The sequence below is a fragment of the Actinocrinis sp. genome (genome assembly GCF_035605935.1).
Lineage (GTDB): Bacteria > Actinomycetota > Actinomycetes > Streptomycetales > Catenulisporaceae > Actinocrinis.
This window is the reverse complement of record NZ_DATNGK010000115.1, coordinates 1-47,838: the sequence shown is the minus strand read 5'-3', so window position 1 is coordinate 47,838 and position 47,838 is coordinate 1. Positions and strand designations below refer to the sequence as shown.

The 47,838-nt window shown below is 68.7% G+C and carries 41 protein-coding genes; 20 read left to right on the top strand and 21 right to left on the bottom strand.

The features are described 5' to 3' along the window. The 5 genes from pyrH to VN779_RS10120 all read left to right on the top strand — a co-directional run. A partial coding sequence (pyrH, locus tag VN779_RS10140; RefSeq protein WP_325722209.1) for a UMP kinase occupies positions 1–633 on the top strand: 633 nt, incomplete at its 5' end. Between the two features lie 43 nt (positions 634–676). Continuing rightward, positions 677–1,234, top strand: a complete 558-nt coding sequence (frr, locus tag VN779_RS10135) for a ribosome recycling factor (RefSeq protein WP_325722208.1) — start codon at positions 677–679, stop codon at positions 1,232–1,234. Between the two features lie 568 nt (positions 1,235–1,802). Continuing rightward, positions 1,803–2,633 carry a phosphatidate cytidylyltransferase gene (locus VN779_RS10130; RefSeq protein WP_325722207.1) on the top strand — a complete coding sequence of 277 codons (831 nt, stop codon included), beginning with the start codon at positions 1,803–1,805 and terminating at the stop codon, positions 2,631–2,633. A gap of 62 nt (positions 2,634–2,695) precedes the next feature. Next, positions 2,696–3,850 carry a 23S rRNA (adenine(2503)-C(2))-methyltransferase RlmN gene (rlmN, locus tag VN779_RS10125; protein ID WP_325722206.1) on the top strand — a complete coding sequence of 385 codons (1,155 nt, stop codon included), beginning with the start codon at positions 2,696–2,698 and terminating at the stop codon, positions 3,848–3,850. A 103-nt stretch (positions 3,851–3,953) separates the two neighbouring features. Beyond that, positions 3,954–4,613: an HAD family hydrolase gene (locus VN779_RS10120; protein WP_325722205.1), complete on the top strand. Its 660-nt coding sequence runs from the start codon at positions 3,954–3,956 to the stop codon at positions 4,611–4,613. Here the strand turns inward: VN779_RS10120 and VN779_RS10115 are convergent. From VN779_RS10115 to VN779_RS10095, 5 genes are all read right to left on the bottom strand, one after another. After that, positions 4,579–5,277 (bottom strand): hypothetical protein, encoded by a 699-nt coding sequence (locus tag VN779_RS10115; protein WP_325722204.1) that lies wholly within the window; start codon positions 5,275–5,277, stop codon positions 4,579–4,581. The two genes, VN779_RS10120 and VN779_RS10115, sit on opposite strands and share 35 nt — an antisense overlap. Beyond that, the gene (locus VN779_RS10110; protein ID WP_325722203.1) at positions 5,274–6,056 is read right to left on the bottom strand and encodes an ATP-binding cassette domain-containing protein; all 783 of its coding nucleotides are present in this window, start codon (positions 6,054–6,056) and stop codon (positions 5,274–5,276) included. Before VN779_RS10110 ends, VN779_RS10115 begins: the two co-directional genes overlap by 4 nt. A 154-nt stretch (positions 6,057–6,210) precedes the next feature. Continuing rightward, the gene (locus tag VN779_RS10105; RefSeq protein ID WP_325722202.1) at positions 6,211–7,632 is read right to left on the bottom strand and encodes an FAD-binding oxidoreductase; all 1,422 of its coding nucleotides are present in this window, start codon (positions 7,630–7,632) and stop codon (positions 6,211–6,213) included. After that, the gene (locus VN779_RS10100) at positions 7,617–8,996 is read right to left on the bottom strand and encodes an aspartate aminotransferase family protein (protein ID WP_325722201.1); all 1,380 of its coding nucleotides are present in this window, start codon (positions 8,994–8,996) and stop codon (positions 7,617–7,619) included. The genes VN779_RS10105 and VN779_RS10100 overlap by 16 nt, the downstream gene beginning before the upstream one ends. Further along, a complete protein-coding gene (locus VN779_RS10095; protein WP_325722210.1) occupies positions 8,993–9,424 on the bottom strand; it encodes an Lrp/AsnC family transcriptional regulator in 432 nt (143 codons plus the stop codon). The genes VN779_RS10100 and VN779_RS10095 overlap by 4 nt, the downstream gene beginning before the upstream one ends. 302 nt (positions 9,425–9,726) lie before the next feature. Between VN779_RS10095 and VN779_RS10090 the strand changes: the two genes are divergently transcribed. Further along, positions 9,727–11,157, top strand: a complete 1,431-nt coding sequence (locus VN779_RS10090; protein WP_325722200.1) for a gamma-aminobutyraldehyde dehydrogenase — start codon at positions 9,727–9,729, stop codon at positions 11,155–11,157. A 121-nt stretch (positions 11,158–11,278) separates the two neighbouring features. Continuing rightward, the gene (locus VN779_RS10085) at positions 11,279–11,812 is read left to right on the top strand and encodes a tetratricopeptide repeat protein (protein ID WP_325722199.1); all 534 of its coding nucleotides are present in this window, start codon (positions 11,279–11,281) and stop codon (positions 11,810–11,812) included. Positions 11,813–11,849: 37 nt separating this feature from the next. Here VN779_RS10085 and VN779_RS10080 read toward each other — a convergent pair whose 3' ends face one another. Then, on the bottom strand, positions 11,850–13,154 hold the full coding sequence (locus VN779_RS10080; protein ID WP_325722198.1) for a mannosyltransferase family protein: 1,305 nt from the start codon (positions 13,152–13,154) through the stop codon (positions 11,850–11,852). A 161-nt stretch (positions 13,155–13,315) separates the two neighbouring features. Then, on the bottom strand, positions 13,316–14,980 hold the full coding sequence (locus VN779_RS10075; protein ID WP_325722197.1) for a PucR family transcriptional regulator: 1,665 nt from the start codon (positions 14,978–14,980) through the stop codon (positions 13,316–13,318). A gap of 346 nt (positions 14,981–15,326) precedes the next feature. Here VN779_RS10075 and VN779_RS10070 point away from each other — a divergent pair, with 346 nt between their 5' ends. The 7 genes from VN779_RS10070 (at position 15,327) to VN779_RS10040 (ending at position 24,466) form a co-directional block, all read left to right on the top strand. Beyond that, positions 15,327–16,850 (top strand): gamma-aminobutyraldehyde dehydrogenase, encoded by a 1,524-nt coding sequence (locus VN779_RS10070; RefSeq protein ID WP_325722196.1) that lies wholly within the window; start codon positions 15,327–15,329, stop codon positions 16,848–16,850. A 150-nt stretch (positions 16,851–17,000) separates the two neighbouring features. Further along, positions 17,001–18,311, top strand: a complete 1,311-nt coding sequence (locus VN779_RS10065; RefSeq protein WP_325722195.1) for a spermidine/putrescine ABC transporter substrate-binding protein — start codon at positions 17,001–17,003, stop codon at positions 18,309–18,311. Positions 18,312–18,316: 5 nt separating this feature from the next. Further along, the gene (locus VN779_RS10060; RefSeq protein WP_414639631.1) at positions 18,317–19,543 is read left to right on the top strand and encodes an ABC transporter ATP-binding protein; all 1,227 of its coding nucleotides are present in this window, start codon (positions 18,317–18,319) and stop codon (positions 19,541–19,543) included. After that, a complete protein-coding gene (locus tag VN779_RS10055) occupies positions 19,540–20,481 on the top strand; it encodes an ABC transporter permease (RefSeq protein WP_325722193.1) in 942 nt (313 codons plus the stop codon). Before VN779_RS10060 ends, VN779_RS10055 begins: the two co-directional genes overlap by 4 nt. Beyond that, positions 20,481–21,380 carry an ABC transporter permease gene (locus VN779_RS10050; protein ID WP_325722192.1) on the top strand — a complete coding sequence of 300 codons (900 nt, stop codon included), beginning with the start codon at positions 20,481–20,483 and terminating at the stop codon, positions 21,378–21,380. Before VN779_RS10055 ends, VN779_RS10050 begins: the two co-directional genes overlap by 1 nt. A gap of 2 nt (positions 21,381–21,382) precedes the next feature. Then, entirely contained in the window at positions 21,383–22,780 is a 1,398-nt protein-coding gene (locus VN779_RS10045) for an FAD-dependent oxidoreductase (protein WP_325722191.1), read from the top strand. A 168-nt stretch (positions 22,781–22,948) separates the two neighbouring features. Beyond that, positions 22,949–24,466: a CoA-acylating methylmalonate-semialdehyde dehydrogenase gene (locus tag VN779_RS10040; protein ID WP_325722190.1), complete on the top strand. Its 1,518-nt coding sequence runs from the start codon at positions 22,949–22,951 to the stop codon at positions 24,464–24,466. Between the two features lie 61 nt (positions 24,467–24,527). Here the strand turns inward: VN779_RS10040 and VN779_RS10035 are convergent, their stop codons facing one another. From VN779_RS10035 to gabT, 4 genes are all read right to left on the bottom strand, one after another. After that, entirely contained in the window at positions 24,528–24,821 is a 294-nt protein-coding gene (locus tag VN779_RS10035) for a hypothetical protein (protein WP_325722189.1), read from the bottom strand. Then, the gene (locus tag VN779_RS10030) at positions 24,821–25,117 is read right to left on the bottom strand and encodes an AbrB/MazE/SpoVT family DNA-binding domain-containing protein (RefSeq protein WP_325722188.1); all 297 of its coding nucleotides are present in this window, start codon (positions 25,115–25,117) and stop codon (positions 24,821–24,823) included. The genes VN779_RS10035 and VN779_RS10030 overlap by 1 nt, the downstream gene beginning before the upstream one ends. A 20-nt stretch (positions 25,118–25,137) precedes the next feature. After that, positions 25,138–25,881 (bottom strand): phosphatase PAP2 family protein, encoded by a 744-nt coding sequence (locus VN779_RS10025; protein WP_325722187.1) that lies wholly within the window; start codon positions 25,879–25,881, stop codon positions 25,138–25,140. A gap of 229 nt (positions 25,882–26,110) precedes the next feature. Next, on the bottom strand, positions 26,111–27,472 hold the full coding sequence (gabT, locus tag VN779_RS10020; RefSeq protein WP_325722186.1) for a 4-aminobutyrate--2-oxoglutarate transaminase: 1,362 nt from the start codon (positions 27,470–27,472) through the stop codon (positions 26,111–26,113). Between the two features lie 282 nt (positions 27,473–27,754). Between gabT and VN779_RS10015 the strand changes: the two genes are divergently transcribed. Continuing rightward, a complete protein-coding gene (locus tag VN779_RS10015; protein ID WP_325722185.1) occupies positions 27,755–29,875 on the top strand; it encodes a DUF2510 domain-containing protein in 2,121 nt (706 codons plus the stop codon). Between the two features lie 129 nt (positions 29,876–30,004). Next, positions 30,005–31,456 (top strand): aldehyde dehydrogenase family protein, encoded by a 1,452-nt coding sequence (locus VN779_RS10010; RefSeq protein WP_325722184.1) that lies wholly within the window; start codon positions 30,005–30,007, stop codon positions 31,454–31,456. Between the two features lie 23 nt (positions 31,457–31,479). Here the strand turns inward: VN779_RS10010 and VN779_RS10005 are convergent, their stop codons facing one another. Then, positions 31,480–31,830, bottom strand: coding sequence for a DUF4190 domain-containing protein (locus VN779_RS10005; RefSeq protein ID WP_325722183.1), 351 nt, complete (start codon positions 31,828–31,830; stop codon positions 31,480–31,482). A gap of 210 nt (positions 31,831–32,040) precedes the next feature. Between VN779_RS10005 and dxr the strand changes: the two genes are divergently transcribed. The 3 genes from dxr (at position 32,041) to ispG (ending at position 36,001) form a co-directional block, all read left to right on the top strand. After that, positions 32,041–33,303, top strand: coding sequence for a 1-deoxy-D-xylulose-5-phosphate reductoisomerase (gene dxr, locus VN779_RS10000; protein ID WP_414639629.1), 1,263 nt, complete (start codon positions 32,041–32,043; stop codon positions 33,301–33,303). Between the two features lie 164 nt (positions 33,304–33,467). Next, the gene (locus VN779_RS09995; RefSeq protein WP_325722181.1) at positions 33,468–34,676 is read left to right on the top strand and encodes a M50 family metallopeptidase; all 1,209 of its coding nucleotides are present in this window, start codon (positions 33,468–33,470) and stop codon (positions 34,674–34,676) included. Between the two features lie 170 nt (positions 34,677–34,846). Beyond that, positions 34,847–36,001, top strand: coding sequence for a flavodoxin-dependent (E)-4-hydroxy-3-methylbut-2-enyl-diphosphate synthase (ispG, locus tag VN779_RS09990; protein WP_325722180.1), 1,155 nt, complete (start codon positions 34,847–34,849; stop codon positions 35,999–36,001). A 13-nt stretch (positions 36,002–36,014) separates the two neighbouring features. Here ispG and VN779_RS09985 read toward each other — a convergent pair whose 3' ends face one another. The 6 genes from VN779_RS09985 to VN779_RS09960 form a co-directional block, all read right to left on the bottom strand. Then, entirely contained in the window at positions 36,015–36,836 is an 822-nt protein-coding gene (locus VN779_RS09985) for an IclR family transcriptional regulator (protein WP_325722179.1), read from the bottom strand. A 106-nt stretch (positions 36,837–36,942) separates the two neighbouring features. Continuing rightward, complete coding sequence (locus VN779_RS09980; protein ID WP_325722178.1) at positions 36,943–38,586, bottom strand: ABC transporter ATP-binding protein; 1,644 nt, start codon at positions 38,584–38,586, stop codon at positions 36,943–36,945. Next, positions 38,583–39,437 (bottom strand): ABC transporter permease, encoded by an 855-nt coding sequence (locus VN779_RS09975; protein ID WP_325722177.1) that lies wholly within the window; start codon positions 39,435–39,437, stop codon positions 38,583–38,585. Before VN779_RS09975 ends, VN779_RS09980 begins: the two co-directional genes overlap by 4 nt. Further along, complete coding sequence (locus VN779_RS09970) at positions 39,434–40,411, bottom strand: ABC transporter permease (protein ID WP_325722176.1); 978 nt, start codon at positions 40,409–40,411, stop codon at positions 39,434–39,436. Before VN779_RS09970 ends, VN779_RS09975 begins: the two co-directional genes overlap by 4 nt. Before the next feature lie 3 nt (positions 40,412–40,414). Continuing rightward, complete coding sequence (locus VN779_RS09965; protein WP_325722175.1) at positions 40,415–41,188, bottom strand: IclR family transcriptional regulator; 774 nt, start codon at positions 41,186–41,188, stop codon at positions 40,415–40,417. 46 nt (positions 41,189–41,234) lie between these two features. Beyond that, entirely contained in the window at positions 41,235–42,869 is a 1,635-nt protein-coding gene (locus VN779_RS09960) for an ABC transporter substrate-binding protein (protein WP_325722174.1), read from the bottom strand. 421 nt (positions 42,870–43,290) lie between these two features. Between VN779_RS09960 and VN779_RS09955 the strand changes: the two genes are divergently transcribed. Continuing rightward, positions 43,291–44,460 (top strand): NtaA/DmoA family FMN-dependent monooxygenase, encoded by a 1,170-nt coding sequence (locus VN779_RS09955; protein ID WP_325722173.1) that lies wholly within the window; start codon positions 43,291–43,293, stop codon positions 44,458–44,460. 69 nt (positions 44,461–44,529) lie between these two features. Here VN779_RS09955 and VN779_RS09950 read toward each other — a convergent pair whose 3' ends face one another. The 3 genes from VN779_RS09950 to VN779_RS09940 all read right to left on the bottom strand — a co-directional run. Continuing rightward, positions 44,530–45,771: a cytochrome P450 gene (locus VN779_RS09950; protein WP_325722172.1), complete on the bottom strand. Its 1,242-nt coding sequence runs from the start codon at positions 45,769–45,771 to the stop codon at positions 44,530–44,532. 8 nt (positions 45,772–45,779) lie between these two features. Further along, the gene (locus tag VN779_RS09945; protein WP_325722171.1) at positions 45,780–47,231 is read right to left on the bottom strand and encodes an MFS transporter; all 1,452 of its coding nucleotides are present in this window, start codon (positions 47,229–47,231) and stop codon (positions 45,780–45,782) included. 51 nt (positions 47,232–47,282) lie between these two features. Next, on the bottom strand, positions 47,283–47,838 hold a 556-nt coding region (locus VN779_RS09940), incomplete at its 5' end, for a cytochrome P450 (protein ID WP_325722170.1).

The window sequence follows — 47,838 nt, the reverse complement described above, 5'->3', positions numbered from 1 at the left end:
GAGATCGCGGAGGCGATCCGGCAGACCGGCACCCAGGTAGCGATCGTGGTCGGCGGCGGCAATTTCTTCCGCGGCGCCGAACTGAAGAACCGCGGCATGGAGCAGGCCCGCGGCGACTACATGGGCATGCTCGGCACCGTGATGAACTGCCTGGCGCTCCAGGATTTCCTGGAGAAGCAGGGCGTCGACACCCGAGTGCAGACCGCCATCACCATGGCCCAGGTCGCCGAGCCCTACATCCCGCGCAAGGCGATGCGGCATCTGGAGAAGGGCCGCGTGGTGATCTTCGGAGCGGGCGCCGGCATGCCTTACTTCACTACGGACACCACCGCCGCTCAGCGCGCGCTGGAGATCGGCGCCGAGGTGGTGTTGATGGCCAAGCAGGGCGTTGACGGCATCTACGACGCGGACCCGAAGTCGAACCCCGACGCGGTCAGGTTCGACACGATGACGCACCGCGAACTGCTTAACCGCGGGCTGAAGGTCGCGGACTCCACGGCGGTTTCCCTGTGCATGGACAACGGGATGCCGATCGTGGTGTTCGGGCTCTTCGACGGCAACATCGCCCGCGCGGTGTCCGGCGCGAAGATCGGTACGCTGGTCAGCGGTGAAGACGGCGCGGTTGCGCAGTAGTTTGTCTGACTGAGACGTCCGGGCGGAAACAAGGAGCCGTGAAGTGATCGACGAGACCCTCCTCGAGGCCGAGGAAAAGATGGACAAGGCCGTGTCGGTGGCCAAGGAGGACTTCGCAGGCATCCGCACCGGCCGGGCCACCCCCGGCATGTTCAGCAAGATCCACGTGGACTACTACGGCACGCCGACGCCGGTGACCCAGCTGGCCTCGATCACCGCGCCCGAACCGCGCATGGCCGTGATCACGCCCTACGACAAGAGCTCGCTGGCCGCGGTCGAGAAGGCGATCCGGGACTCCGACCTGGGCGTGAACCCGAGCAACGACGGCCAGATCATCCGGGTGATCTTCCCGCAGCTGACCGAAGAGCGGCGCAAGGAGTACATCAAGGTGGCCCGCACCAAGGCGGAGGACGCCAAGATCTCGGTGCGCAACATCCGTCGGCACGCCAAGGAGGCCATCGACAAGCTGATCAAGGACGGCGAGGTCGGCGAGGACGAGGGCAAGCGCGCGGAGAAGGAGCTCGACGGCTTCACGGCCAAGCACACCGGGCAGATCGACGAGGCGCTAAAGCACAAGGAAAACGAACTGCTGGAGGTCTGAGCCTCGCGCGGCGCGACGTGGGCGCAATCCGTGCGGCGCGTTTCGCGCGGACCAGCCCGGTGCACCGCGGCAGTGGTGGTGATCGGACCTTGGGAATACCGGGCTTGGGATCGCCGAACCTGCCGAGTACTGGCTCTGGCGGACGATAGTGCGTGCCGACAGAGTTGGTGCGGCAACCCTTGCGCGGCAAGACTGCGAAATGGGCTTGGTTGGTCGCAGCTAAGTTCGGTTGCCGGCGAGTGGACTTCGCGGCATCCGGCGCTGCTGTGGAGCTGTCGCCGATTCAGCAGCAGCGGTTCACAGCACCGTTTTCGCGGCGGTGAGCGGACCATTTGTCTGATCGTCGTGCTGCGTTCACCATGAGACTGTGTCCGTCGTGCTGACGGGCGCTCCGGTCGGGCTCTGCGGCTGCGTTCCGCGAGAAACGTCCTGGGCGCGCCGCGACCGGGCGATCGGGGCTGCCGCAGCCCCGTCGGCCGAGATCCGGTACCGTCATCCGCTGACAAGAGGATCGCAGTCCCGGGAGGCCGCGCAGATGACCAGCGCCGTGAAGCGGAGGGAGCAGCCCGTGGCGCCTCCCGGCCGGCCGAGCCGCGCCGGGCGCAATCTTCCCGCCGCGATCGGCGTCGGACTGCTCCTCGGCGCCGCCATCGTCGCCTCGCTGCTCCTGTTCAAGCCCGCCTTCCTCGGCATCGTCGCGGTTGCCGCCATGCTCGGCGTCCGGGAACTGTGGATCGCCTTTCAGGAACGCGGCATCCGATTCCCGATCCTGCCCGTCGCGGTCGGCGGCGTCGGCATGCTCGTCGTTGCCTACTTTCGCGGCGAGGGCGCGCTGGCCGCCGCTTTCGCGCTGACCACGGTGGCCATCATCGTCTGGCGGCTGACCGAACCGGCCGAGGGCTACCTGCGCGACGCGAGTGCCGGGGTGTTCGCCGCTGCCTATGTGCCCTTCCTCGCCGGGTTCGCCATGCTGATGACCGCTGCCGACCACGGCGCGCAGCGCGTCTTGGTCTTCTTCATCCTGGTGGTGTGCAACGACACCGGCGGGTACGCGACCGGCGTCCTCGCCGGCCGGCACCCGATGGCTCCGTCGATCTCCCCGAAGAAATCCTGGGAAGGACTCGCCGGCTCGGTGGTGACCGCGGCCGGCGCGGGTGCGATCACGATGGTGACGATGCTGCACGGGCAGGCCTGGCAAGGCGCGGTGACCGGCGTAGCCGTCGTGGCCAGCGCGACGCTCGGTGATCTGTGCGAGTCGATGATCAAGCGCGACCTCGGCATCAAGGACATGGGCAATCTCCTGCCCGGGCACGGCGGCATCATGGACCGGCTCGACTCCCTGCTGCCCACCGCCCCGGTCGCCTGGCTGCTGCTGTCGCTCTTCGTGCCGGTCAAGTAGCCGCGTCACCGCCGAACGGATGGATCGGCGCGATAGTCCGTCCATGGGACAATGGGCGGACCATGAGCACGCAGGATCTTCCCGCCCCCACGAGCACGCCGCCCGCCAGCACGCGCCTTGAACCCGGCCAACTCCTCTTCGAGGCGCCGCGCCGGGGCAAGCCGCCGCGCCATCTGGCCGACCTCACGCCTGCCGAGCGCAAGGCCGCGGTGACGAACTCGGGCCTGCCGGGATTCCGCGCCGCGCAGCTGTCCAAGCACTACTTCGGCCGGCTGGTCGACGACCCGGCCGAGTGGACCGATGTCCCCGCGGCGCAGCGCGAGGCTCTGCATACCGCGCTCTTCCCCCGCTTGATGACCTCGGTCCGCGAGATCACCTGCGATGGCGGCACGACCCGCAAGACGTTGTGGCGGCTGCACGACGGCGCGCTGGTCGAGTCGGTGCTCATGCGCTATCCGGACCGGGTGACGATGTGTGTCTCCTCGCAGGCCGGCTGCGGTATGAACTGCCCCTTCTGCGCCACCGGACAGGCCGGGCTGACCCGTAACCTCTCCACGGCCGAGATCGTCGAGCAGGTTGTCGCGGGAGCGCGGGAACTCGCCCGCGGCGACGTTCCGGGCGGACCGGGCCGCGTCTCCAACGTCGTGTTCATGGGCATGGGTGAGCCGCTCGCGAACTACAACGCAGTGATCGGTGCGGTACGCCGCCTAACCGATCCCGAGCCGGACGGTCTGGGACTGTCACAGCGTCACATCACCGTGTCCACGGTCGGATTGGTCCCGGCGATCCAGAAGCTGACCGCCGAACAGCTGAACGTCACGCTCGCCGTCTCGCTACACGCCCCGGACGACGACTTGCGCGACGAACTGGTCCCGGTCAATACCCGCTGGCGGGTCGGCGAGGTGCTTGGCGCCGCCTGGGACTACGCACACACCACCAAGCGCCGCGTGTCGATCGAGTACGCGCTGATCCGCGACATCAACGACCAGGTCTGGCGGGCGGACCTACTGGGCAAGCGGCTGCGCGGCAAGCTCGCGCATGTGAACCTCATCCCGCTCAACCCCACGCCGGGCTCGAAGTGGACCGCGTCCCGCCGAGAAGACGAGGACGCGTTTGTCCGTACCCTCGAGGCGTATGGCGTGCCGGTGACGGTACGCGACACCCGCGGCCGCGAGATCGACGGCGCGTGTGGCCAGTTGGCGGCTGTAGAGGCGTAACGGCTCGACGGCGTAAAGGTGCGAGGGTTGTCGGCAGCGCCCGCTATCTTGATCGGATGACAAGGGTGGGGCGCGGGCCGGGGCGAGGCCGGACACTATGAGCGTGATCAAGCACATCGTCTGGGACTGGAACGGGACGCTCTTCGACGATCAGGATCTCGTCCTGACGGCGACGAACGCCTCGCTGGCCGCGATCGGCGTCGATCGGCACATCACCAACGAGCGGTACAAGGACCTCTACCAGCGGCCGATGGAGGACTTCTACGCCGCGCTCATCGGCTTCCCGGTCTCGGCGGCGCAATGGCCCGTGCTCGACGCAGCCTTCGCCGAGCACTACCTCTCCCGGGTGCGCGAGTGCGGGCTGAGCGCCGACGCGCTGGCCGCTATGGACGCCTGGTCACCGCGTTCGCAGTCGCTGCTGTCCATGTTCGGCCACGAAGATCTGCTCCGGCTGACCCGCGACCTGGAACTGCACGGCCGCTTCCACCGGATCGACGGGCGCCCGCCCGAACTCGACTTCGGTCCGAAGGCCAAGTACCTCGTCAAGCATCTGGAGCATCTGCGCGCCCACGACCCGGAGCTGACCCCGGCTCAGGTGGCCTTGATCGGCGACTGCGCCGACGATGCCTACGCGGCGTTCCACGTCGGCGCGCAGGCTGTGCTTTACACCGGAGGGTCCTCCAGCCGTGCCGTGCTTGAGAAGGTCGGCGTGCCCGTGGTGGACTCGCTCAGTGAGGCGGTCGCGTTGCTGGCGGAGCGCTGATCCGCCACCGAGTCAAGTCAATCCGCTGCCATACCGGCGAACTGGCCGTCAGCGCCCCGGCGACCGCGAGCGCCGCGGTCTGAAGGGTCGCGACGAGCCAGGTCACCGTGCCCGCGCCGAACATTCCGTGCAGCGGCGCTCGTGGGGAGAGCAAGCCGCCGATTGGAGCGTGCAGCAGCGCGACACATACCGCGCCGCCGAGCGCACCCGCGCCGGTGAACAGGATGAGTCGCCCCGTCGCGATGAGCCACGCGGTCCGGTGCTCGGCACCGGCCTGCCGCAGGCCACGGGCGGTTAACCGGCGCACATCGCGCTGGGCTGAGGCGGACCAGGCGAGCGCGGCGATACCTGGCAGCGCGCAGCAGAAGAGTCCGATCAGAGTACTGGCGCTCAGGCGCGCGGCCGGAGCGATCAACACCACCACGATCGGCGGCGCGACCAGCGCGGCCGACCAGGCGACCCGCCACGCGGCGGCCCGGGCGTCGCGGTCGAGCGGCACGGCGAGCCGCAGCGTCAGCCGCGCTCTGAACCAGGCCGGTTCCGGCGGCTGGAAGTAGGCATCCGCCGACGCCGCCGAACCAGCCGCTTCGGAGGCGCCGACTCTAGAAGCGCCGACTCCGGAACCGCCGGGAGTCGAGCGGCTTGAGGAAAAGTCGCCGCTCATCTTCGTGCCCTCGCCGGACTCGTCGGCGGCTGCGAAACCGCCTCTGGCATGCGCTGCGGCACGTTGGCAGGCTTCACCGCAGGCACGACCGCTATCGGTACCGGCTCGGCGTGAGTACGTCCGCCGACGAGATGAACCGTGCGCTCGTAGCGTGCCGCAGTGTCCGCGTCGTCGGTGAACACGATCACGGCCGTGCCGTGCGAACGGGCGACCGAGCGCAGAATCCGGCTCGTCGTGCCGGCGCTCTCGTCGGACAAGCCGACAAGCGGCTCGTCGGCAAACAGGACCAGCGGGTCATTCACCATGGCCCGGGCCAGCGCCGCGCGCCGCAGCACCTCGGTGGGCACCTCGCCCGGCCGCCGCTCCGCCGCGTCCGCGATCTCGAAGCGCCCGAGCCAGGTCAGCGCGCGCTGTGTCGCCTCACGCTGGCCCATCGCCGCGAACCGCAGCGGCAGCCCGGCGAACTGTGCCAGCGTCAGCTCGGGAAAGAACACCGGGTCCTGATGCACCAGGCCGAAGTGCCGCAGCCGGAACGCGCGCCGGTGCTCGGCGGCCAGCAGATGGAACGGCTTGCCATTGGTCCACACGGTCCCGGCGGCCGGAGCCGTCTCGCCGCACAGGCAGGCTTTGAGCGCAGATTTCCCGGCGCCCGGCGCGCCGAGAACCGCGACCGTCTCCCCCTCGCCGACCGCGAGGCCGACCTGGTTCAGGACCGACCCGTCGGCCGGAAACACCAGGCCGCGGGCGTCCAGCACGGGATTGTCGGAAGGAAGGCTCACGCGCCTACTCTCCCCGACGCGCCGGAGCCGGTCCCGGCAACAGGCGCCGATTCATCCAATCTGACGAGTCGTCGGGTGTTGATTGAGTCTATCTGCGCAGCTGTTCGGATGATTCGACGTTTGAGAGGGTGCGCGGGTAGGAAACAGGCTGCGATCAGTGGCCGATGAAGGGTCCGAACACGGCCGCCCGGCGAGACGGGCGCCCGGTACGCGCCTCTTCGGCGTCGGCGCCGGTCATGACGCGCAGCCCGAGGTTCGCGCCGAGCCAGCGCAGCGGCTCGACCTCCCAATTCGGTGAGGTGTGGCCGACCCAGGGGAGCCTGAGTAGATCTGTATCAACACCGCGTTCGCCGCGCAGCAGGTCGGCGAGCGTGCGCCCGGCGAGATTCGACGCGCCGACGCCGTCGCCTACGTACCCTCCCGCCCACGCGAGCTTCGCCGCTCGGTCGATGCCTACCGACGCGAACCAGTCCCGTGGCACGCCGAGCGCTCCGCCCCAGGTATGCGTTACCGCAACGTCCCGGAGAACAGGGAAGAGTTCGCCGAGCACGCGCTTCAACTCAGCATGCACCTGCGGTTCGCGGTCGTACTCCGGCTTGATAGACGAACCGAAGTGGTAGGGCGCACCACGACCGCCGAACGCAAATCGGTCGTCCGCCGTCCGCTGCCCGTAGATGATCAGATGCCGATAGTCGGCGAATGTCTGACGTTGCGCCAGACCGATCTGTTCCCAAGCCACTTCAGGCAGCGGCTCGGTTATCAGCATCAGTGAGTACACCGGCGCTATGGCCCGCTTGAAGCCGCGAATACTTGGCGTGTACCCCTCGGTCGCACGCACGACGGTTTCCGCACGCACTGTGCCGAGCGCTGTTGTGACCACGCCGTCGCGGATCGCCGTGACCGGCGTCTGCTCGTAGATCGGCACGCCCAGCCGCTCCACGACCTCCGCGAGTCCGCGCACCAGCCGCGCCGGATGGATCGCGGCGCAATGCGGCGTGTACGTGCCGCCGAGCACGTTGGTGGCGTTCGCGTGTTGCTCGGCTTCCAGTGCACTGAGCAACCGCAGATCAGCTTCATCGAACCCGAACTCCCGGCTCTCCGCGACGTCCTCCCGCGCCCGCGCCAACTGCACAGCGCTACGTGCGAGCACGATCGTGCCGCCCTTTGTGTAGTGGCAGTCGATCCGTTCGGCGGCGACGACCCGTCCGACCTCGTCCACGGTCTCGTTCAGCGCCCGCTGCAGCGCGGCCGCCGCTGCCCGCGACCGCGCGACTTTCGCGACCTTGGCCAGGCTCGACGGGAAGATCGCCGAGCACCAGCCGCCATTGCGACCCGAAGCGCCGAAGCCCGCGAAATTCGCGTCCAGTACCGCGATACGCGCGGACGGCTCGGCCTTCTTGAGGTAGTAAGCCGTCCACAGACCGGTGTAACCGGCGCCGACGATTGCGACGTCGACCGCGAGGTCAGCGGGCAGCGACGCTCGTGGCTTGATGGGCTCGGGCAGCGAATCGTGCCAAAACGACAGACTCGACGCGGCAGTCGGGCCCTCAATCGGCGGTGTCAGAGCAGGGTCCATGCCTCGGTCAGCACCGCGCGCAGGATCTGCTCGATCTCGTCGAAGGTCCCCTGGTCCGAGACCAGCGGCGGGGAGAGCTGCACCACGGGGTCGCCGCGGTCGTCGGCCCGGCAGTACAAGCCGTTCTCGAACAGCGCCTTCGACAGGAAGCCGTAGAGCACCCGCTCGCACTCGTCGTCGGTCAGCGTCTCCCTGGTCGCCTTGTCCTTGACCAGTTCGATCCCGTAGAAGAAGCCGTTGCCGCGCACGTCGCCGACGATCGGCAGGTCGTGCAGCCGCTGCAGAGTCGAGAGGAAAGCACCCTCGCTGTCCAGAACGTGCTTGGGCAGGCCCTCGCGCTCGAAGATGTCCAGGTTCGTCAGCGCGACGGCCGCCGAGACCGGGTGCCCGCCGAAGGTGTAGCCGTGCAGGAAGGTGTTGTCGGCCTCGTAGAACGGCTCCGCGAGCCGGTCCGAGATGATGCACGCGCCGATCGGGGAGTAGCCGGAGGTCATGCCCTTCGCGCAAGTGATCATGTCCGGCACGTAGCCGAACTTGTCACACGCGAACATGGTGCCCAGCCGGCCGAAGGCGCAGATCACCTCGTCGGAGACGAGCAGGACGTCGTACTTGTCGCAGATCTCGCGCACCCGCTGGAAGTATCCGGGCGGCGGCGGGAAACAGCCGCCGGCGTTCTGCACCGGCTCGAGGAACACCGCGGCGACCGTGTCAGGACCCTCGAACAGGATCTGCTGCTCGATCTGGTCCGCGGCCCAGCGGCCGAACGCCACCGGGTCCTGGCCGAGCGCCTCGACCCCGGAGATCTCGGCGGCGCGGTAGAAGTTCGTGTTCGGCACTTTGTGCGCGCCCGGAACCAGCGGCTCGAACGGCGCCTTCAGCGCGGGCAGCCCGGTGATCGACAGGGCGCCCTGCGGCGTGCCGTGGTAGGCGACCGCGCGCGAGATCACCTTGTACTTGGTGGGCTTGCCGGTCAGCTTGAAGTACTGCTTGGCCAGCTTCCACGCGGTCTCCACGGCCTCGCCGCCGCCGGTGGTGAAGAAGACCTTGTTCAGGTCGCCGGGCGCATACCCGGCCAGCCGCTCGGCCAGCTCGATCGCCTTCGGGTGCGCGTAGGACCAGATCGGGAAGAAGGCCAGTTCCTGGGCCTGCTTATACGCGGCCTCGGCCAGCTCGGTGCGGCCGTGCCCGGCCTGCACCACGAACAGGCCGGCCAGGCCGTCGAGGTAGCGGCGGCCCTCGGAGTCGTAGATGTAGACGCCCTCACCGCGCACGATCGTCGGCACGGGAGCGTCCTTGTACGAGGACATGCGGGTGAAGTGCATCCACAGATGGTCGTATGCCGCGGACTGGCTGGTGCTGCTCATCGTGTTCCCCAGGTGTATGTCTGTTTGTGCAGCTTCAGGTAGACGAAGCTCTCGGTGCTGCGCACTTGCGGGATGGCCCGGATGCCCTTGTTGATGGTCTCGAGCAGTTGGTCGTCGTCCTCGGCCACCACCTCGACCAGCAGGTCGAAGGAGCCGGCGGTGGCGACCACGTACGAGATCTCCGGAATCGCGGCCAGCGCCTCGGCGACCGGGTCGATGTCACCTTCGCACCGGATGCCGATCATCGCCTCCCGGTTGAAGCCGACGGTCAGCGGATCGGTCACCGCGACGATCTGGATGACCCCGGACTCCTGGAGCTTCTGCACCCGCTGGCGCACCGCCGCCTCGGACAGGCCCACGGCCTTGCCGATGGTGGCGTACGCCCGGCGACCATCCTGCTGGAGCTGCTCGATGATGGCCTTGGACAGGTCGTCGAGGGCCGCCTGCTGGGCGCGGCGCCGGCGCGGCGCTTCACCCCGGGCGAGCGGCTGCCCGCTCGCCACGTTTTTTTCGGGCACTGCTTCGTTCGGCACCTTTTCCATCATGAGTGCAGATCCCGTCGCTTGGCAAGCCTCAACCTATGGAATTCGTGTTTCGAGGCGCTCTTTGTCACTGATTCCCTCGTCTTTCCAGTATTCAAGTATCGCCGGGCGGGCCGGATCGGGCTAGGCTGGCCGTAGGTGGGTTCATGCCCCCTCGTCCCCACAAGGATCACCGAGGAGAGTCCGCAATGGAGCCGCGCGTGCTTCGCAATATCGTCGGCGGTAAGCCGGTCGACACGATCGACGGGCGAACCAGTCCGATCATCGACCCGGTCACCGAGGAGGTGATCGCGCACGCGCCGGTATCCGGTCCCGCGGACGTCGACGCGGCGCTGAAGATCGCCGCCGAGGCGTTCCGCCAGTGGCGGCGGGCTACCCCGGCGGAGCGGCAGAAGGCACTGCTCAAGCTGGCCGACGCGGTCGAGGCCAGGGCGGCCGAGTTCGCCGCCGTCGAGTCGCGCAACACCGGCAAGCCACTCGGCCTCACCGAGAGCGAGGAACTGGTCCCGGTCGTGGATCAGTTGCGCTTCTTCGCCGGCGCCGCGCGGTTGCTTGAGGGGCGGGCGACCGCCGAGTACCTGGCGGATCACACCTCCACCATCCGCCGCGAGCCGGTCGGCGTCTGCGCGCAGGTGACGCCGTGGAACTACCCGCTGCTGATGGCGATCTGGAAGATCGCTCCGGCCATCGCGGCCGGCAACACGGTGGTCCTCAAGCCCTCCGATACCACCCCGATGTCCACGCTGCTGCTGGCCGAGGTCGCGCAGGAGTTCCTGCCGCCCGGCGTGTTCAACGTCGTGTGCGGCGACCGTGACACCGGCCGCGCGCTGGTCGAGCACCCGATCCCGGCGATGGCCTCGATCACCGGCTCGGTGCGCGCCGGAATCGAAGTGGCGCAGACGGCGGCCAAGGACGTCAAGCGGGTGCACCTTGAGCTTGGCGGCAAGGCCCCGGTCATCGTGTTCGAGGACGCGGACATCCCGGCCGCGGTCGAGGGCATCACGGTGGCGGGCTACTTCAACGCGGGTCAGGACTGCACCGCGGCCACGCGGGTGCTGGTCCACGAGGCGATCCACGACGAGTTCGTGCAGGCGCTGACCGAGGCGGCCAACGGCACGAAGACCGGCCGGCCCGACGACGAGGACGTCCTCTACGGCCCGCTCAACAACGCCAACCAGCTGGCCAGGGTGCACGGCTTCATCGAGCGGCTGCCGCAGCACGCCACGCTGAACACCGGCGGGCACCGGGTTGGCGAGACAGGGTATTTCTACGCGCCGACGGTGGTCTCCGGGCTCAACCAGGACGACGAGATCATCCAGGACGAGGTCTTCGGCCCGGTCATCACGGTGCAGAAGTTCGGCAGCGAGGAAGAGGCCGTCGAATACGCCAACGACGTCCAGTACGGCCTGGCCTCTTCGGTGTGGACCAAGGACCACGCCCGCGCGTTGCGCTGCTCCCGTGACCTGGACTTCGGCTGCGTGTGGATCAACACCCATATCCCGCTGGTCGCCGAGATGCCGCATGGCGGCTTCGGCCACTCGGGCTATGGCAAGGATCTGTCGATGTATGGGTTCGAAGACTACACGCGCGTCAAGCACGTCATGTCCAACATCGGCTGATAGCACTGCGCCCTCTTAGAGGGCACCGTGCTGCGTGAACCGCCGGGCTCGAGCCGCGAAGGCCGCGGGCCCGGCGCAAAGCGCGTCGAACCGGCCCTGGCGCATGATCTAGGCTTGGTGGATGAGTGATCATCAGACAAGCGGCACCGACGCGGCCTGGGAACAGCGAATCGCGGACGCGTGGGCGTCGCTTGACCAGCACAGTGACGACGAACGAGGCGAAACAGACTTCCGTGCATTGATCGACAGCGTTGTCGCCGAGCTGCCTGAAGGCAGCGCGGTCGCGCTGTTCGAGCGCGGAGCCGCCCTCGACTCGACCGGCCACTCGGACCAGGCGGTGCCGCTCTACCGCCAGGCCCTCGCCCGGGGACTGACCGGAGAGCGTCGGCGTCGCGCGGTGATCCAGATGGCCAGCTCGCTGCGCAATCTCGGCCGCCCGGAAGAGAGCGTCAAGCTGCTGAGCGAGGAGATGGACGCCGGTTCGGATCACCTTGACGACGCCGTACGGGGGTTCCTCGCTCTTGCCTTGGTCGACGTAGGCCGTGAGCGCGAAGCCGTGTCGCTTGCCCTGCGCGCGCTGGCTCCGCACTTGCCGCGTTACCAGCGCTCCCTCGCCAACTATGGGCGCCTCCTCGTCGAGCCCGACGACGAGTAAGAGTTAGAGCGCCCGGTCGGCAGCGGCGAGCCGGGGCTCAGTTTGACCATACTCCCGCGCTATACAGGAACGCGGCGACGACGGCGACTGGCGCGTTGACCCATACGTACGCGTTCCCGATCCAGGGCCAGCGGTTCGCGGCACGCGCTAGCAGCAGGTAGAGCGGGAAGCACACCAGCAGCGTGCGATCCGCCGCCTGCTGCATGTTGACGAACAGCATGCTGGCGAGGACCAGCGCGCAGTAGGTCGCCTCGGGCCACGCTCGCCGCGCCAGCAAGGCGACGACGAGCAGGGCGGCGGCGATGGTGCAGAAAAACTCCAGCTGGAACGACCACGCGTAGGCGCCCGAGCCGTCGCCGTACTCGTATGCGCCGCGCCACGTGTTCCGGATGGCGGTCGCCGGCCAGTCCATCCAGATGTTCCAGCCCTTGCGGTTGGCCTGCTGCCAGGCGGACCAGCTGCCGGTCGCGCGGCGCAGGTAGAGCAGGTACATGAACGGCCCGATGGCGGCGGCCGACGCGATCAAGGCCGAGGTCAGGCGATGGCCTTTCGCCGACCGCAGCAGGGCGAACACGACCAGCGCCGGGATCAGCGCGAGGCCGTTGATCCGGGTCAGTCCGGCGAGCGCGGCCAGCAGCGAGGCGACCGGCCAGTCCGCGCGCTGCGCGGCGTACCAGGCGCCAAGAGCGAAGGCCAGGAAGAGCGACTCGCTATAGGGAACGGACAGGAACACCGCGGCCGGGGCCGTGAACAGGAACAGCGCGGCCCGCGAGTTGCCGGACATTCGGTTGAGCAGCACTGCCGCGACGCATCCGGCGATCAGCGAGAGCAGCAGCGCCGAGTCAAGCCAGTTGCGCACGAACAGGTGCACCAAGGCGAGCAGGACCGGATAGCCGGGCAGGAACGCAGCGTTGTTCGGGGCCGAGGCGCCGGAGAACAGGCCGTGTTGCGCGTAGTTGACGTAGAGGTTCGCGTCCCACTGCTGGTAGCCGCGGGTCAGCGGTAGGTGGCTGCTGTTCGCGCCCTGAATCCATGCGGAGCAGTACACGACGATCGCGAGCGCCGCGTGCGCGCCGATCACCACGCCGATCGCGGCGCGGTCCATGCGGCTGAGCCGATCCAGCCGGGTGGTCCTGAGGAGCCGGGCCGCTCTGCCTGCCGCGGCGCCCGGCTTCGGCCGCGCTTCACTGTCGTCGGCCGCGGCGGCCCGCGGCGGCGCGGTTTCGATCGCCGCGCCGGTTTCGATCACTGCGCCGGATTCGACTACCGTGCCGCCCCGCCTCTGCTCGACAACTGTCGGCTGCGCCTCCTCGGGCGTCGGCACGATGGAGCTGTCGAGCATGGCTTCCTCCCCGTCCGGCTTACCATGAGCGCAAGCCTAGAGATCAGAGCGCGATTCGGTCACGGCCCATGGCTGAAACCGACTATTCGCACGCATCAGCTCAGGTAGTCGCATTCTTCCGGATCAACCTCGATGTATCTTGCATGACGCTCCGCTGGGTCTCAGCGGTCGCGCACCGCGTCGAGGGCCAGGAGCGCGACGTGCAGCGAGAGACAGGACTCCACCGAGTCGAGGTCCACGCCGAGCACCCGCTCGATCCGGTGCAGCCGCTCGTAGAAGCTGGGGCGCGACAGGTGCGCCGCGTCGGCTGCCGCGCTCTTGTTCCGGCCCTGATCCAGGTAGATCCCGAGCATCGCCACCAGATTCGTGCCGCGCTCCGTGTCGTAGGCGAGCAGCGGGCCGAGTTCGCGCTCGACGTACGTCTGGAGCCGCGCGTCGTCTCGGAGCAGGTGAAGTAGGCCTCTAAGTCGCACATCTACCAGGCGGTGATAGGGCGGCCCGCCCGCCTGCCGGATCGCGGCATCCGCCACTTGCACCGCTTCAAGCAGCGACCTGCGGGCATCGCGGACCGCGCCGACGCTGGTGCCGACCGCGATCGCGAACTCGCCACCGTCCGGGCCGGCCAGCCGCCGGACCGTGGCCGCGAACGAGCCGAGCGCCGTGTCCTCGCGGTCCTGCGGGCCGAGCGCGAGCAGCAGGCCGACCGAGTGCTCGTCGACCGAGCCGATGAGCGCGGACAGGCGCTTTTCGCGGACGGCCGCGGCCGCCTGATCGGTCAGCTCGCGCAGCCGCGCCTGGTTCTCGATGGTGGCGCCCTGGATGGAAGAGGTATGCGACGAGCCGCGCAGGCGCAGCACGATGCCGACGAGCCGCTTGCCGTCCAGGCCGACGCCGATGGCACGCGCGCGGAGGGCTACCTCGGCGGCGGAGTGGTCGTGGTTGAGGATCGCCGTGAGCAGCGTGCGGTGGGTTTGACGTTCGAGCGACTCGCGGTCTCGCTGCATAAGTCGGTTGAGGGCGAGCGTTGCCGCGCCGCGCTCGGCGAGCATGGTGAGCCGCGTCGGGGCCGGAGCCGATACCCCGTCGCACACGATCACCAAGCGTCCCCAGTCCTGGCCGCGCGCCCCGACGACGGTCGTCAGCCAGCCCGAGCGCTCGTCATACGCCGTGCGGGAAGCCGGACGTACCGCACGCGACCGGCCCTCCCAGCCATCGAGCAGCGCCTCGTCGGTCGAGCCGGTCGCGTCGTAGACCAGTACCTGATGCGCCAGGTTCTCCAGGACCACCGGGTGGTCCGCCATCTTGGCGATCTGCCGCACCACCTCGCTGGGCTCCGCGCCCTCGACCGCGAGCTCGGTAAAGGTCTGGTGAACCTCTTCCGACGCGCGCAGCTCGGCCAGCTGTGTATCGATGATCCGCGCGTGCACGGCCTCGGTGATCGTGACGAAACGTGTATCGCGGCCGAGCGTGATCACCGGCAGCCGGTGCTTCTCCGCGGCGAGCAGCAGCGGCTTGGGCGGGGCCTCGGGATAGCGGCGGCCCAGTTCGACGACGAGCCCGGCCGCGCCGAGACCGGCGAGATCGGCCACGAATCGGGCCAGCGCCTCTCGGTCGTCCGGCCACGCGATCGCGGTCGAGAGCACCAGCTCACCGCCGCGCAGGATCTCGCGCACATCGATCAGTTCGGTGACGTGCACCCATCGCACTCGCCGGTCCAGCCCTGCCGCGCCCGCGACGACCCGCGGATTGCCGGCCCGCACCGCGTCGAGCGCGAGCACTTCGGCGACGGTCGGAAAGCCGGGATGGATCGCGGTGTCGTCGGGCATCGGGGCTGCCTTCGCGGGCGCAAGCGGGTTCTAGAGGATGAGCCGGTCTTCACAAGTTGGTTACCGGCGACAGGACACAGTGTCTGGTCCAAGCCGCAGTGGGATGCACTCTGACACCTGGACGCGGTGGAGGCAAGTGCCCGAAGGTGGGCGAAGCCGGTTACAGATGCCGCGAGATTCCGTCGCCGAAGCGATTTTCATCGACGGAATCCCTTGTTCCAGGGCGGACAGTCTGTCACGATCCTCGGTTATGGCCTAGGTGACCTGCGCAGTGTGCCGACCGCGGGCAGGAAACAGATTGTGAACTGGAGCAGACGGTCGGCTACAGGCAGCGAGCAGTCAGGCAGTGCAAACCACGATCGGCGGGTCCGGGAGCGTTCTCGTGCACCAGTACATCGGCGGCCGGCTCAGGCGGGCCCGCGGCGGCGAGACCCAGGCGGTGATCGACCCGGCGACGGGGCGCACGCTGGTTCTGGCCGACCTCGCCGACCCAGCCGACGTCGACGAGGCGGTCGCGGCGGCCCGGCGCGCGTTTCCGGAGTGGTCGCGCGCGACGCCGGGGGAGCGGTCCGCGGCGCTGCATCGGCTCGCAGTGTTGCTCGACGAGCGATCCGAGGATCTGGCTCGCACCGAGTCGACGCAGACCGGCAAGCCGATCCGGCTCAGCGCCGGCTTCGACGTGCCGGGCACCGTTGACAACGTGGCGTTCTTCGCCGGGGCCGCGCGGCACCTTGAGGGCAAGGCCCAGGCCGAATACTCCGCGGACCACGCGTCGGCGATCCGGCGTGAGGCGATCGGCGTCGTCGGGTCGATCGCGCCCTGGAACTACCCGCTCCAGATGGCGGGCTGGAAGATCCTGCCCGCGATCGCGGCGGGCAACACGATCGTGCTCAAGCCCGCGGAGATCACTCCGCTCACGGCGCTGATGTTCGCGCAGGCCTGCACCGAGGCCGGGATTCCGGACGGCGTCGTGAATGTCGTGACGGGCACCGGGCCGGTCGCCGGCGAAGCGCTGATGTCTCATCCCGACGTGAACATGGTCTCGTTCACGGGCTCCACTGCGGTCGGAAAGCGGATCGCGCAACTCGCGTCGCAGACCGTCAAGCGAGTGCACTTGGAGCTCGGCGGGAAGGCACCCTTCGTCGTGTTCGACGACGCCGATCTCGAGGCCGCGATTCACGGCGCGGTCGCCGGCTCGCTGATCAACTCCGGCCAGGACTGCACCGCGGCGACGCGCGCTTACGTGCACCGCTCGCTCTTCGACGACTTCGTCGACGGCGTCGCTGAACTCTTCGCGAAGGTACGCCTCGGCGATCCCTTCGACCACGCGACCGACCTCGGTCCGCTCAGCTCGCATCGGCACCGCGACCGCGTCGCAGCGCACGTAGAGCGCGCTCGCAGCCAGGGCGCCAAAGCAGTCGTCGGCGGTGAGGTACCGACTGAATTGCGCGGGACACCGTGGGCCGAAGGCGCGTATTACCGGCCCACGCTCATCACGGGCGCATCCCAGGACTCCGAGATCGTCCGCGAGGAGATCTTCGACCCCGTACTCGTCGCGCTGCCCTTCGACGGCGACGACGAGGCGATCCGGCTGGCCAACGACACCCCGTTCGGCCTCGCCGCCTCCGCGTGGACCAAGGACCTGGTCCGCGCACACCGAGCAAGCCGCGACATCAAAGCCGGCTGCGTCTGGATCAACGATCACATCCCGATCGTCAGCGAGATGCCGCACGGCGGCTTCAAGCAGTCCGGCTACGGCAAGGACATGTCCGCTTACTCGCTTGAGGAATACACGCAGGTCAAGCACGTCATGCACGACGTGACCGGCAACGCGAGGAAAGCCTGGCACCGGACCGTCTTCACCCTCTAACAACACAACCCGCAGATAACCCGAACCACGCGGATCCAGGCACGAGCCGGCCCCGCGCCAACCGAGTCATCCCTCTTTCTCTCTACCGCGCCCGCGGGCGCGTGACGGGACTGATATACCCCACGTCTCCAGCAGGAAGGCCATTCCACGATGTCCGAGGCCGCACGCTCCGCACAGATAGGCACGCCACAGCAGCGGGAGGAGGCGCAGGAGCAGGCTCAGCTTCTCGCCCAAGCCGCACGGGCCGGTTCACTGCGACGCTCCTCCGCCACCCATGCTCAGTCGGCGGCGATGACCAGGCGGTCCATCCTGCGCAATGCCGCCCTCGGCGGGCTCGCGGTCGCGGGCACCGGGTCGCTCGCGGCCTGCGGTACCGCGCCAGCGCACAAGACCGTCCCAGTGGCACAGGCCACCGGCCACGCGAGCACCGACTATTCGGCCACGGAGAAGGTGATCAACTTCTCCAACTGGCCGGCGTACATCGACATCGACGCCAAGGACAAGAACAAGCACCCGACGCTGGACGACTTCAAGGCGCAGACCGGGATCACGGTCAACTACACCGAGGACATCAACGACAACAACGAGTTCTACACGACGATCGACCCGATGTTGGCGGCCGGGAAGGACACCGGCCGGGACATCATCGTGCTGTCCGATTACATGATTCCGAAGCTGCGCGAGAACGATTACATCCAGAAGCTGAACCTGGCGAACATCCCCAACCACGGCAACATGACCGCGCAGATGGCCAGTGTGCCGGTGGACCCGGGGCGCCTTTACACGGTGCCGTGGGCCTCGGGCTTCACCGTGATCGCGTACAACGCCAAGCTGATCTCCACGCCGATCACCTCGATCAAGGAGCTGTTCACCAGGCCGGACCTCAAGGGCAAGGTCTCGCTGATGGCCGAGATGGAGGACACGATCGCGTTCGCGCTCTTCGCGCTCGGCAAGGACCCGTCGAAGTTCACCGACGACGACTTCAACGCCGCGATCGCCTACATCCAGAAGGCGAAAGACGCAGGACAGGTGCGCGCCTACTCGGGCAACGACTACCTCTCCGATTTCACCCAGGGCAACACCGTCGTGACCATGGCCTACTCCGGCGACGTGGCCGCGCTCGGCATCGACTACCTCAAGACGGTCTTCCCGCAGGAGGGCTCGCTGTCCTGGTACGACAACATGTGCATCCCGAACTACGCGCGGCACAAGACGAACGCCGAAAAGCTGATGAATTACTACCTTCAGCCCAACGTCGCGGCAGAGCTGGACGACTACATCGACTACATCCCGGTGGTCAGCGGCGCTGTCGACGCGCTCAAGACCCTCGACTCCACCGCGGCGTCGAACCCGCTGATCGTGCCGACTGCGCAAGAACTGTCTACTGCGAAGCCGTTCATGGCGATCACCGTCGCCAAGCTCGACGCGTACACCAAGAAGTACCTTCAGGTGACGGGCTGATGGCGATGAACATGGCGACAGCCGACGCAGGTACAGGTACGGGAACCGGCGCGAACGCTGGCGCGGATAACCCAGCGGGCGGCAGTGACCTGCGGTTGGAACGCATTACGAAGCGGTTCGGTGCGTTCACCGCGGTCGACGATGTAAGTCTGACGATTCCGCAGGGTTCGTTCTTCGCGCTGCTTGGTGCCTCTGGCTGCGGTAAGACGACGACGTTGCGCATGGTCTCTGGGCTCGAAGATCCGACGCACGGCCGTATCTTCCTCGGCGAGCGCGAGGTGACCGACCTGAAGCCGTACAAGCGGCCGGTCAACACCGTCTTTCAGAACTACGCGCTCTTCCCGCACATGGACATCTTCGAGAATGTGGCCTTCGGCCTGCGCCGGCGCGGGATCAAGGACGTCAAGCCCCAGGTCGAGCAGATGCTGGACCTGGTCGAACTCGGGCACCTGGCCAGGCGCAAGCCGGCCCAGCTCTCCGGCGGCCAGCAGCAGCGGGTCGCGGTGGCCAGGGCGCTGATCAACCAGCCGCAGGTGCTGCTGCTCGACGAACCGCTCGGCGCGCTGGACCTGAAGTTGCGCCGGCAGATGCAGATCGAGCTCAAGCGGATCCAGACCGAGGTCGGCCTCACCTTCGTGCATGTGACGCACGATCAGGAGGAGGCGATGACCATGGCCGACACGATCGCCGTGATGAACGCCGGGCGGATCGAGCAGCTCGGCTCGCCCGCCGATCTGTACGAGAACCCCGTTTCGACCTTCGTGGCGAACTTCCTCGGCCAGTCCAATCTGATCATCGGCGAGGTCACCGCCAAGGACGGCGACACGATCACGCTCGACGCGCAGGGTCAGCGACTCACCCTGCCGGCGGCGCGCAGCCGGATCGATTCGGGTCGGATCATCGCGGGGGTGCGGCCGGAAAAGGTCTCCCTGGCCACAGATGCGGCGCGGATACCGAACGGGCACAACGTGCTGACCGGCGGCGTGGTCAGCGACGCCTCATTCATCGGCGTCTCCACGCAGTACCTGGTCAAGATGCCGTGGGGGTCGCAGGTCGGCTGCGAGGAGATGAGTGTCTTCGAGCAGAACGCCGGCCAGGAGATCCATCGGCCGGGCACGCAGGTGCTGCTGCACTGGGACCCGACGCAGACCTTCGGCCTGGACGGCGCGCAAGATCTGGACGCCGGATCGGATCCGGACGACGAGGCGTCTGATGTCGGAGCCGCCGCGTGAGCGCGCAGACCGTCAACGTGGGTGTGCCGCCCGCGCCGAAGCCGATCGGCGAGCCGGACCTGCCTGAGCGCCGCAAGCGCAACCGGCTGCCTTACCTGCTGCTCGCGCCCACGCTGCTGTGGCTGATCATCTTCTTCGTCGTGCCGATCTTCACCTCGGTCTCGGCCTCGGTGCAGGAAGGCAGCCTGGATCAGGGCTACGCGCTCACCTGGCGCTGGGCGAACTTCTCGGACGGCTGGTCGCAGTACAACGGCCAGTTCGGCCGCTCGCTGCTGTTCGCCTTCCTGTGCACGGTCTTCTGCCTGCTGATGGGTTATCCGCTGGCCTACTTCATCGCGTTCAAGGGCGGCAGGTGGAAGACGCTGCTGATGGCGCTGGTCATCGTGCCCTCGTTCACCAGCTTCCTGATCCGCACCATCGCCTGGAAGACGATCCTCTCGGACAACGGCGTCGTCGTGCACGTCCTCAATGACCTGCACGTTCTGAACTTCACCTCGGCCATCGGCTTCACGGTCGGCAATCACGTGCTGGCCAGCCCGGCGGCCGTGGTGTGCGGGATGGTGTACAACTTCCTGCCGTTCACCGTGCTGCCGCTTTACACCTCGCTGGAGAAGATCGATCCGCGGCTGCACGAGGCCGGGGCGGACCTGTACTGCTCGCCGCTGACCACCTGGCGACGGGTCACCCTGCCGCTGTCCATGCCGGGCGTGGTCGGCGGCACGCTGCTGACCTTCATCCCGGCCGTCGGCGACTACGTCAACGCGCAACTGCTCGGCAACCCGAACACCCTGGTGATCGGCCAGAGCATCGAGCACGAATTCCTGCAGGACTCCACCGGCTATCCGCTGGCCAGCGCGCTGTCGGTCATCCTGATGGCCGCCACGCTTGCGATCGTCTTGTTGTACGTGAAGAAGGCCGGAACGGAGGACCTGCTCTAGTGTCCGCGCTGACTGCAAGTACCGACGCCGCTGCCAGCCTGGCGCCGACCGACCGGGCGTCTGGCAAGGCGCCCGCCGCGCGCACCAGCCGCCGCCGCGGTCCGCTCGACTGGGTCCGTGCGCACGCGCTGGCGACGACGGCAGTGCTGATCTTCGTCTTCCTGCTGGCGCCGAACGTCGTGATGTTCGTGATGTCGTTCAATGCGCCTGTCGGGAAGTACAACTACATCTGGCATCAGTTCTCCACCGACGCCTGGCGGCACCCCTGCCAGGTCGGCGACATCTGCCAGCACATGGGGCTGTCGCTGGAAATCGGCGTCGTGGCCATGATCGCCTCGACCATCCTCGGCACGATGGCCGCGTTCGCCATGTCCCGGCACCGTTTCCGCGCCCGCCCGGCCGTCAACGTGCTGCTCTTCCTCCCGATGGCCGCACCCGAGATCATCATGGGCGCGACCCTGCTGACCCTGTTCTTCTCCACGATCGGCAGCGGCTCGATGGGCTTCTGGACCATCGTGATCGGCCACATCATGTTCTGCCTGAGCTACGTCGTGGTCACGGTGAAATCCCGGCTGGCCGGCCTGGATCCGACGCTGGAGAAGGCGGCGCAGGATCTGTACGCGACGCCGAGACAGACCTTTTTGAAGGTCACCCTGCCCCTGGTCGCGCCGGGAATCGCGGCCGCGGCGCTGCTCTCGTTCGCGCTCTCCGTGGACGACTACATCGTCACTAAGTACACCGCTGGCGACCAGATCACCTTCCCGCTCTACGTCTACGGCGCGGTACAACGCTCCGTGCCCACGCAAATCGATGTGATCGGGTCGATGATGATGCTTGTGACGATGACGGGTATTGCGGGCATGCTCGTGCTCGGACGCCTACGGGCACGGCGACGATGACCATGGACGTGAGTCACGCGCTGGCCGGGGCCGTACCGCAGTCATTCTGGCTGGACGACCCCGGCCGCCCCGCCGCGCTTCCGCCGCTGCGCGAGGACGTGCGTTGTGATCTCGCGGTTGTCGGCGCCGGTTACAGCGGGCTATGGACCGCGCTGCTGGCGAAGGAACGAGATCCCGGCCGCGACGTAGTCGTGCTCGAGGGCGCTCGGATCGGCTGGGCGGCGTCCGGCCGTAACGGCGGGTTCTGCGCGGCTTCGCTGACCCATGGTCTGCCTAACGGAATCGACCGCTTTCCCGACGAACTGCGTACCCTCACCCGTCTCGGCGCGGAGAACCTGGACGCGATTGAGGCGACGCTGCGCAAGTACCGCATCGACTGCGACTGGGAACGCACCGGTGAAATGAACGTCGCCACCGCCCCGTGGCAGGTCGCTGAGTTGCGCGAGTACGCCGACCTGGCCGCGCAGTACGGCGAGCAGGTCGAGTTCCTGGACGCCGAGCACGTGCGCGCCCAGGTCAATTCGCCGTCCTATCTCGCCGCGGCCTGGGACAGGGAAGGCTGCGCGATCATCCACCCGGCGAAACTCGCCTGGGGCCTGCAGCGAGTGTGCCTGGAGCTAGGCGTGCGCATCTACGAGCGCTCGCCGGTCGTCGCGCTGGAGAAAAGCGTGAACGGGCCGTCGCTGCGCACCAAACAGGGCAAGTGGGTGGTCGCCGATCAGGCGGTATTGGCCACGAACGCCTATCCGTCGCTGCTCAAGCGCGTCAGGCCGTACATCGTGCCGGTATACGACTACGTGCTCATGACGGAGCCACTGAGTGCCGGACAGCTCGCCGAAACGGGCTGGAATGAGCGTCAGGGCATCGGCGACAGCGGTAACCAGTTCCACTACTACCGGCTCACTGCCGATAACCGCATCCTGTGGGGCGGTTACGACGCGATCTATCACTACGGCAGCCGCATCCGCGCTGAACTGGATCAGCGCCCCGCGACGTTCAGCAAGCTGGCCCAGCATTTCTTCGAGACCTTCCCGCACTTGGAAGGTCTGAAGTTCACACACAGCTGGGGCGGCGTCATCGACACCTGCACTCGCTTCTGTGCGTTTTTCGGTACCGCACACAGTGGCCGGGTAGCGTACGCCGCCGGATATACCGGACTCGGCGTAGGGGCGACCCGCTTCGGCGCGAACGTCATGCTTGACCTGCTGAGCGGCAAGCCCACCGAGCTGACGGACCTTCAACTGGTCCGCACCAAGCCGCTGCCCTTCCCGCCGGAACCGTTCAAGGCGGTCGGCGTCAACCTCACACGCTGGTCACTGGACCGCGCCGACCACAATGACGGTAAGCGCAACCTATGGCTGCGGACCCTTGATCGCGCCGGACTTGGCTTCGACAGCTGAGCCGTGCACGCCGGGCATTCCGGGCAGCCTGGTGTAAGCCGAATGACCCCAGCGCCGACATAGTGACAATGGCAGCTCCCTTGCCCGCCCAGCAGACTCGAATACAGAGCACAGAGCCGTCGTACCGCAGCGTCGTCTGAACCGCACTGAACCGAGGGGCGATAAGCCGTGAGCAAGCACGTCACACACTGGATCGACGGGGCGCCCTGGTCAGGCGTCGCTGATCGGCGCGGGGATCTGCACGACCCGGCCACCGGGCAGAGCAGCGGCGTCGTGGATTACGCCTCGGTCCGGGAGGTGGACGACGCGGTAGCCGCCGCCGTCGCCGCCTTCCCGCAGTGGCGGGCGACCTCGCTGGCCAAGCGGGTGCAGCTGCTGTTCAACTTCCGGGAACTGCTCAGCGCCCGGCGCGAGGAACTGGCCGCGCTCATCGTCGCCGAGCATGGCAAGGTGCACTCCGACGCGCTCGGCGAGGTGGCCCGCGGCATCGAGGTGGTCGAATTCGCCTGCGGTATTCCGCACCTGGTCAAGGGCGGCTTCGTGGAATCCGCCTCCACCGGCGTCGAGGTCTACGAGCTGCACCAGCCGCTCGGCCCGGTCGCGATCATCTCGCCGTTCAACTTCCCGGCCATGGTCCCGATGTGGTTCTTCCCGATCGCGCTGGCCACCGGCAACACCGTCGTGGTCAAGCCCAGCGAGAAGGATCCCTCCGCGGCGAACTGGCTGGCCGCGCTGTGGCAGGAGGCCGGGCTTCCGGACGGCGTGTTCAACGTCGTGCACGGCGACAAGGTCGCCGTGGACCGGCTGCTCGAACACCCCGACATCAAGGCGGTCTCGTTCGTCGGCTCAACTCCGATCGCGCGCTATGTCTACGAGAACGGCACGCGCTACGGCAAGCGGGTGCAGGCGCTCGGCGGCGCGAAGAACCACATGGTCGTCCTCCCCGACGCCGACCTCGACCTGGCCGCGGACGCCGCGGTCTCCGCCGGGTTCGGCGCGGCGGGGGAGCGCTGCATGGCGGTCTCGGTGCTGGTGGCGGTGGACCCGGTCGGCGACGAACTGGTCCAGAAGATCACGGACCGGATGGCCAAGCTGCGGGTCGGCCCCGGCTGCGCGCCGACCTCGGAGATGGGACCGCTGGTCACCAGCGCGCACCGGGACAAGGTCACCTCCTACCTCGACGCGGGCGTGAAGGCCGGCGCGAGCCTGGTCGTGGACGGTCGCGAGCACCAGGTCGACTCCGCCGAGCAGACCGGCGTGGACACCTCGGCCGGCTACTGGCTGGGCCCGACCCTCTTCGACCACGTGACCTCGGAGATGGAGATCTACACCGACGAGATCTTCGGCCCGGTCCTCAGCGTGGTGCGCGCGGCGTCGTACGACGAAGCGCTCGAACTGATCAACACCAACCCGTACGGCAACGGCACCGCGATCTTCACCAACGACGGCGGAGCCGCGGCCAGGTTCCGCAACGAGGTCGAGGTCGGCATGGTCGGCATCAACGTGCCGATCCCGGTCCCCGTCGCCTACTTCTCCTTCGGCGGCTGGAAGGCGTCGCTGTTCGGCGACTCACACGCCTACGGACCGCAGGGCGTGCACTTCTACACCCGCACCAAGGCGGTCACCCAGCGCTGGCTCGACCCCTCGCACGGCGGGATCAACCTCGGCTTCCCGCAGAACGTCTAAGCATTTGAACGTGCTGCGCTCGCGCCGAAGTGACGCGCGCGAGGGCAGCAGGGGCGGGACGTCAGACCGGATCCTTGAAGATTGCGTGGGCCCCGACACGATGCCAAACGATGTGCACCTCGCCCGGCTTGACGGACTCGCCATAGGTGAACGTCGCACGCCCGTCCGGCGCCCACGTCATTTCCCAGACGTCGTGCCCTGCCATTTTCTCGACGCGCAAGCTTCGCCGAAATCCCTCTGCTTTGCGCAGGTCTTCCACGAACAGAGCTAGCGCGGCACGAAACAGTCCTTGTTGCTGCGGTGTCAGACGGTCCCAGTCTCGGCGGAAGCGAACTAGGGCGAGATAGGTCGGCATCAGCGAGGCTCGAACGCAGCGAGGAAGTCGTCCTCGTTGTCGTAGTACTCGCCCTCGCCGCGTGTGGCCTGCTCCCGAGCTTCCTGCTCGCCCGCCTGCCACTCAGGCGTGAAGAACCACGCCTGGTCGGCGGGGATCGATACGTATCCCCGCACCGTGACCGTGCCGTCTTCCTCGACGACGAACTCGAGTTCGTCTCCGGATCGAACGTGCAAGGCCGCTCTGATCTCCGGCGGAAGAGTCACCTGATACCGGTCGCCACGAATTCGCGCACGGCGTGACAATGAAGCTGTCATATTCCCACTGTAGCACTGTGCTACAGCGGGTGAAGGCTACTGCCCAGCGCTCGTCTGGTGAAGTGCCGAATGACCAGCAACGCCGCGCCGCACCAGCACAGCGAGCCGAGGGTGTCGGAGAGCCAGTGGAAGTTGGACCAGAGCAGCCCGAAAATCGTCAGCAGCACGAGGACCGCCGCCCCGGCGGTGACCGTGCGGCTTAGCGTGCGGCCGTGCCTCCTGATCGACTCCGGGCTGCGCGGGAGGACGAAGACGCACAGCAGCAGCGCGCTGGTTCCGTAGCAAAGCGCGGCGTCCGCGGTGTGGCCGGAGGGGAAGAAGCCGAGTGCCGCGTCGCCGAGCACGTTCTGGCTGGGGCCTGGGCGATCGATCCACAGCTTGAGCGGGATGACGGTCGTGAGCGCGGCAACGGCGGCCGCGGCGACGATCGCGGGCAGCCAGGAACGGGTGAGTCGCACCGCGAGGACGGTGCTGACGAACAGAACCGACAGCGCGACGGATTGGTCACCGAGATCGGCCATGCCGCGCGCAGGCCGCCACATCCAGGACAGCGCGGGGTCGCGAGCGTCGCTTTGTATTCCGTCACGCAGGCGTAGGTCCAAACGGGTGACCGGACCGTGCGTTTTGACCTGCCAGAGCAGGAATGCGAAGCCGAGCAGCAGCGCGACCGGTGCCAGCCACCAAAGCAAGCAGGAGCCCTGCGACGAGCCGGCGGAGGCGTCGCTGGCCGGCGACGGGGTCGTCGCCGTCGGCGTCGCTGTCATCGGCTCTGGCCGAGAATTCGGTGTCTCTTCGAAAGTGCGCGGCATCCCTTCGAGGGTACGCTGCGCGCCTCACGTGGGACGCAGCGTCGCGAGGCGTGCACAGGTTCTTCACACGCCCCACTTTGCCTTCGCGACGTACGCGCCCCGGAAAGACGAGCGCGACGCCCGCCCGGGGTCGGGGGCGGGCGCCGCGCTGTGCCCTCGGGCCGCACTCCCGGGGACAATGCGGTCAGCTCATGGAGTCGAAAGCCTGCTCGATCACGTCCAGGCCTTCACTCAGCAAATCATCGCCGATAACCAGGGGTGGAAGGAAGCGCAGCACGTTACCGAAAGTGCCGCAGGTGAGCACGACCACCCCGGCGGCGTGGCAGAAGGCCGCCGCCTTGAGCGCGATCTCGGGCGCTGGCTCCAGGCTTCCCGGCTTGACCAGCTCGATCGCGACCATCGCGCCGCGGCCGCGCACCTCGGCGATTTCCGGGTGCCGCTCGGCGAGTGCGCGAAGCCGCCCGATCATTACCTCGCCGATCTTGCGGGCGCGGCCGGCCAGGTCCTCCGCGCGCATCGTGTCGATCGCGCCGAGGGCCGCGGCGCAGGCCACCGGGTTGCCGCCGTAGGTTCCGCCGAGGCCGCCGGCGTGCGCGGCGTCCATGATCTCGGCGCGGCCGGTCACCGCCGCCAGCGGCAGTCCGCCGGCCAGGCCCTTGGCGGTGGTGACCAGGTCCGGGACCACGCCCTCGTGCTCGCAGGCGAACCAGTCGCCGGTGCGGCAGAAACCGGTCTGGATCTCGTCCGCGACGAACACGATCCCGTTGTCCCGGCAGAACTGCGCGATGCGCGGCAGGAATCCGAGCGGCGGCTCGATGAACCCGCCCTCGCCCTGGATCGGCTCGATCACCACCGCGGCCACGTTCTGCGCGCCGATCTGCTTCTCGATCTGCGAGATCGCCTGCGCGGCAGCCTCCTCGGCGCAGCGCTCGGGGCCGGTCGGCCAGCGCAGCGGGTAGGCCATCGGCACCCGGTAGATCTCCGGGGCGAAGGGGCCGAAGCCGTTCTTGTACGGCATGTTCTTCGCGGTCAGCGCCATCGTCAGGTTCGTGCGGCCGTGGTATCCGTGATCGAACACGACGACTGCTTGCCGCTTGGTGTACGCGCGGGCGATCTTGACCGCGTTCTCCACGGCCTCGGCACCCGAGTTGAACAGCGCCGACTTCTTCGCGTGGTCACCCGGCGTCAGCTCGGCCAGCGCCTCGCAGACCGCGATGTAACCCTCGTAGGGCGTGACCATGAAGCAGGTATGCGTGAACCGCTGCAGCTGCTCGGTGGCCCGCCTGACCACGGCCTCGGCGCTGTTGCCGACGCTGGTCACCGCGATGCCGGAGCCGAAGTCGATCAGCGAGTTGCCGTCCACGTCCTCCAGCACGCCGCCGCCCGCGCGAGTGACGAACACCGGCAGCGTCGTCGACACGCCGAGCGCCACGGTCTCGTTGCGCCGCGCGAACAGCTCGCGTGAGCGAGGACCGGGGATCTCGGTCACGAGCCGCCGCTCCTGCGGTACCGACGGGCCGCCGACAGGGCGGGGGGAGGTCGTCATCGGGCGGGTGCTCCTTCGGGCGTGCAGCCGGGTAGAAGACAGGCAGGCGGAAAGGACGAGGCTGCTCTCGACGATAACCAAGGAACGCACCGCGGACACTTGGCAGCACGTCGGAGGTTTGGCGGTAGCGCTGTCACAGTGTCGGTATTGGCTGCGGATTGCGGCGCGACGCTGCGTGGCCGCAGTGTCGTCTCGGCGGGATCGGCGCAGGTCGCTACCATCGTGCGGACGGCTCGTCAGCTCGGGTTCCGCAGGGGGCCGGACGCAGAGGGAGAGAGCGCAGTGGCGGTGCATGACGGTCCGGTCGTCCCGGCCCAGGGTTCTGGCCAGGAGCAGCGTTCCGGCCAGGAACAGCACCAAGGGCAGGAACAGGGCGCCGCCGGCACCGGCGGTGGCCACGGCCACGGCATGCGCGAGGGCTGGTATCCCTGCCCGAGCGGCGCGGCGCAGGTGCGCTACTGGGACGGCACTTCGTGGACTGACCAGACCCGGCCCGATCTGCTCGGCTGGGTGCACGGCCCGCGCGTCCTCGACCTGCCCGGTGTCTTCGCCTTCGGCCGCGATCCCGATGCCGACGCCTCGGGGCGTCCGGGGCCGCTCGATCCGACGCTGTGGCGGCGGGTACGCAACGCCCTGATCGCGCTCCCGATCCTCTACCTCGCGCTGATACTGCCCGCCGGATACTTGCTGACCTCGATCGGCCTGTCGACCACCGTCGCGCAGATCGTCTACCTCGCAGTGCTCGTCTTCATCTGCGGTAGCTACGGCAAATGGCCGATCGCGATCCGCCACATGTGGGCCAGATACCGGCCCGAGCCGAAGGCCGCGCCCGCAGCGCCCGCCGCTCGCCCGGACTTGTGGAAAGACCTGCGGCAGGCCGGCTTCGACTCGGCCGCGCGGCGCCTGGACGATGAACTGGCCGGCGGCGAGCTGACGGATGTGGACTACGTGCGTGTGGCCCGCGTCGTGCAGCAGTCGGCGCGCGCCGCGCAGTCAGGGCAGGGCCGGGAGCGGCTGCGGCCGGTCGCCGAGCAGATCGAGGAGCTCGGCGGCGCGGCGTTCGTGCACGAATCCCGGCAGCGCGATCTGCCGGTCCCGCGGTTGGTGCAGCATGACCTGATAACGGGTCAGGCGCGGCTCGGCGTCGCGGCTCCGACCCCGCGTAATCCGGTAACGCACCAGAACCAGTGGTTCGCGCTCGACACCGAGGTGCTGCGTACATCCATGCTCGTGGTCGGGCCGCCCGGTTCCGGCAAGACACGGTCCTTTGCCCGCCCGATCATCGAGCTGCTCGGCCTGCAGACCCTCGTCGGCCTGGCCTCGGTGGTGGTGATCGACCCGACCGGCTCGGCGTTCGGGCCGGCGGTGCTGCCCGGTTTCTTCGATATCGACATCGACCCGAACCGTCGACCTGACGCGGCCGTGTCTGGACCCGGCGACGACCGGACCAACTGGGGCTTCGACCTGTTCGGTGGCGCGTCGAGCCCTGATGAGGCGGCCGACCGGCTGGCCGGCGCAGTGCTGCCCCCGGAGACCGCGCACCGCGATCCGGCCGCTGACTCGGCCGCGCGTAACGCGCTGTACTCGGTCATTTCAGGCTTCTACGAGCGGGAATCGCGTTACCCGACACTGCGCGAGCTGATCGACGCGGTGCTGCGCGATAGCCCGGTCCCGCTGCTCAACGAGCGGCTGCGGCTGCTCGACCGCCCGGCATTGATCGACCTCTTCGACGGTCGGGCGCGCCGCTTCTCCATGCGCGAGATCAACCGGCCGGTGCGCGTGCGCATCGCCCTGCCCGAGGGCAGTTCTCCGCAGGCCGCGCGCATTCTCGCGCGGTTGGCGATCGCGCAGTTCGTGCAGGTCGTCGCGGCGCCGGACGCCGATCGCTCCGTGTTCAAGGGCCTGATCGTCGATGAGGCCGGCCGCTTCGTGGACGAATACGTCGTGCAAGGGCTGCAACGCGCGCGTGCGGCGAACGCCGGGATAGTGCTGTTGACCCAATCGATGGGTCAGTTCCCTGAGCACCTGCGCTCCGCGGTGTTCACCGGGACCGGCTGCAAGGCGGTCTTCGCGGGAGTCGAGCCGCAGGACGCGCGGTACTTCGCCGAGTACTGGGGCACGCAGTGGTCTGCTGAGACCACGGTGACGACTGGCTCTGCCACGACCACCGGCTCCGGCCATGTATCCACGCCCGGAGGAAAGAAGGAGAAGTCAGTCATCCAGTCGATCACCGGGAACACCGCGGTGGAGTATTCGCGCTCGGTGGCGACCAGGGCCATCGAGCGGCCGGTCTGGTCCGCCTCGGAGATCATCAACGACGTGCCGACCGGTCACGCGCTGATCTCGCTGGCTACGCCGGACGGCATCCGCACGCCCCCGGTTCTGGTGAACCTGCGCGGGTAGAGCGGTAGACCTGTCACGTTGCCGGGTCCGCAGCCGAAATCGGCGGCAAAGTGTAGGGCGACGCGCGCTGACCGGCGGACCTAGGGTGAAGCGGAAGAGCGCCGCCAAGAGCTTCGGATGGAGCCGACGATGACTGTTGCGACCGACCCGCGTCCGTTCTGGCTGGCCGGGGCGCCGGCGACCGGCGAGGCGACACTCGAGGTGACGAGGCCTTACGACGGCACGACGCTGGCGACCGTCTCGGTGCCGTCGCGGGCGCAGATCGAGCAGGCAGTCGCCGCAGCCGAATCGGCGGCCAAGCAGACCGCCGCGCTGCCCGCACACGCCCGCGCCGCCGCCCTCGACCATGTCTCCCGGCGGCTTGCCGAGCGGGCCGATGAGATCGCGCAACTGATCACCGCGGAGAACGGCAAGCCGCTCAAGTGGTCAAAGGGTGAGGTCGGCCGGGCGGTGTCTGTATTCCGCCTCGCCGCGGAAGAGGCCCGCCGCTTCTCCGGTGACCTCCAGCGGCTCGACACCGACCCCGCGGCGAGTGGCCGGCTCGCGGTGGTGCGCCGCTTCCCCAAGGGCCCGGTGCTCGGCATCGCGCCGTTCAACTTCCCGCTCAACCTGGTCGCGCACAAGGTGGCCCCGGCGATCGCGGTCGGCACGCCGATCATCCTCAAGCCCGCCCCGGCTACCCCGCTGACCGCGCTGTTGCTCGGCGAGCTGCTGGCCGAGACCGACCTGCCGGCCGGGTCCTGGTCGATCCTGCCGGTGCCGAACGATCAGATGGCGGACCTGACCGCCGATCCGCGGCTGCCGATCATCTCCTTCACCGGCTCCGGTCCGGTCGGCGCGATGATCCAGAAAGCGGTGCCGCACAAGCACGTCACGCTGGAGCTCGGCGGTAACGCGGCGGCCGTGGTGCTCGGCGACTACACGAGCGAGAAGGACCTGGACTGGGCGGCTTCGCGGATCGCCACCTACTCGAACTACCAGGCCGGGCAGTCCTGCATCTCAGTGCAGCGAGTCATCGTGGACCGAGCCGTCCACGACCGGCTGCTGCCGAAGCTGCTCGACGCGGTGGCCGCGCAGAAGACCGGTGACCCGAACGACCCGGCGACCGACGTCGGCCCGATGATCAGTGAGCAAGCAGCGATCCGGGTCGAGCAGTGGGTCGAGGAGGCCGTGGCGGCTGGGGCGAAGGTACTCATCGGCGGCACCCGCGAGGGCTCGGCCTACGCGCCGACGGTCATGGTCGACGCCCCGTCAGACGCCAAGGTCGTCTGCGAGGAGGTTTTCGGCCCGGTGCTGGTCGTGCAGCAGGTGGACGACACCGAGGCGGCGTTCGCGGCGGTCAACGATTCCGCTTTCGGACTCCAGGCCGGTGTGTTCACGCACGACGTCCAGGCCGCGTTCCGGGCGCACAGCGAGCTGGAAGTCGGCGGCGTGATCATCGGTGACGCGCCCAGTTACCGCGCCGATCAGATGCCTTACGGCGGCGCGAAGGGCTCAGGCGTCGGACGCGAGGGCGTGAAGTACGCGATGGAGGACTACACGTACGAGCGCGTGATGGTGCTCACCGGACTCGACCTCTGACGGTAATCAGTGCGGCTTGGCAATCAGGCCGAGGTGCCGTTCGGGTCCTGACTCGGGCCTGAACCGGTGCCGCCATCGTTGATGCCGAAGTGCCCGCTGGCGAACAGCAGAGCTGCGAGCAGAATCCAGGCCACAGACAAGATGATCCCGGCGATGGCCATGCCCCGTCCGGCCTGACGCGTCTTCGAGGTCTGTACCAGTGCGCCGATGCCGAGGCCTAGCCCGATGAGTGGCGTCACGCAGAAGAAGCCGCAGATGCCGAGGATCAGCGACGCGATCGCCATGCCGCTGGTGCCCGGCGGTGGCCCGTACGCGCCCACGCCGTAGCCATAGGGGCCCGGACCGTACTGGCCGTAGTTCGGTGGGTATGGCATCCCCGGATATTGCGGGTACTGACCACCACCGGCAGCTTGAGCGCCCCCGTATTGCGGGCTGCCGTATTGCACGTTCCCGTACTGCGTTCCCGGCGGCGGGGGAAAGGCGCCCGGCGGGGTAGGCGGTTGCTGCGGCGGATCCGGTTGCGGATCCCAAGGCGACGGAGCCTGTTCAGACACGGCGCGACCTTACCAAGCCGGTGCGGAACAATGGCGCCCATGAGTGAAGCGAGCAGCAGCAGCCGCATCGGTAACCCCCGGCGGATCGTCATCCTCGGCTCAACCGGCTCGATCGGTACCCAAGCCATCGACGTCATCACTCGCAACCCCGACCGGTTCCGCGTCGTCGCGCTCGCCGCCGGAGGAAAGAACGCGACGCTGCTCGCCCAGCAGGCCCTCGACCTCGAAGCCGAGGTCGTCGCCGTCGCAAAGGCGACCGCCGCGCAGGACCTCCAGCTCGCCTTCTACGCCGAGGCGCAGCGCCGCGGCTACCCGACCGGCGGCTACCGGCTGCCGAAGATCGTCACGGGTCCCGACGCCGCCGCCGAACTGGCCGCGCTGGACTGCGACGTGGTGCTCAACGGCATCGACGGCGCCGCTGGACTCAAGGCCACCCTCGCCGCGCTGCGCAGCGGACGCACCCTCGCCCTGGCCAACAAGGAATCGCTGATCATCGGCGGCGACCTGGTCCGCTCGCTGGCCGCGCCCGGTCAGATCGTCGCGGTCGACTCCGAGCACTCGGCGCTGGCCCAGTGCCTGCGCGGCGGCAGCCCGGACGAGGTGCGCCGGCTCGTGGTGACCGCGAGCGGCGGTCCGTTCCGCGGCCGGACTCGCGACGAACTGGTCGACGTGAAGCCCGAGCAGGCCCTGGCGCATCCGACCTGGGCGATGGGCCCGCTGGTCACTATCAACTCCGCGACGCTGGTCAACAAGGGCCTTGAGGTCATCGAGGCGCACCTGCTCTACGACATCCCGTTCGACCGGATCGAGGTCGTGGTGCACCCGCAGTCGATCGTGCACTCCATGGTCGAGTTCGCGGACGGCTCCACGATCGCGCAGGCCTCGCCGCCGGACATGCGCATCCCGATCGCCTTGGCGATGGGCTGGCCGCACCGGGTCGCCGACGCCGCCCCGGCCTGCGACTGGACGAAGGCCGCGAGCTGGGAGTTCTTCCCGCTGGACGAGAAGGCGTTCCCTGCCGTGGGGCTGGCCAAGCAGGTCGGGCAGGCCGGCGGGACTTTCCCAGCCGTGTTCAACGGCGCGAACGAGGCGTGCGTCGGGGCGTTCCTGGCCGGCCGGCTGCCGTTCACCGGGATCGTGGACACGGTCGCGACCGTGGTCGCCGAGTACGCCGATCTGGCCGCGAGCGGGGCGCTTTCGGCCGAGGCGGCGACGCTGGAGGCCGTGCTCGAGGCGGATCGCTGGTCGCGCGCCCGCGCCGAAGAACTCACCGGCGCGGCGGCCAGCCGGTAGGCTCGGCGTAGATCCAGGCCGCGAGCCGGTCCGGAACTTTCCCGGTTCCCGCGTACGTCTGTCCGGGAGACGGCTGGTTTGGTCAGGTCCGGATCCGGGATAGAAGAATCGGGTCCGGCCGGTTTTGCGTGCAGCACCACTCGACATGAAGGCGGTTTCCCGGCGTGAACGTCCTCGGCGCGCTGCTGTTCGTGGTGGCGCTGCTCATCTCGATCGTGCTGCACGAGGCCGGGCACATGGTGTGCGCGCGCTGGTCCGGCGGCAAGGTCACCGAGTTCTTCGTCGGATTCGGCACCCGGCTGTGGTCATTCCGGCGCGGCGAGACCGAGTACGGCATCAAGGCGATCCCGGCCGGCGGCTACGTCAAGATCGTCGGGATGACGGACCTGGACGAGATCGAGCCCGGCGACGAGGACCGCGCGCTCAAGAACAAGCCGGCCAGCAAGCGCCTGCTCACCCTCTCCGCCGGGTCGCTCACCCACTTCCTGATCGCGCTGGTGCTGTTCTTCCTCAGCCCGATGCTGTTCGGTGTGCAGAAGGCGGACGCCTCGGCGAAGGTCGGCCACGTCGCGGCCTGCCTGACCTCGGACGGCACGCCGACCGACAGCTGCGCCGCCGGCGCCGACCGCTCCCCGGCGGCGAAGGCCGGGCTGGCCACCGGCGACCTGATCACCACCGTGAACGGCGCGCACATCGCGAACTTCGACGCGCTGACCACCGCGCTACACCAGCTGCCGGCCAACCAGTCCGCGACGATCACCTTCACCGATCCGCAGGGCGGCCGGCATACCGCGACCATCGTGCCGATCGGCGTGAAGTCGGTCACGTATCCGGACGGGCACACCGCGCCGGGCAGCCTGGTCGGCCTCGGTCAGGACGCTTATACGCAGCACTACAATCCGATCTCCGCCGCCGCGTACAGTGGCCGGCAGTTCGGTAGCGCGATCGTCGGGACGTTCAAGGGCCTCGGCTCCATCCCGGCCGCGATCCCGAAGCTGTTCACCTCCACCGTCGATCACACCCAGCGTTCCACGAGCTCCCCGGTCGGCGTGGTCGGCATGGCGCAGCTGAGCGGAAGCATCATCGGAGAGGCCGGCTTCTCCGGATTCTTCGCGCTCGTCGCCGTCATCAATGTGTTCATCGGCGTGTTCAACCTGCTGCCGATCCTGCCGCTGGACGGCGGGCACATCGCGATCCTGCTCTACGAGGAGGGCCGCAAGCGGGTCTACCGGCTGCTGCGCCGGCCGGTGCCGGGCCGCGTGGATCTGAACAAGCTCATGCCGGTGGCGTACGCCTTCCTCCTGCTTTTCGTCGGCCTCACCCTGCTGCTGTTGGCCGCGGACATCACCAACCCGATCCGCCTGCCGTCCTAGCCGTGTCAGCTCGGCCCACCGGATGTGCCGTTCGGCGCACAACCGGTGAAGATCGGGTGAAGGGCGAGGGACGCGGTGCAATGAGAGCAGTCGATGTGTCGTAGCGTTGCTCTTGTCGCTGATCCATTGACGCAGGAACCGCCGTCCCAAGACTGGGGAGTGCCCGAACGATGACCGCCGTTTCCCTCGGTGTTCCGTCCATTCCGGCCAAACCGCTCGCGCCGCGCCGCAAGTCCCGGCAGATCATGGTGGGGAATGTGGCGGTGGGTGGGGATGCGCCGGTCTCGGTGCAGTCGATGACCACGACGTTGACCTCGGATGTGAATGCGACGCTGCAGCAGATCGCGCAGCTGACCGCGTCCGGTTGTCAGATTGTGCGGGTGGCGTGCCCGTCGCAGGATGACGCGGATGCGTTGCCGATGATCGCGCGTAAGTCGCAGATCCCGGTGATCGCGGATATTCACTTCCAGCCCAAGTATGTGTTCGCCGCGATCGATGCGGGGTGCGCGGCGGTGCGGGTGAATCCGGGTAACATCCGCAAGTTCGATGACCAGGTGGGGGAGATCGCGCGGCGGGCGAAGGCGGCGGGGGTGCCGATCCGGATCGGGGTGAACGCCGGGTCGCTGGATCCGCGGCTGTATGAGAAGTACGGCAGGGCGACGCCGGAGGCGCTGGTGGAGTCCGCGCTGTGGGAGTGCTCGTTGTTCGAGGAGCATGATTTCCGGGATATCAAGATCTCGGTGAAGCACAACGATCCGGTGGTGATGATTCAGGCTTACCGGCTTTTGGCGGCGGCGTGTGATTATCCGCTGCATCTGGGGGTGACGGAGGCGGGTCCGGCGTTTCAGGGCACGATCAAGTCGGCGGTGGCGTTCGGGGCGCTGTTGGCGGAGGGTATCGGGGATACGATCCGGGTTTCGCTGTCGGCGCCTCCGGTGGAGGAGGTGAAGGTCGGCATGCAGATCCTGGAGTCGCTGGGTCTGCGCCAGCGGGGTTTGGAGATCGTCTCGTGTCCGTCGTGTGGGCGTGCGCAGGTGGATGTGTACACCCTGGCTGATCAGGTGTCCGCGGCGTTGGAGGGGCTTAATGTTCCGCTGCGGGTGGCGGTGATGGGGTGTGTGGTCAACGGGCCGGGTGAGGCGCGCGAGGCTGATCTGGGTGTGGCTTCGGGTAACGGCAAGGGGCAGATCTTCGTGAAGGGTGAGGTCATCAAGACCGTGCCGGAGTCGCAGATCGTGGAGACCCTGGTGGAGGAGGCCGTGCGGCTGGCCGAGGAGATGGGCGCCGACCTCGGCGACGGCTCACCGGAAGTCGCGATCGGCTGACGATGCACGCTCGTCATCTGCGGCGTGCGGCCAGGCCTGGCGAACGCGCGAGATCCCGGCCCGCGCAGTGTGCGGTGCGCCGCAGTTGGCGTGAGACGGCCGGGACATCGAGCCCGTGCACCGGACCGGTGACGGCGAACACTGCGACCACGGTGCGCGCGGGCCCCCAGATCGGCGTGGCGACACAGGTCAGGCCACGGCCCAGGCCGCCCAGGTCGACGGCGATGCCTTCGCGTCGGATGCGCTCGAGTTCCGCTTGCAGATCCGCGCTCAGTTCGTCGCCCTCGGCGCAGTCGGAGTGCGCGGCGAGCATCTTGCCCATGGCGGTGGAGTATTTCGGCAGCACGGAGCCGGACTTCAGGCGCAGGCGCGTTCCGCTGTGGCCGTGCAGGTGCTCCAGGCAGAGGGCACCGTGCATGTGCTCCACGCAAAGGTGCACGGCGTGCCCGGTGCTCTGGAACAGGTCAAGCAGATGCGGCAGCAGGAAGTCGCGCAAGGCCGAGGCATATCCGCCGGAGGCGTGCTGTACCAGGCTCATCATTCGCGGACCGAGCCGGTAGCCGGATCCGTGGCGGTCGGCCAGACGCAGGTTGGTGAGCATGCCGAGCAGGCGGTGCACGGTCGATTTCGGCAGGCCGGTGATGCGGGCGACTTCAGAGAGGCTGATCCAGTTGCCGTCGGCAGGCAGGGCGCCGAGCACGAAATACGCCTTCTCCAACAGGTTGCGTGCCGACGATCCCTGCGGTGCGCGGGGCCACGGACCTGGTGCGCTCGTTTCTTCGGCGCCTACCGCAATCGCTGCCGCCTCGGTGGTCGTTGTGCCGCTATAAGACATGTGTTCGGTCTCCTGGCTAGGCGTTCGTCCGGCCTGGCTCGCACTTCGCCGCGCACTGTCCGCCGCGTGACTGCGCGCTGGGCGCCGCCGCGATCAGGACTGACGGTCAGTCGGATAAGGCGCGAGAACCGGGAATGGCGTCGATCAGTTCCTTGGTGTAGGCGTTGGCGGGGGAGGTGAGGATCTCTTGCGTCGCTCCGGCCTCGAGGAGCCGGCCGGCCCGCAACACTCCAGTGCGATGAGCGATCTGGCGCACGACGGCCAGATCGTGCGAGATGAACAGGTAGCTGACACCGAGCTCGTCTTGCAGCGTCACGAGCAGCTCAAGGATCTGGGCCTGCACCGAGGCGTCGAGGGCTGATACCGGCTCGTCGCAGACCACGAGGTCCGGACTGAGCACGAGGGCGCGGGCGATGGCGACGCGCTGGCGCTGACCGCCGGAAAGTTCCGAAGGGCGGCGGCGCAGCAGCGCGGCCGGCAGAGCCACCTGATCCAACAGTGTCCGCACCCGCGCGGCACGGTCCTGCCGGTCGCCCAGCCGGAAGGCGCGCAGGGGCTCGGTGACTATCTGCTCCACCGATTGGCGCGGGTCAAGCGAGGTGTAAGGGTTCTGTTGCACGAACTGGATGCGGCGGCGCAGCGCTCGAAGCTCGCCGCCTCGCGCCGCGGTGATGTCCTTGCCGTCGAACAGGACCCGTCCGCGGGTCGGGTCCAGCAGTCGCCCGACGATCCGGGCGATGCTGGTCTTTCCCGAGCCCGATTCGCCGACCAGGGCGAAGGTTTCGCCTCGACTGATCCGGAAGCTGACCGCATCGACGGCGCGCAGACCCACACCCGAGCGGCGGCCCGGCGCCGGATACTCATGCACCAGGTTATCGGCGACGAGGAGGTCGTCTCCGGACTCGCCGTCGCTCCGTTCGGCCGCACTCGGGCAGGTCACCAGAGGCCGAGTGGTCAGGCTCGGCGCGGACGCCACCAGATGCCGGCTATAGGAGTGCACTGGTTCGAGCAGCACCTGACGAGACGTTCCCGACTCCACGACGGCGCCGCCGGACATGACGACCACCCGCTGCGCCCGGTCCGCCGCGACACCCAGGTCGTGCGTGATCAGCAGCAGTGCGGCGCCGGTTTCGTGAGTCAGCTTCTCCAGGTGGTCGAGGATGCGGCGCTGCACGGTGACGTCTAGGGCGCTGGTCGGCTCGTCGGCGATGATCAGGCGGGGCGCCGCGGCCAGGGCGATGGCGATCAGCACGCGTTGGCGTAGCCCGCCCGACAGCTCATGTGGGTACTGGCCGGCGCGCAGCGATGGGTCGGAAACACCCGCCTGGTCGAGCAGTTCCACGGCGCGGGCGGCCGCTGTCCTGCGGTCGATCCGTCCGTGGATCCGCAACACCTCGGCGACCTGATGGCCGACGCGCCGCACCGGATTGAGTGATGCCGACGGGTCCTGCGGGACGAAGCCGATCCCGGCGCCGCGCAGCGCACGCAGCTCTCGATCCGAGAGTGCCGTGAGGTCCGCGCCGTCGAACCGGATGCTGCCCGTCTCGCGGTATCCGCCGTTGGGAAGCAGGCCGATCAGGGCGTGAGCCAGGGTCGACTTGCCCGAACCGGACTCGCCGACCACCGCCACGGTCTCCCCGGCGGCGACGTGCAGGTCGACGCCGCGCACCGCGCGCCGGGCACCTCTCGGGGTGCGATAGCAGACGGAGAGACCCTGAACCTCCAGCAGGGGCTGGTCAAGAAGCGTCACCGCGGCAGCCTGCCGTCCTCGCCGTGCAGGGCGCGGGCGATCCGGTTGGCGGCCAGCACCGTGGCGACGATGGTCAGTCCCGGCAGGGTGCTGAGCCACCACGCCTCCGCGAAGTACGAGCGCCCCGAGGCGACCAGCGAGCCCCACTCGGGCGTCGGCGGAGGCGTCCCATAACCGAGGAAACCGAGGGTGGACACGGCCAGCAGGCTGGCCCCGAAGGAGACGGCCGCGAAGCCGAGCACCGGCGCCCACGCGTTAGGCAGCACGTGGCGCATCAGCACCGTGGGACGGCGCACGCCGACGACATGCGCGGCCTCGACGTACGGCGCGACGCTCACCCGCAACACTTCCGCGCGGGTGATCCTGGCGAAACTCGCGATCCCGGTGACGCCGACCGCTACCGCCGTCTTGGTGGCGCCGAAGCCGAGCGCCGTGACCACCGCGAGGGAGACCAGCAGGGACGGGATCGCCAGCAGCACGTCGGTAGCGCGCATCAGCAGGTCGTCCACGCGGCCTCGGGCGGTGCCCGCGATCAGGCCCAGGAGGGTGCCGCAAAGCAACCCGATGGCCAGCGCGATACCGGCGGTGGAGAGCGAGAGCGCGGCGCCGTGCAGGACTCGGCAGTACAAGTCCCGCCCCAGCTCGTCGGTCCCGAACAGATGCGCGCGGCTGGGCGGCTCCAGCCGATGGATCGGATCGGCGGCCAGCGGATCCTGACGCGTGAACAGCCCGGGTGCGATCGCGGCGGTCAGGATCAGAACGAGTACGGCCGCCGAGAGCACCAGCCCTGGGGCGTACCGCTTTCGAGTGCGCGCCGCCGAGGCGATGTCGGCGGTGTCCACTGCGCTCATCGGCTACCCCCGGCCGTGGCGGCGATCCGCGGATCAAGCAGCGGCACCAGCAGGTCAAGCGCCAGGCTGACCAATGTGAACACCAGGGCGCCGAAGACTACGAGCCCTTGCACGGCCGGGATGTCCTGAGTGCTGACGGCGGTGGCGGTGGCCCGGCCGATCCCGGTCCGCGAGAAGACCGTTTCCACGGTGACGGCTCCGGCCAGCAGTTCGCCGACGAGCAGTCCGGCGACGGTCAGCGGCGCGATGGATGCGTTGCGCAGCGCCTGCCTGAACAGGATGCGGCCCGGCCCGCTGCCGGCCGCGAGCGCGGTTTGGATGTAGGGCTCGCCCAGCGCGGTGACCAGGCTGCGGGTCAATACCTGCGCGAGGATCGCCCCGGTGGGCAGGGCCAGCGTCAGCGCCGGAAGTACCAGGCCTGACAAACCGTCATCGCCGACGGCCGGGAAGAGCCGCCAGCGGAAGGAGAAGAGCTGAATCAGCATCAGGCCGACCCAGAAGCTCGGCGCTGACACTCCGAGCGCCGGCAGCGAGCGCAGGGCTCGGCCCAGCCACGGCACGGGGGCGTGCCGCAGCCAAGGCAGTGGCAAGGTACGGACTGTCGCCAGCGAGACGATCAATGCACCCACCAGCGCAAGCAACAGCGCCGCGGCGGCCAGTTGCAGAGTCTGCGGCAGAGCGTCCGCGATCAGCCGGGTCACCGACTGGCCGGTCTGCACAGAGTTGCCGAAATCACCGTGCAGCGCGGCTGTCAGCCGGGACAGGTACTGCTCGGGCACCGGCCGGTCGAACCCGTAAGCCCTGCGCAGAGCGGCGACCTGGGCCGCGCTCGGCACGCCGCCGCCCGCGCCGCCAAGCGCCATGACGGAAACCGGATCCGCCGGCAGCAAGTACAACAGGCCGAACGAGGCCGTGAAGGCCGCCCACAAGGCGAACGCTGCGTGCAGCAGCCGTCGTAGCAGATAACGCGTCATCGGCTAGGCCGCCTCCGCCGCTAGCAGGGACTGCGAAGCCGCGTTAGCGATCCGCCACAGCTGCTTGACCGCTGTGGTCGGATCGAGGCGGCGCGCGGGCGCGCTGACCGACAACGCGCCGACAAGTGTGTGACCGGGGCCCCACAGCGGCGCGGCGACGCAGCCGATGCCCGGGATGTACTCACCCCGGTCGTGCGCGAATCCGGCATCGCGTACGGTCTCCAGTTCCCGCTGCAGAGCTCGCCTGGTGATGATGGTCAGCGAGGTGTACGCGGTCAGTTCGCCTTCTCGGCCGAGCTCGCCCGAACCGCGCTCGCCGAACGCCAGCAGCACCTTGCCCAAGGCGGTGCCGTGCGCCGGCAGGACGGTGCCCGTCGCGATCGGCACCGGCGCGCTGCGGTGCCCGAACAGCCGCTCCACGCACAGCACGCCTTGATCCCTGAGCACTCCGAGATGCACCGCTTCATCGGTGAGCCGCTGCAGGTCGAGAAGGAAGGGCAGTAGCTGGTCGCGCAGCCCGTCGTGCTGCATGCACGGGGTGGACCGAACCAGGCCGCTGACATGGCGCCCGAGCCGGTATCCGGTCGCGTGGCGTTCCGCAAGGCCGAGATCGGTGAGCAGGCCCAGGAGGCGGTGGGCTGTGGTTTTGGGCAGGCTCGTGCGGCGCGCCACCTCGGATACGCCGACCAGATCGCCGTCGCCGGGCAGCACATCCAGGATGAGGACGGACTTGGCCACGGCCCCGGAGAATCGCGCGGGCGAAGTGCTGGCTTTCACGGTGTCATCTCCCCTTGGGCGGCAGGCTTGTATCAAGGTTCTGCCTTCAGGAGAGCCAGGCGCCGTAGAACAACGGATGCGCGACCGAGTCCAGGGTGACTCCGTGCACTGAGTCCGACAGCGCGACCGCGGAGTCCTGCTCGAACAGCGGGATGGCGTAGCCGTCGCCGACCAACTGCTGCTGCGCTTGGCCGACCAATGCGGCGCGCTTCGCGGGATCGGCCTGCGCGGCCTGGGCGAAGAGGGCGTTCTGCAAGGAACCTGCGGTGAGCCGCACGGTGTTGAGGCCCTCGGCCGTGTAATAGACGCGCAGAATGTCCGGATCAGTGTTCGAGGACTGGCCGACCACCAGGTCGTAGTCGCCGCTCTTGAACGCGGCCAGCGCCCCCGAGGTCGGCACCGGATGCAGCGTCAGCTGCACGCCGATCGCTTTGAACTGTTGCTGCACCAACTCCAGCGCGGACTGGGTCACCGGGTCGTCGCCGAACCAGTCGACCGTCAGCGCCAGCCGTACGCCGTTCTTGACCCGGATGCCGTCGCCCTGTTTGACCCAGCCGTCGCGGTCAAGCGACTGGGCCGCCGCCGCCGGACTCGCCGCGAGCTGCGCACCGAGGCTGGTGTAGTCGGTGGTGGTGGAGGACAGCACGCTGGTGGCGGCGTGATACCCAGAGCCGAGCGCTGCGACGATCTGAGCGCGGTCGACGGCGGAGGCGAGCGCGAGCCGTACCGTGCGGTCGCGCGTGGCGGGCCGGGATGTGTTCACGTTGATGCTCGTCGCGAGGCCGGGAATGGCGCGGGCAAGCAGGGTGATCCTGCCGCCACCGAGCGCCTGGCGGTCCTGCGACGTCAGACCACTGATGCCGGAGAACTGTCCGGACTGCAGGCCGCCGAGCCGCACTCCGTCCTCGGTGACCACCTTGAATACCAGACTGGCGAGGTAGGCCGGACCACGGTTCGCGGATCCGGTAGGTGCCCAGGCATAGCCTGTCCGCGCCTTCTCCACGACCTGCTGATCGCGGGTGAACGAACTCAGGACGAACGGCCCGGAGCCGACGACTCCTTGAGCGCAGCGCCGATCGGCGGACTCGGCCGAGGTCGAGGGGGCGACGATGCCGAGGCTGGCCGTCGAGGTCGCGTCGAGGAAGGTGGCGTTGGGCTTGCTGAAATCCACCCTGACCTTGTTCGCGGCGAGCACCGTGCTGCCCTTGTAGCCGGTCAGATACCCGGCGGCGAGGATCGCCCGCGCGCCGAGGGCGACGTCACCGTCCAGCGCCGCCTTGACCGCGGTCGCGGTCAAGGCAGTGCCGTCACTGAAGGTGACTCCGGACCGCAGGGTGAAGGTGAAACTCGTGGCGTCGGACGACGCCTGCCAGGACGTGGCGAGCCACGGTGCCAGTTTGGCAGTGCTCGGATCGCGCACGGTGAGCGAGTCGACCAGCCCACGCGCCGCGGTGAGTTCCGCGCCATCGCCTGCCTGCTGTGGGTCGATGCAGCGCACCTCGTCGCCAAGGGCAAAGGTCAGGCTGCCGCCCGAGTGCGGCGTCCCGCCGCCGGCGCCACCGGTGTGCGCCGCGGGGTCGGAGCTGCAACCCGCGAGCGCGATGAGCGCGGCGCTCGCCAGACCAAGCGTGCAGTTGCGGACCGGGTGGCGGGTAGGTGCGCTGGCTCTGGGTATGGGCACGTTTGGTCTCCTGCGTGGTGGCTGCGATGCATGGCGAGAGCACGCCGAACGAGGCGGCGTGCCGGGAGCAGCGGGCAGCGGTGCGCGCTGCGGCGAGCGTGCGTTTGTGAAAGTTCAGAGAGAGTGGCGGCGACACGGACAGCGCCCGGCTGCGACGCAGCACTGGGACCCGGTCCGGCAAAGGGCACGCGACATGGCCGTAATCTTCCCCGTAGTCGATTGTTCCGGCTAATGGAATGGTAGGCGGAGAATTGCTGAGCTGTACAGGGGGTGTTCCACTCGGCGGAACGCGGCAATACCGCGGATAAAAAAGTCACGCATTCGGGACTCTTTTCTGCCGGTCCACTTCAGTTGACTCGGTAGAACCGGCCAACTAATTTCGACTGGAATTGGTCAGAGCTCGTTTGAAAAGAGGCATCCCGTGTCGAGTGCCCGTGAACTGCACCTCAACATCAATCTGCTGTCCGGGGGAGCGCACCACGGAGCCTGGCGGCACCCGGGCGTCGATCCGCTGGCGTTCGTCCACGTCGACCGCTACGTCGAGTCCGCGCGCATCGCGGAGCGCGGCAAGTTCGACGCCGTGTTCCTCGGCGACGTGCCCGGGATCGCCGAGAACATCGTGTACCGACCTCAGTTCAACGGGCTCGAACCGACCCTCGTGCTCACCGCGATAGCCCGCGCCACCGAGCGAATCGGCCTGATCGCGACGGCCTCCACCAGCTACAACGAGCCCTACAACATCGCCCGCAGGTTCCAGGCCCTCGACCTGATCAGCCAGGGCCGGGCCGGCTGGAACGCGGTGACCACCGCGACGCCCGGGGTCTCGCGCAACTTCGTGCGCACGCTGCCGGACCGCGACGAGCGTTACGCCAGGGCCAAGGAGTTCATCGACGTCGTGCTGCGGTTATGGGACAGCTGGGAGCCGGAGGCGCTGCTGGTCGATGTGGCCGCCGGACAGTTCGTCGATCCCGACCGGCTGCGGCCGATCGCGCACGAGGGCGAGTACTTCAGTGTGCTGGGGCCGTTCTGCCTGCCGCCTTCGCCGCAAGGCCACCCGGTGATCGTGCAGGCCGGAGGCTCGCAGTACGGGCAAGAGCTGGCGGGCCGCACCGGTGAGGCGGTGTTCGCCAGCGGCACGGACATCGGCGCCGCGCGCGCCTACGCGCAGCAGCTTCGCAGCCAGGTGGCCGCGCACGGCCGCGACCCGCAGCGGCTGGTGATCCTGCCCGGCCTGGTGACCACGCTGGGCGGCACCGAGCAGGAGGCGTTTCAGCGCCGCGACGAGCTCGACCAGCTGGATCTGGAGGCCGGGGGCGCGCCCAACGGGCACCTGACCGTGGTGGGCACGCCGGAACAGGTGGCCGACGTGATCCAGCTGTGGTTCGAGTCCGGCGCCGCCGACGGGTTCAATGTCATGCCGGACGTGCTGGCCGACGGCCTGCCGGCGTTCGTCGACCACGTCGTGCCCATCCTCCAGCGACGCGGCTTGTTCCGCACCGAGTACCGGGGCGCCACGCTGCGCGAGCACTACGGTCTGCCGCTGCCGGCCCGGCTGCAGGGGGAGGAGCAGTCCGCGACCGCGCGGGTCTGACCGCTCCTGCGCCACGACCGGGCCGCCGTCACCTGAATCAAGAACGGCGGCCCGGCCGTGGCAGCCGGTTCACCACCGCACCGGCAGCGCCCGAACTCCGTAAGTGAGCATGTCGTGGCGGAACGAGAGCTGCTCGAGCGGCACCGCCAGGCGCAGGCCCGGAAGTCGCTCGAGCAGCCCGGCCAGGACGACTTCGAGTTCGAGGAGCGCGAGCGGCGCCCCGAGGCAGCGGTGGATCCCCGCGCCGAACGTCAGGTGGGCTGACGCGCCGCGGCTCAGGTCCAGTACGTCCGGGCGCTCGAAAGCCGCCTCGTCCCGGTTGCCCGAGTTCAGGGCGAGCAGCACCCCCTCACCCGCGCGCACCAGCTGCCCGCCGATGCGCACGTCGGCTGTGGCGATCCGGGACAGGCCGTGGTTGCCGACGCTGTGGTAGCGCAACAGTTCCTCCACCGCGCCTGGGATCAGCTGCGGGTTCTCGCGCAGCAGTTCGGCCTGATCCGGGTGCCGGGCCAAGCTCAGGCCGATCAGGCCGACCATGTTCGCGGTGGTGTCGTGCCCGGCGATCAGCAGCAGCCGGGCGATGGTGAGCAGTTCCTCGTGAGTCAGCTCACCGGGCCGCAGCTGATCGACTATCAGCCGCCCGAGCAGGTCGTCAGCGGGGTCGTTCTCCTTCTCGCGCAGCAGCCGGTCGAGGTAGTCGCGCAGGTCGGCGAAGGCGGCGCGCACCTCATACGGCGAGGCGTCGGCCGACATCGCGACATGTGTCCGGTCCTGGAAGAACTCCCGATCCTCGTTCGGGACGCCGAGGATCCGGCAGATGACGGTGGCGGGCATCGGCAGGGCGAGTTCCCGCACCAGGTCCACCGCGCCGTCTGGCTCCGGCGGCGCCTCGGCCAGCCGCTCGATCAGGGTGTCGGCGGCGCATTGCACTATCGGGCGCATCGCCGCGACCCGACGCGGAGCGAACTCCTTGGCCAGGATCCGCCGGATGCGCGTGTGCTCCGGCGGATCCAGCCGGACCAGCCAGCGGGTGGCGTCCCCGGCCAGCGCGGCGGCCGCGCGCGTGGCCTTGGGGAAGCCGGGGCTGCTGGTGTCGGAGCTGAACGCGGGGCTGTGCAGTACCTCACGGATCTGGGCATGACGGGTCACCAGCCAAGCGGTGCTGCCGTCCCAAAGCCGCACCCTGGTCAGTGGCTGTCCACGCCGGCGCAGCTCGGCGAGCGCGGGTGGCGGGTCAAGCGGCCACCGGCGCGGCATCGGGAAGGGCGGCGGTTCATCGGTGTCCACAGTGGCGCTGCTGATCGCGGTCAAGGCGCTCCTCAAGCGGCTGGAGGCGTCGCCGCCCGGCGGGCTCGGCCCGCGAGCGCGGCCACGGTGATCGAGAGCAGGGCGAGCACGAGGAAGCCGGCGCCGCCGAGGAAGGCCTCCGCGATCGCGTGCGCGGTCGCGGTGCGCGGCGCGGTCGCCGGTGGGCTGTGCCGCAGGGCGGTGCCATAGACGGTGACCAGGATGGCGATGCCGATCGCGCCGCCGAACTGCTGGAAGGTCTGCAGGACGCCCGAGGCCGCGCCCGAGTCCCGCGGCTCGACCCCCCTGAGGATCAGCCCGGTCAGCGGCATCAGGAACATGCCGATGCCGATGCCGATAAGGATCAGCGGCACGAGCATGCCGGTCGCATACGACGATCTGGAGTCGAGGGCACCCAGCCAGCCGAGGCCGACGGCGCACAGGCCGATCCCGACCAGGATCAGCGGGTACGCGCCGAAGCGTGGCAGCAGTCTGCGTCCGGCCCGGGCGACCGCGAACACCACCAGCGCCATCGGCAGGAAGGCGAGCCCGGCCCGCAAGGCGCTGTAGCCCAGCACGTTCTGCAGGAACTCGGGGACGAAAAGCGAGATGTTGAAGTTCGAGGCCATGGCCAGAGCCATCGCCACCAGTCCGGCGGTGCGGGTGCGGTCGGCGAGCAGGCGCAGCGGCATCATCGGCTGCTTGACCCGGGTCTGGCGCAGGACGAACAGCGCGAGCGCCACGATGCCGAACGCGATCGCACCGAAGGTCAGCGCGCTCCAGCCGCTCCCAGAGGCATGGATGAACGCCCAGGCCAGAGCGACGGCTCCGGCCGTGGCCGTGGCAGCGCTCGGCAGGTCGATCTGGCCGGGATGCCGCTCGGGCTCCGCCACATAGCGCGGGGTGAGCACCACGATCGCCAGCCCGAGCGGGACGTTGACCAGCAGAACCCAGCGCCAGGAAGCGATATCGGTGAGCACGCCGCTGACGATCATGCCGATGGCCATGCCGAGTCCCGCGATCGTCGCGTACGCGGACAACGCGCGGTTGCGCGCCGGTCCCTCGGCGAAATTGGTCATGAGCAGCGACATCGCGCCCGGCGCGGCGAACGCCGCGCCCACGCCCTGCAGCGCGCGGGCCGCCAGGAGCCAGCCCGCGGTGGTGGCCACGCCGCCGAGCAGCGAGCTGATGGTGAACAGCAGCACGCCCGCGGTGAAGGTGCGGCGGCGGCCCAGTACGTCACCGGTGCGTCCGCCGAGAAGCAGCAGGCCGCCGTAGCTGAGGATGTAGGCGTTGAGCACCCAGGACAGGCTGGTGGCCGAGAAGTGCAGGCCCGCCTGGATCTTGGGCAGCGCCACGGCCATGGCCATCGCGTCGACGACGACCATCATCTGGCAGGTCACGATGATGGCCAGGACCAGGCCTGGATGCCTGCTCGCGGCCTGCTCGCCGGCCTTGGGCTGCGCGGGGGAGGAAATCGACATGCGTGGAGACACGTCCTTGCTGATCTAGACGGATGCTGAGAGCGGTCGCACTTACTCGTGCGCGCCGACGGGTTCGGCGGGCGGTGCGGATGCGCGGATCGCGGCCCGCGCATCCCAGCTGACCGGCAGCGCGGCCAGCGCGTGGAATATGAAGCCGCCGGGCAGGTAGTCCGGCTCGAAGCCGTCGGCCAGCCGTAATCCCGGCAGCGCCGCGGCGAGCGTCTCCAGCGCGATGCGGGCCTCGAGCCGGGCCAGCGGGGCGCCGACGCAGAAGTGGGCGCCGAAGCCGAACCCGAGGTGCCGGGGTGGGCCCTGGCGGTCGAGCCGGAACTCCTCCGGGTCCTGGAACTGGGCGGGGTCGCGGCCGGCCGCCGCGAACATCACTCGCACCCGGGATCCGGCGGGCAGTTCTACATCGCCGATGCGCACCTGCTCGGTGGCCACCCGCAGCGCGCCCTGAACCGAGGAGTCGTAGCGCAGCGTCTCCTCGACTGCGGCGGCGGCCAGCTCGGGGGATTTCGCCAGTGTCTGCCAGCGCTCCGGCACGGCCAGCAGCTGGTGCACGGCGTTGGCGATCAGGTTGGTCGTCGTCTCGTGGCCGGCCGCG

Bases quoted from the DNA above. Each gene is read 5' to 3' on its own strand.
- rlmN (WP_325722206.1), top strand. From the start codon at position 2,696: ATGAGCACGCAGGATCTTCCCGCCCCCACGAGCACGCCGCCCGCCAGC.
- VN779_RS10115 (WP_325722204.1), bottom strand. From the start codon at position 5,277: ATGAGCGGCGACTTTTCCTCAAGCCGCTCGACTCCCGGCGGTTCCGGA.
- VN779_RS10105 (WP_325722202.1), bottom strand. From the start codon at position 7,632: ATGGACCCTGCTCTGACACCGCCGATTGAGGGCCCGACTGCCGCGTCG.
- VN779_RS10100 (WP_325722201.1), bottom strand. From the start codon at position 8,996: ATGAGCAGCACCAGCCAGTCCGCGGCATACGACCATCTGTGGATGCAC.
- VN779_RS10090 (WP_325722200.1), top strand. From the start codon at position 9,727: ATGGAGCCGCGCGTGCTTCGCAATATCGTCGGCGGTAAGCCGGTCGAC.
- VN779_RS10085 (WP_325722199.1), top strand. From the start codon at position 11,279: ATGAGTGATCATCAGACAAGCGGCACCGACGCGGCCTGGGAACAGCGA.
- VN779_RS10080 (WP_325722198.1), bottom strand. From the start codon at position 13,154: ATGCTCGACAGCTCCATCGTGCCGACGCCCGAGGAGGCGCAGCCGACA.
- VN779_RS10075 (WP_325722197.1), bottom strand. From the start codon at position 14,980: ATGCCCGACGACACCGCGATCCATCCCGGCTTTCCGACCGTCGCCGAA.
- VN779_RS10065 (WP_325722195.1), top strand. From the start codon at position 17,001: ATGTCCGAGGCCGCACGCTCCGCACAGATAGGCACGCCACAGCAGCGG.
- VN779_RS10060 (WP_414639631.1), top strand. From the start codon at position 18,317: ATGAACATGGCGACAGCCGACGCAGGTACAGGTACGGGAACCGGCGCG.
- VN779_RS10045 (WP_325722191.1), top strand. From the start codon at position 21,383: ATGGACGTGAGTCACGCGCTGGCCGGGGCCGTACCGCAGTCATTCTGG.
- VN779_RS10035 (WP_325722189.1), bottom strand. From the start codon at position 24,821: ATGCCGACCTATCTCGCCCTAGTTCGCTTCCGCCGAGACTGGGACCGT.
- VN779_RS10030 (WP_325722188.1), bottom strand. From the start codon at position 25,117: ATGACAGCTTCATTGTCACGCCGTGCGCGAATTCGTGGCGACCGGTAT.
- VN779_RS10025 (WP_325722187.1), bottom strand. From the start codon at position 25,881: ATGACAGCGACGCCGACGGCGACGACCCCGTCGCCGGCCAGCGACGCC.
- gabT (WP_325722186.1), bottom strand. From the start codon at position 27,472: ATGACGACCTCCCCCCGCCCTGTCGGCGGCCCGTCGGTACCGCAGGAG.
- VN779_RS10010 (WP_325722184.1), top strand. From the start codon at position 30,005: ATGACTGTTGCGACCGACCCGCGTCCGTTCTGGCTGGCCGGGGCGCCG.
- VN779_RS10005 (WP_325722183.1), bottom strand. From the start codon at position 31,830: ATGCCATACCCACCGAACTACGGCCAGTACGGTCCGGGCCCCTATGGC.
- dxr (WP_414639629.1), top strand. From the start codon at position 32,041: ATGGCGCCCATGAGTGAAGCGAGCAGCAGCAGCCGCATCGGTAACCCC.
- ispG (WP_325722180.1), top strand. From the start codon at position 34,847: ATGACCGCCGTTTCCCTCGGTGTTCCGTCCATTCCGGCCAAACCGCTC.
- VN779_RS09985 (WP_325722179.1), bottom strand. From the start codon at position 36,836: ATGTCTTATAGCGGCACAACGACCACCGAGGCGGCAGCGATTGCGGTA.
- VN779_RS09975 (WP_325722177.1), bottom strand. From the start codon at position 39,437: ATGAGCGCAGTGGACACCGCCGACATCGCCTCGGCGGCGCGCACTCGA.
- VN779_RS09970 (WP_325722176.1), bottom strand. From the start codon at position 40,411: ATGACGCGTTATCTGCTACGACGGCTGCTGCACGCAGCGTTCGCCTTG.
- VN779_RS09945 (WP_325722171.1), bottom strand. From the start codon at position 47,231: ATGTCGATTTCCTCCCCCGCGCAGCCCAAGGCCGGCGAGCAGGCCGCG.